The following is a 51,007-nucleotide window of genomic DNA, read 5'->3' as shown; positions in this document are numbered from 1 at the left end:
ACCCCCCCCCGGGGTGGGGGGGCGGGGCCGGCGGCGGGGGCGGGGGGGGGGGGGGGCGCCGGGGGGCCGGCGCGGGGCCCCCCCCCCCCCGGCGGGGGGGCCCCCCCCCCCCCGCCCCCCCCCCACGGCACTGTCCGTAACGGTGACGATGATGTGCGGGCCCGGCTCAGCCGGCCCGCAGGGTGTCCAGCAAGATCAAGAGACGGGGCGGCACGGAGCAGTCCACAGCGCGGCGGCAACCTGAGTCCAGCCGTGATCTGTCTTGGTGTCGTTGCGTGCCTCGTCCGCGACCAGGAAGCCGTGCGTCTCCAGGCGCTGCACTGCGGCCTCCCGGGGGAGCACCGGCACTTCCTCACCTTCGAGGTCGATCAGGAAGCGGCCGGGATCGTCGGGCTTGGCGGCGACGAAGTTGTCCGCCGGGCCAAGATCGTCTGGCCCGGCCACGACTTCGGGCCCGGGAGCGATGATGTTCAGCACCCACCGCCCGCGGAAGGCCGAGACCTCGGCGCCATAGAGTGCTGGGAGGCCGATGTGGTCGGGGTGGGCTCCGGGCACGGCGACTCCTCTGCGCGTTCAACACCGTCCTGCCGACCGTAACGCACCGGGGCGACATCGCCCGGCCCGTGCGGTGGGCGGAGGCGGTGGTCACCAGAGGCTCAGCGGCCGACCTTCCGCGATCACCGCTTCGACCCGCGTAGCGATCTCCGCTTCGGACTCGCCGGCGGCCAGCCCGGAGCGGATCGCGGCGCCGATCGCACGAGACCGTCCGGCAGGGCCGCGGAGGTCGGCGAGGGGACTGCCCGGGTCGCGCCGCCGGGCAACCCACTCTGCCCGGTTCTCCGCCGCCGTGCCCAGCCGCAGGTGCGCCGGCTGCTGGCAGGAATGGTTGTCGCAGGTGTGGCAGACAGTCAGGTCGGTGCCCCAGGCCAGCCGGGGGATGACGCCGTGTGCGAGCTGATACCCGTACAGGTGCCCGGGGACGGTGCCCCGCCGCGTCCGGCCAGGCCGCGAAGTAGCCCGGAAAGTGGCGTGCCCTGTGCTTGAGATCCCGCCGGTGAAGAACCAGCACCCCGTGGACGGCGCCCGGTAGACCTTGGCCCAATACCGGTCCTGAACGGACTCGTCGGCCAGCCATGCAGCCCACTCAACCGCCGCTATCCGAACCGGCGTTGGATCGCCGAGGAGAGCGAGCTGCTCGTCAACGCGAGCAGGCCCGGACTCCTTCACCGCAGCGAGCGGGAAGAGTCCGGGCCCGAGGCCGCCGTTCTCAGCCGGCATCGGCCAGGCCGCCATCCGGCGCGGAGGCCGAAGAGGAAGCAGCGGCTGCTGCGGCAGCGGCGCCGGCCTTCCTGGCGCGGCGGATGGGACGCGGGCGCTCCGCACGTGCGCGCAGCTCCTCGATCACCTCCTTGGCGCGAGCGGCGGTAACAGGCTTCGCCTCGCGTTCCAGCTCCTCCGCTGTGACGCCGAGCAACTGCGCGACCAGCTCAGCGTCATTGTTGAACAGCCGCAGGACGGCCGCAGCAGCCTCCCGCGCCGCGACTTCGGCGCCATCCTTCGCCTTCGCCGCCTCCACCGCGGCCTCTCGGGTCGCCAGGGCGTTCGCCGCAGCGAACTCGCGCGTTCGCGCCTGGACCTCCTCAAGAGCGCGAACCCGCCGCTTGAGTTCCGCCGCGCTCACCGGCGCCGTCGAAATCGTGCTCATCCGTTTCCCATCCCAGCCAGATCCGTGCTCGTCGCGCGCACCGTAAGCACGGGTCCGCGGACACCTCAAATTCCGGAACCAGGAAGGAACTTCCGGGTTTTTGTGCCTCCGGCGGGTCCTCTCTCGGAGGGGGGTGGGGGCCGGGTGGTCGGGTGCGGCGTGGGTGGTGGTTGGGGTTGTGGGGGCGGGGCTCCCTCCCCGGCCGGACACCCGGAGGGCGTACCAGGAACCCGGGCAGGGTGCCCAGGCCGAGCCGCTACGCGGTCGCTGCGCGAGCCTGGACACCCCACCCGGAACCCTGAAACGGCGGAGCTGTCCGACCGAGGAGGGAACCCCGCCCGGGGCCCGTTGTGGCCGGGCCCGGCCGGGCAGGTGCTGGTCGGCGCGTGGGGAAAGGGCAGGTCAGGGCGGTTGTGTGGCTTGACCCGACCCCCAGAACATGGTTTAATTAGTGATGTCGGAAGGGGAGGGCAACACCCCAGCCGGCCACCGAGGGCCGCCCGGCCCCGGCACCCACTCTCACCAGGAGAACGCAATGACCCAGCAGGAGCACCCGAAGCTCGCCCAGATCCGCGCCCTCCTTGCGAAGGCCGAAGCGACCCAGTACCCGGAAGAGGCCGAGGCGCTGACCGCGAAGGCCGTCGAGTTCATGGCCAAGTACGGCGTGGACGAGGCGCTCCTGAGTGACGGGCAGCCCTTGCGCGACGCGATCACGGCCAAGAACTTCGACCTCCCCAACCCCTGGTCGATGTCGCGCGTCCGCCTCATGTGCCTCATTGCGGAGGCCGTCGGCTGCAAGGCCATCCACATGGGCCCGGCCGACAACGGTGGACGTCGCGTCAACGTGGTCGGCTTCGAGTCCGATGTCCAGCGCGCGGAAATCCTGTACACCTCGCTCCTGCTCCAGATGCTCAACGGCCTCAACCGGCAGGCCGTGCCGTACTACGCGCGCAGTGCGAAGGCGTGGCGTAACTCCTGGCAGCTGGGATTCATCGTGCGCGTCACTGAGCGGCTGGCGGCCATCGAGGAGTCCACCCGAGCCGCAGCCAGCGGAGAGACGTCCGCCACCGGCCGCAGTGGCGAACTCGTGCTCGCCGACCGTGATGCAACGGTCGAGGCTGCGTACCGGAAGGCCCACCCCAGGGCGGTGAAGCGGCGCAGCTCTCTCAGCGGCACTGGGTACGGCGACGGGGTCGCCGCAGGCAACCGCGCCGACATCGGCGGAACCCGCCGCATCGGAGCCACGTCTGCCGGATCGCTGGTCGCCTGATCAACGCACCCCAGCCGGGGCGGCGGCCCGCCGCCCCGGCCCACCCTCGCGCGCCAAGGAGTCCCGCGTGTTCATGGACTGGATCAGGTTCCACAAGACCGACGAGAGCGGTGGTCACTACTTCCAGGTCTACAGCGTCCCCCAGGCGTGGAACGCCGCGACCCCCAAGGTCCCCGGAACGGGCCGGATCAGCGAAGCCGCCGCCCGCGCGTTCGCCAGCGCCAGCCCGGCCGGGCACCAGTGGCGCACCCCCTGCCACTGCACCGACTGCGCCATAGCCGCCAAGTCCCTTGAGAAAAAGGCATCTTGACCACCCAGGAGAGCGCCATGCCCCGGAAGTGCCGCGCCACCCCCGCCCGCATCCTCACCGCCGCCGCTGACCACATCGAGCGCGTCGGCTTGTACCAGGGTGACCACCTCTGGCAGCCCGGCAGGATGGGCAACACGGCCCCGTGCAACCTGCTGCACGCATGGGCGCGCGGCGTGCGCGCCGCCCGGCCCCACTGGTCCCAGCGCGGTGAGGCGCGGGAGGCCTTCCAGCGCTCCCTGTTCGACTCCCTGGTGGCGCTCAGCAACCAGGCCCACGGCGGCCCCGTGTCGCCCGTCCGGTGGCGCAAGCTGGGGCTCACGGAGGACGGCTACCGGCGCACCCTGCTGTGGTGCTGGAACGACGCCCCCGGGCGGACCACCGCCGAGGCCGCCGCCCTGATCCGCTCCGCCGCAGCCCTCTATCGGAGTGGCACCGATCACACCGTGCCCGGTTGCCCCACTCTCCAGAACATGGTTTAATTAATGCTGTCGGAAGGGGGAGGGCAACACCCCCGACCGACACCCCCGCCAGGGCCGACCGGCCCGGCAGCACCTCTCACCAGAAAGCAGTACGACGATGACCACCAAGACCGAAGCCGGCGTCCAGGCCACCCCTGCCCCGTGGCCGACCATCCCCACCGTCGAGCTCCTCGCCTACGCCGGTAACTGCCGCCCCGTCGAGGTCCCCGCCGACCTCCTGGCCGACGTCAAGGCCAACGGCGTCCAGGAGCCCCTCTACGTCGTCACCACCCACGGCGAGGTGCCCCAGATCATCGACGGGTTCCAGCGGCTCGCCGCCGCCGTCGACGCCGGTCTGGAGACCCTCCCGTTCACGCCCCGCCCGGTCATCCGGATTGACGCGCTCACCCCGCACCCGAAGAACGCCCGCGAAGAACTCGACATCAACGCCCCGTTCGTGGCCTCCCTCCGCACCGAGGGCTGCCGAATCCCCCTCAAGATCCAGCGACTTGAGAACGGGGCCATCCAGGTCAACGACGGCAACCGCCGGTACTTCGGCGCGCAGGACGCGGGCCTCACCCACGTGCCGTTCGAGTGGGACGACGATGGCCGCGACGAGGCCGGGCAGTTCCTCGACATGATGACCACCGCCCAGCACCGCAAGCCGCTGACCGCGTCGGAGATGAACCAGGCCATGTTCAGCGCCGCCGAGGCGGGCGCGCAGGTCGGCCGGATCGCCAAGGCCGCAGGCGTGCGGCAGAAGGACGTGAAGGCGGTCGTCCGGGTGCAGTCCAGCGAGAAGCTGGCCGCCGCCGTCAGCAAGACGGGAGGCAGCTACCAGTGGACGTTCGACCACATGGCGGCCCTGGCGGAGTTCTCCGACGACGCCGACGAGTTCGCCGCGATCACCGAGGCCGCCACCGGCCGGTGGGCCGATGACGGTGATGTGGAGTGGGCCATCGCCAAGGCGCGGACCCGGCGCGAGAAGCGCGAGCGGGCCGCCGCCCACCGCGCGGAGCTGGAGGCCGCCGGGCACAAGGTCCGGGAGGCCGAGGAGCTGTCCGACCGGGCCGCCCCCGTCCGCAGGCTCCCCGGCGTCACGGAGGAGGGACACGCCACCTGCAAGGGCGAGGTCTGGGTGCTCAGCACGGACAGCGCGGACCGGTACGAGCCGTACTGCGTCTCACCCGTCCTGTACGAGCACGTCACCCCCGAGGCCGCCCAGACCGGCGCGAAGGCCGCCACCGCCGAAGCGGAGGCCGGGCGCGCCGCCTTGGCCGCGACCAAGGCCGGGAACATCCACTGGGACGCCGCCGAGGAGGTCCGCCGGAAGTGGATCGCGGACTTGGTCAAGGCGCGTACCCTCCCGAAGGCCACCATCAACGCGCTGATCCAGCACGTCAACGAGGCGCTTCTGAATGGCACTTGGGATCTGTCCAGCGACCTGAACAAGGGCCCCACCAGCGAGATCCTGGCCGCGTTCCTGGGCCTGAACGCCACGCAGGCCAAGGAGCGCAGCAGCTTCGCGGACCACGTCGCCAAGGACCCCAGGAAGGCCCCGCAGCTCCAGTTCGCGGTTATCGCCGCCGTCCGCGAGAAGAACGCGACCCGCGTGGCGTGGCGGACCGACAGCCAGCGCTGCGCGGACATCCGGAAGCCTACGGCGAAGTGGTTCCGCGTGTTGGAGGCGCTCGGCTGCCCGCTGAGGTCGATCGAGCGGGCTGTGGCGAATGACGAGCCGTACGACCCGGCCGCGAAGGAGCCCACCGCGTCCCTGCTCGGCGGGGGCGAGCCGGAGGCTGACCCGGACGCGGAGCAGGGCGACGAGGAGCCGGGGGCCGAACCGGCCGAGAGCGAAGGTGGCGACGAGCAGGCCGCCCCCGACGCCCAGCCGGAGCAGGCCGAGGAGAACCCGGAGAGTGAGCCCGAGGCGGAAGCCCCGGCCGAGGCCGAGGGCGACCAGGCCGACGCCGAACCGGAGGGCGCGGAGCCGGAGGCCGAGCCGGACGCCCCGGCAGCCGAGAAGCCGACCGCCGAGACCGAAGCCGCCTGATCCTCTCCATCGATCCGACGCCGGGGGCGGGAACCCGCCCCGCCCCCGGCAGCCTCCCAGGAGCCCCACAGTGCCCCGTGCCGCCCTCACCGAGACCCACACCGACGACTACTGCTGCGGATACGCCGCCGCCCCCGCCGACCCCAACCCCGGCGTTGCCGCCGACCTGATGCAGGCCCGCGCCATCGCGGGCGGGCTCGCGGAGTTCGGCATCGGGTCCGCCCGCTGGTCGGCCGCCTACGACCGCGAGGCCGCCGCCGTCGTCCTGCGCGTGGACACCCCGCGCGGACTGTACGCGCTCGCCATCCCCGAGCCCGGCCAGCCGTTCCCCGTCCGCCACCACGGCGAGCGCATCGGGGCCCTGGACTCCCGCCGCACCTACGGCACGGCCGACAGCTACACCGCCGCCCTGTTCGCCGCCTTCCTGCGCGACCGTGGCGCACTCGACTTCCCCGGCCGGGACGTTTGCCTCACGCCAAAGAACATGGTTTAATTAATGGTGTCGGAGGGGGAGGGCAACACCCCCTCCGACCCACGGGCCGTCAGCCGGCCTCGACCCCACCCCGGCCGCACGCGGAGGGCAACCCGCCCGGCCGGGGGTCGACTTCTCTCACCAGCAGGAGCACCCACGATGACCAGCGCAGCCATGCGGTTTTCCGTCCCCGCGACCGCCGAGTCCCGCGTCCGCCAGCTTGTCGAGGCCACGAACGCCCGCGCCGCCATCCACAGCCTCAGCCCGTACGCGCTCGACTTCTCCGCCCCGTTCCTGGCCGACTACCGCGACGTGGACGGCCGGGTGATCGGCAAGCGCCCCACCGTCACCGTGACCATCTCCGGCGCCCTTCCCCGCCACCAGGGCTGGACCGTCATCGCCCGCCTGGACCACGACGAGGAGGGCGAGACGATCGCCAGCCTGTTCCCGGGCCTGCCCGAGCTGTACGCCGAGGCCGCCCGCCAGCACCGCGCCACCGAGGGGTTCTGCCAGGGGTGCTCCGTCGCCCGCCACCGCACCGCCACCTACCTCGCCCGCCACGAGAACGGCGAGATCAAGCAGTTGGGCACCACCTGCGTCGAGCCGTACACCGGCCTGCCGATCAAGGGCCTTGAGGCCCTGTGGCGACTCGGGACGATCAAGGACTCCGACTGGGACGGCGACGAGGGCAGCGTCCCGGCCGACCTGCGCGTGCCGGTGGACGAGGTGCTCCGGGTGGCCGCCGCCGTCGTCACCCGGGACGGCCGCTTCTACAGCCGGTCCGAGCAGTGGAAGAACCGCGTGCCCACCGCCGATTCGGTGGACGCCTACTTCTTCGACCGCAAGGCCCCGCAGGAGTGGCGGGCCGGAATCGACGCCGAGCCCGACGCCGCCAACACCGCCGCCGCCGTCCGCGCGTGGGCCCTCCAGGGCTACGGCCACCTCTCCGAGTACCGCCACAAGGTCGGCCAACTGGCCAAGGGCGAGACCGTCGCCCCCCGCCACCTTCCGACGCTGGTGTCCGCCGTCGCCGGATGGCACCGCGACCAGGAGAAGGCGGCCATCGAGCGGGCCGCCCAGAACAGCAAGCCGCAGGGCACCAAGGGGGAGCGGCTCACCGTCCCCGCCACCGTCACCACCGTGATCGAGCTGGAGGAGCGGTTCTACGGCTACCACGCCCAGCGCCGCCGACTGATCAAGTTCCAGGACCAGCAGGGCAACGTCTACGTGTGGTTCAGCAGCGCCGCCACCGTCCCGGACAAGGGCGACGAGGTCGAGCTGACCGGCACCGTCAAGGAGCACAGCACCTACGGCGAGACCGCCCAGACCGTGCTCACCCGGTGCCGCGTCACCGAGCGCGAACCGGTCGCCGCCTAGCAGGCCCGGCCGGGCGGAGACCACCGCCCGGCCCGCCCCGGCCGCGCCATCGTGGGGCCGGGCGGCATCGAGCCGCCCGACCCCACGCCCGCCCACCGCCCCGGCCGGGCCACCCCCGTCCGGCGGCCGGTCCGCCCCGGGGCCCCACCGAAAGGGCGTCCCTGCGGGACGGCTCAGCCCGGCCCGGCTCGCAGCCGGCCGGGACGTCCGGGCCGCAGGCGGCCCTCCCGCCCCGCCCGGACGCCGGACCAACGGACGTGCCCTGCGGGCACGACAGCACTCTCCGCCGCGCTCCGCGCGACCAGGCGGCACCCCGAGGACGGGGCTCCGCCCGCCCCCGACCGCACCGCCGAACCCACCGAGGACGACCCATGCCCGAGCCCGTGCGCGCCGCCGCCCCGTTCGGCGACCCCACGCCGCAGACCTGTCTGCAAGTCGCAGGGGAAGCCGCCCTGCTCGCCGTCATCGCCGCGGACGACGCCATGGCCGCCGCCTGCCGAAGCCGCTCCGGGACCGCGAAGCTGGAAGCGGCCATGCACGCGGCCCATCAGGAAGCCGTCGAAGCCGCCCGGCACGCCGACCGCGCCGAGCAGTACGCCGACGACCCCGAGATGCCCGCAAGCGCCCTCAACTACTGCGCCCGCCAAGCCGTCCACCACGCCGTGCTCGCCCAGACCGCCGCCGGAGTCGAGACCACGGCCGCCGGCCTGCGCGCCGAACTGGACCGCGTCCTCACCCCCGCGGAACAGGCCGAGCGAGAGAGCGCCCGCCGCCGGGAAGAAGCCCAGCGCGAAGCCGAACAGCAGGCCACCACCGGCATGGACCGCCAGAACCGCGAGCAAGCCGCCTCGAACCTCTACCTCGCCGAACACCACGTCGCCCAACTCGGCTGGACCACCGGCCACCTGCGGGTCATGGAGGCCGCCGCGACCGGCCGCCTGTACCAGCGAGCCGGCCGGGCCCGGCTCGCGGCACGGCAAGGCGAGTGGACCGGCGGGCGCCGCATCAGCCAGGAGAGGACGCAGGCACTGCTGACCGCCAAGTTCCTCACCGCCGCGCAGCACGGCGACGGCACCCACGTACTCACTCCGAGCCCGATGGGTACCGTCGCCCTGGAACTCGCCCGGCTCCACCAGGACGGGCTGCACGCCAGCGACCACACCGCCTACGAGGCACGGTTCGCCCGAGTCCGCCGCCGCCACAAGCGCCGCGACGACCAGAAGGCCGCCGCCCGCCGCCTGCCCCCGCTCGAACCCAGCGCGCAGAAGCTCTACCGGAAGCCGATCACCATCGCCGAACAGCAGGCGCTCGCCAGCGAACAAGCCGCCCTCGACCCCGCACCGGCCACCCCAACGGAGACCGGCGTCGAACCCCTCCCCGCCGCCAGCGTGCCGCAGCCGGCACCCGCGCTGACCACGACACCGCGAGCCCCCGCACATGCTCCGCACAAGCCCCGGCGCACCCGGCCGCGGAACCGTGCGATCCCCGTCTCCCCGCTCCAGCCCACCCTGTGGTGACACGCCGATCGCGGCTTCCTGTGCCTCCCGCGGGTCCTCTCTCGGAGGGGGTTGGGGGGCGGTCGGTCGGGTGCGGCGTGGGTGGTGGTTGGGGTTGTGGGGGGCGGGGTCCCCTCCTCGGTCGGACACCCGGAGGGCGTACCAGGAACCCGGGCAGGGTGCCCAGGCCGAGCCGCTACGCGGTCGCTGCGCGAGCCTGGACACCCCACCCGGAACCCCGGTACGGCGGAGCTGTCCGACCGAGGAGGGAACCCCGCCCGGGGCCCGTTGTGGCCGGGCCCGGCCGGGCGGGTGCGGGCCTGCGCGGCGAGAAAAGGGCAGGTCAGAGCGGTTGTGTGGCTTGACCCGACCCCTAGAACATGGTTTAATTAGTGATGTCGGAAGGGGAGGGCAACACCCCAGCCGGCCACCGAGGGCCGCCCGGCCCCGGCATCCACTCTCACCAGGAGAACGCAATGGCCCAGTGGTCGCCCACCGTCGCCGACCTCGCCCACCCGATCGCCCTCGCGCTCGGAGGGAACTGGCGACCGCAGCAGGTACTCCACGGCGTCCAGGAGCTGGCCCACGCCGCCAACCTCACCCACCTCGACGGCCGACAGCTCCACCTCTCCGAGCGCTACGACGACCCCGGCCACCTCCACATCCGGGGCGCGTTCCCCGCCACCGACTACCCGTTCCGCACTGGCGAGCGCGACAGTATCCGCGTCGCCACGGACGAAGACCCCGCGCGGATCGCGGCCCTGATCAGGGATCACCTCATCCCCGCGCACCGCGCCGTTCACCAGCGGGTGAAGGACCACAACCGCGAACAGGCCGCGATGCGCCGCCAGACCGAGGATGCCGCCCGCGAAATCGCCGCCCGGCTCCCCGGGGCCCGGACCCGAATCGACGGGACGAACGCCTACATCCACATGAGCCTTAAGCCCGGAGAAGTCCGAATCGGACTGGAATCGGGGTCGGTGAACATCGTTCTCCAGGATGCACCGATGATCATCGCCGACGCGGTCGTATTCGCGGTCAGCCGATTCCTGCCCCACATCCAGACGCCCGAGGACGAGCGCGACCAGCACGCCGACGAGTTCGACCTCTGACCTCTCCGAGACTTCCGGCGGCGCGCTCACGGAGCGCGCCGCCCCCCACTCCTCCCAGAAAGGCCGCAATGAGCGCCGACCTGTTCGTTATTAACCCGAAATGGACCGTGCAGGCCCCACACCTCCGGTGCACTCTGCGAAGGGCCCTGGCCGCGCAGCCCGAAGAGCGAGTGTGGTCCGGCACCGAGCACATCAACAACGCCGGAGCGATGGCAGGTGGCGGAGAACTTCCCGATTCCGGCCCGTGGCACCTCACACACTCCCAGCTCCGCACGCTCAAAATCGCCATCGAATGGCGCAGGGCGAAGCGTGAGGCCAACCCCCAGAAAACCGCCCCGGATATCCTCAGGCACTGGGCAGAAATCGAGGACGAGGTCATAGCGGCATACCGGGCCGCGTGCCACACGGACGGGCTGCACTGGATGTAAGGACTTGCCGAACACCTCAGAACATGGTTTAATTAATGATGTCGGAAGGGGGAGGGCAACACCCCCGACCGACACCCACGGCCAGCCGGCCGGGGTCCGCAATTTCTCACCAGGGAGACCGGGACATGCCCAGCAAGCCGAAGATGACCGAGGATGAGCGCCGCGCCTACAGTGCCCGGATGCGCGGCGAACTCGAAGCCGTGATGGACCGCGCGTACGGCGCGATGGTCACCGACGAGCAGTTCTGGGCCGCCGTCATGCGCACCGCCGCGACCCTGGCCGACCGCAGCCCCGTCAACTGCATCGCCATCGCCGCCCAGTGCCCCCACGCAACCCGCGTCCTCAGTTCCGGCGACTGGCGCAAGGCCGGGCGATTCCCGGCCAAGGGCTCCACCTCCATCCGCATATGGACCCCGATCCGGCGGCGCACCGACGACCCCCAGGCCGCCACCGAGGCCGCTCCCCGGGAGGCCGCCGCCGGTGCCGCCGAGGGGGAGGGCCGCCGTGTCTCCGGCTACAAGGCCGGTCCGGTGTTCGACATCAGCCAGACCGACGGCGACGCCTACGAGCAGCCCGCCGCCGCCGCGCTCGCCGCCGAGGCCGTCCGGGACATCCTGCTCAGCCAGTACCGCGACCGCTACCACGAGGACCCCGAGCAGGCCGGAGGGTTCGACTTCACCCGCGAGGCCCCCGACGCCGCCGCCCGCATCCTCCTGTACGGCCACGCCTGGCGGCGCATCGCCGAGGCGGACGCCCCGCTCCCCGGCCAGCACCTCGCCGAGGTCGCCTCAGCCGCCCACGCCGCCGCCCTGATTCTCGGAATCGCCCCCGGCCCGGCCGTCATGCCCCCGCTCGCGGGCATCATCACCCAGGACAAGAAGCCCCCCGTGCACGAGTCCGCCGTCCGGGTCATCGAGACCGGCCGCGCCATCGCCCACGCCGTCACCACCGCCGCCGAGCGTCGCCGCGAACTCGCCCCCGCCGGTTGACCGAGACCCAAAAACATGGTTTAATTAATGATATCGGAAGGGGAGGGCAACACCCCGACCGACACCGCCGCCGGGGCCGACCGGCCCCGGCGGAACCTCTCACCAGAAGGCAGCACGGACGATGACCACCGAGACCCAGACCCCCACCGTCAAGGACTTCCCCACCGCCACCCTCGTGACCGCCGGACCCTGGGCCAGCGGCCACCAGCTCGACCCCCGCCCGTCCATCGTCGTTGGCCCCTGGGGCGGGGCGGACTTCGCCGACGAGGCCCGAATGGTCGTCGTCTGGTACTACACCATGGGCATCCCGGTGCCGGGCCTGAGCGTCCAGGCGATGTTCCCCCACGAGCTCACGCCGCTTGACGACACGCTGACCACCATGGACCAGCGCGCGTTCTGCGACATCGCCACCAGCCTGACGCTCGGCCGGTTCGCCTACGACGACGGGCGCGACCTCATCGACGCCGTGAACCGCGCCGTCCGCGAGCGGATCGAAGGAGCCCCGGCCACCCGCCGCAGCTGACCGAACACCCCGCTGGTCCGGGGGAGGGCAACACCTCCGGACCAGCGGGCCCCACACCCGAGCGGACACCCCTTCGGGGCGACAGCAGCGAGGTCCGGTGCGTTCACCGCCGCCGGCCGACTCCGCCTAGCGGCTCCGCCGACCAACGGCGGGCACCGGACCCCGAAGGACGCGCCCCGCGGGGGCGCGGCAGCCCCTGCCGTCGCGCAGGGCGCGACGGCGGCGGACCGCTCGTCCCTCACGGCCCGCCCCCGGTGGTGCTCACCGCTTCCAGCACCCCGTCCGCCCTCCGGGCGGACCAAAGACTCTCACCAGAAAAGACCAGTTCGATGACCATCCAGATCACCCACACCCGCCGGGAAGGAACCCTGGTCGACGGCACCAGCCGGGGCGACGGATCGGCCGAGATCCTCAAGCTCCGCGAGTATGGCCGCACCCTGCGCCAGCCCTTCCGGTGGAGCCGGAACCTCGACACCTGGTACCTCCCGCACAGCCGTGACCACGCCGCCTACACCCCCAACCTCGAACTCCTTGTCCAGCGACTGCGGGACGCCGGCTTCGACGTGACCCTGACCGTCGACAACGCCGACCGCCGGAGCTTCACCGAGGCCGAGCAGGACCGGGAAGACCGCGCCGAGGCCCGCGCCGACCGCTTCGGCGGGTACGCGGACAATGCCGCCCGCAACTCCCAGGCTGCGCGGAAGTCCGCCCACGCGATATCCGAGCGGTTCGAGTTCGGCCAGCCCATCCTTGTCGGCCACCACAGCGAGCCCCGCGCCCGCCGTGACCGGGACCGGATGGACAGCGCGATGCGCACGAGCATCAGCGAGGGCGACCGCGCCCAGCACTGGGCCGACAGGCAGAAGGCTGCCGCCAGCTACGAGCAGTTCCGCACTGACCCCGGCCGCACCCTGCGCCGTCTGGAGAAGCTGCGGGCCGACCTGCGGGCGGTCGAGAAGTGGCAGCGCGGCGAGTCCGCCAAGGGCTACTCCCGCAACCCCGCCGACCCTGAGCTGACCATCCGGCACGAGGAGCTGACCGAGGAGATCGCGCACTGGGAGCAGGTCATCAAGGACGCGGAAGCCCAGGGCGTCAAGGTGTGGTCGAAGGCGGACTTCAAGCGCGGTGACTTCGTCCGCTACCGGGGCACCTGGTACGAGGTCCTGCGCGTCAACCCCAAGTCCGTGACCATCCCGCACATCTTCAACGGCACCGGCCGGACCGTGGTCCGGGCCGCTGACGACGGATACGACGGTTGGACCTCCACCGCCCCCTACGACGACGTGTCCGGCCGCAAGAGCGCCGCCGAGATGCAGCCCGCCGCCGCGCCGGCACCGGTCGCCGAACCCCAGGTGCAGGCCCAGCCGTCCCCGCCGATCGGGGAGCCGGTCCACACGTCGGCCCCCGCCGCGGAAGCGGACCAGCAGGAGGACACCGCGCTGGTGCTCATCGTCTCGAAGAACTCACCCCGCCGCCGCAAGCGGGCTCTGTGGGCGATGACCCGCCGCGAGGCGCAAGCCGTGTGCAGCGACCCGCGCACCTCCGGCCGCTCGTACATGCTCACCTGGACCCAGCAGCCCGGCACCGAAGGCGCTGACTGGGAGTGGGTTCCGGACAACGGGAGCCTTGACCAGGTTCTCGAAGACCTGGACATCACCCCGCGCCGCGAATGGACCGCCGCCCGCCAGGCCCCGGCCGCCGCCGCATAACTGCGCTCCGCCGCCCCGGCAGCCGAGCGCGCCGGGGCGGCCCCTCTCTCACCAGACAAGGGCACCACCATGACCACCCAGCTCCTCGAACGACCCGTCGTCGCCACCACCCCGAGCACCGAGCCGGACGACCAGAAGCCCGCCAACCCCGGCCAGCCCGACCACCAGACCGGCACCCCCGACACCGGGGCGCCCGTCGCCCTCCAGGCCGCCATGCCCTACCGCATCGGAGCCCCGGACAACGCGGGTCGCTACCCCGTGATCATCGGTCAGGACCTGGTCATCGGCCGCGCCCACCGGTGGAGCCGGGACTGGTGGGTCGAGACCAGCGCGGGGGAGACCAACTTCGGTCGCCCGGACAAGGGCGTTCCCGGGGTGGAGATGGCCGCCGCCCGCCTCGCCGAGCAGTACGCCGCCGGAGAGATCACCGCGATCCCGCTGGACCAGATCCGCGCCGAAGCGCTCCAGCCGCTGACCGGCCCCGTGCCCCTCCTGCACCCGCGGATGCCCGTCAACGACCGCAACATCAAGAGCGCCGAGACCGCGTTCGCCGGACTGGCGAAGCTCCGGTGGAGCGCCGTCGCCACCGGGTTCCCCGGCTCGGACAACCACTGGGTCTTGCGGTGTGAGCTGTGCGGGTGGGTCGGCCCGAAGTTCTGGAGCCACCTGCGCGGCAGGAACGGCGGCTTGCCGAGCCTCCACCGCCACGAGGGCGGATGCGTCGGCCCGGACCGTGTCCGCGAACTGATCCCCGCCTACCAGCAGTAGCAGCAGGCCGACCACCCCGGGGGCGGCGAACCGCCGCCCCCGGGCACCCCGAACGGACAACACCGCCATGCCGATCCGCTACACCCCCGAGAGCGTCGTCATCGCCGACACCCCGGCCGAGATCCTGGAATGGGCCGCCCACCACATCGAGCACGTCGGCATCCACCAGGGCCACTACCTGTTCGCCGGGCCCGGCCGCACCGTCACCCTGCCGTGCTGGCCGCGCGGTGCGCTCGAAGTCGCCGCCGGCCAGGCCCGCGGAAGTGCCGGCCGCACCTACGACTGGGACCGCATCCACCGCGCCCGCGACGAGGCGTTCCGCATCCTCGCCGAAACCCTCACCGGCCACCCCGCCGACACCGAGGACCCCGCCGCCGCGAAGGAACTGCACTGCGACGCCATCGACCGGTGGAGCGCCGAGCCCGGCCGCACCGCCGCCGACGCCGCCACCGCCTTCCGGACCGCCGCCGCCCGCGCCATCCCCGCCCTGTTCTGACCGGACCACCCGGCGCCCACTCCGAGAGCCATCACGATGGACCAGACGACCACCCTCCGCAGCACCACCAGGCCCCCGAGCCGCCGAGGAGCCGCAACCCCCAGCAAGGACGGCATCCACCGAATCGGCGTGCCCCTCCAGCCCCGACTCAGCGCGGGCGAGCTGATCCGCGTACTCCTCGCAGCTCCGGAGGAGACCGACCTCCGCGCCCTCGACCCCGTACAGGTCCGCTCGACCATCGCCGACATGCTCACCCAGCACGGCTACGACCTACTCGACCGCTCCCCGCACGACCCCACCCACGACCGCCACCACGACGCCCGCCGCGCCGTCCGCCGCGCGTACGGGCTGCGGTTCGTCGACTCGCCCGCGGAACAGGCCGTGCTCGCCGACCCCCTCAGCGAAGTGCTCGCCGCCACTCCGGGCGAGCAGCCGTGACCACGACCACCGCGGCGCCGGCCGGCGCTCGGGCACGGCAGACGCACTACTGGCGGGTGCGCAACGGCCGAACGCCCGAACCTCCCGAGAGCGCCCCCCAGGCGTGGCACATCCGCTCCGGCCACCCCGGAGGTGCGTACAGCGACCTCGGCCAGGAACTGGACCAGCCCGAGCACCACGCCCCGACCCTGCTCACCCGCAGCCGGCGGACCGGCCGCCGGGAAGAGGAGGAGTTCCGGGGCGGGTGCCTGTCCTGCGCTTGGGAGGGCCCCGTCCACCGTGGCGACGGGTACGGCGACGGCGACAACCAGGCCGTCGAAGACGCGCACGACCATGCGTTCCCCGGCTGGCGCGAGCTGCTGCCCGTCACCGCAGTGGAGGACCGGCGGGCACTCCCGCTCGACCGGGGGCGATGGGCACAGCTGACCTCCTGCTACCCGCCGGGGTGGCTGGACCGGGGCGCCCCGCTGGTCGTTGCGAGCCGTCACCGCCGCGAAGCCCACGCCGCTCCGCACCGCGGACGCCCTCGATACGAACTCCGCGTCGCCCGGCCGCCGGTCACCCGGGGGAAGCGCGCCGCCGATCAGGAGACCCTGTTCTGACCGCCGCCCACCGCGCCAGGGCCCCGCCGCCCCAGCACAAAGATGGTCTAATTACTCCGCCGACGGCGGAGCGGGCAACCTCCGCCCCGGCGGGTGCCGAACCGGCACCCGCACCACCAGGACAACAAAGGACGACCAGCGCGAGTTTGGCAACATGGCGCTGGCCGTCCTGGGTGTTCTCTCACCAGAAAGAACAGCACCATGCTATGCGATCGGCACGCCGACTGTCCCCAGCCAGGAGACATCGCCCAGCTCAAGAGCGGTAACAGCATCGGCGCCGACGACACCGCCAGGTTCGTCATAGTCGAGGACTTCCCCCGCACCGGCCGGCACCTTGTGCTCAACCTCCCCACCGACCACCCGGCCCACGACGACTGGGCCGCCGCCGTCCCCCTGGGGGAGGTGGCCGCGCTCACCCGGCTCGAACCCACCGGCAGCCGCACCTGGGCGCCCGTCCCCGACCCGGACGAACTCCAGTGACCCCGTCGAACGACCACGACCCCGAACAGGAGGCGACCGTGCCCGCCGAGACCGGCCGCACGCTCTACTCACGCGCGGACCTGCGCAAGGTCCACAGCATCAGCGAATCCACCCTCCAGAACCTCTGGACCGACCGGGAGAACAACGGGCACCCGGCCGCCGAGATCATCGACGGCGTCATGCACTGGGACGGCGACGAGTGGGCGACGTGGCACCACGAACTCCAGCGCCGCCGGGCCGCCGCGAGCACCACCAACGCGCCGAAACTCGACGGTGACCCGGAAGACCTGGTGGGCCCGGCCGAAGCCGCGAAGATCTGCGGCTTCGCCGGCTCCGCCACCGTCTCCCACTACGTCAACAACCCGCCGGAGGGCTGGCCCGAGCCCGACGACTGGGACAGGCTGCCCACCCGCGACCGCCCGAAGTGGAAGCGCTGGCGGCTGTGGCAGTACGTCGCCGACCGCAAGGGGCGCGGCCACGCCGGCGGGCGGCCCACCGGCCCCCGCGCCAAGGTGGCCTACCCCTACCAGGGGGACGAGCGGCTCACCCTTGCCCGGGAGGCCATCGCCGCCAACCCCACGGCCACGAACGCCGAACTGATCCCCCAGCTCCTGGGGCTGACGGAGAAGACCTACTCCCGCCCGACCTGGAACAACATCCTCAAGTCCGCCCGCGATCACCCCAAGGAGGACTGACCGGTGCCCGACACCCGCTGCCCGCGCTGCGGCGGCCCGCTCGGTGAACGGCCCGCCCGCTCCCGGCTGACCGCCGACCGAGACGTACTGATCTGCACCACGTGCGGCACGGACGAAGCCGTGCGCGACGCCCAGCAACAGCCGCCCGTCCCGTTCGGCGAGTGGCCGCTGACCTAGTTCAGCCGGCCCCGGCCACCCGGTGACACCGGAAGGTCCCCCGCTCCAGCTCTCGGAGCGGGGGACCTTCCCGTATCCCCGGACAGCAGCCCACCCCGACAGCCCGGCCCCACCCGCGGAACCGCCGGACCTGCTCCAGTACCGGGGCCGGACCCGGCCCCTCCGGCTCCGGCCGACCTGCGCGTGCCCGCCGGTCCGCATCAGCCCCGTGGACGCCAGCACCCCGGCTCTCCGGAGCCGCTCACCGCCCGCACCCGCGAAGCCCCTGCCCACAGGAGTCCGCAGTTGCCTCCCCGTGCCCACCACCCCACCGAGCACGAAGCCCCAGCGTCCACGGACCTGCTCCCGAGGTAACAGTCCGACAGCACACCAGGCTCGACAGAGCCTGATCCGCAGCAGCGACCAGGCCCCACGAGTGCCCGACCTCTCCCCAAGCTGATCATGATCTTGAATATTGAGGACCAAGGTATCGTCACTTCGTGACGATACAATCCTCAAAGATGACCGGATCTGACCGGAAGAGCGCGGGGGGTGAGCGGGCCGATGGCGTGGGTGACCATGATCGGCCCGAGCGACGAACAGGTTGAGTACCGCCTCACCGGCGGCCACGGCTGCGGGAAGACGGTCCTGGTCGACGCCGCACCCCTCGTTGCCGCGATCGAGGCCAAGGCCGAAGAAGCCGGGACCACCGTTGCCGCGCTCCTCGGCCCCACGGAGGCCAAGAAGGCGTTCTTCCGGGCCCGCACCCAACTGCGGAACGCCAAGAACGCGCGCTTCACCGCGTTCGACGCCGTCGAAGTCGCCGCCGCAGCCGGCCTCAACGCCCGCGACCTGTACGGCGAACAGGCCCTTCCAGGCCGGGCCGCCGACGGTCAGGTGGACTACCACCTCGACGCCAGCGAACGCCCCCTAGTCTGGATCGGCGGCGGCCTCACCGAATTCGGCATCACCCCCGGCAGCATCCTCGATCCCAGTCAGTTCCAGGCGGCCCGGCGCCTCATGCACGGTGAGGACCCCCGGACGGGCCAGACCCTGGTGGAGCCCAAGGTCGCCATCGCCCCGGCCGCGAAGCTGCCCGCCGCCCCGCTGGTCCGCGCCATCCGCCGCGCCGCCGCCGAACGCAGCGTGAGCCCCGCGAGCCTGCTGGACTCCAAGCGGAAGAAGGACGCCTTCCGCAGGATGGAGAACCAGCTCCAGCGGTTCGGCGAATCGCACCGCGTCCCCGTCTCGACCCTGCTCAAGCTCGCCGACGCCGTCGGCATCGACGCCGTCTCCCTGTACGGCGAAGCCACCTTGCAGAAGGCCATCGCCGCCGAGGCGGGGGGCCACCTCGATGCCCGCGCCCTCCTTCGCGCCGTCGAAGCCCGTGCCACCGCGACCGGGCAGAAGCCCGCCGACCTGTTCGCCGCAGCGTCCATGAAGCGCCGGTACGCCCAGACCGCGCGCGAGGGCGAACGGCGCCTCCGCGACCTGCCGATGGACGTACGCGAAGCCGTCGCCATGGCCAAGGCCGCAGGACTCGCACCCGAGAAGGTGTGGGACGCCGAGGAGATCAAGGCCGCCCTCCTCGAAGGCCGGGTGCAGGTCGGCAACCGCGGAGCCGACGTCACCCTCGACCTCCCGAAGTCCAAGAGCGCGTTCCTCGCCTACGCGCCCGAGGAGGTTGCCGCCCAGGTCGAAGCCATCTACACGTCCGCCGGCCGCGAGTCCATCAGCGCGTTGGAGAAGTGGACCGCCTACGGCATGCGCGGACGCAACGGCGACGGGGCCGAGCCGGAGACAGTGAAGACCAGCGGCTTCTCCGGCTGGATGATGGTGCACCGCGCTGCCCGGCCGGTGGACGGCGCTCCCTACGGCGACCCGCACTTCCACCTCCACTTCACCATCGCCAACATGGCCAAGGGCACCGACGGCCAGTGGTCCACCGTTGCCGCGGGAGGCCGCGACCTCAACCGCCACGCCCGCGCCACCCAGGCCCTGATGAACGCCCGCATCCGCAGGGAGCTGACCGACACCTTCGGCATCACCTTCCGCCGCGAAGTGCGCACGGGTGCCTGGGAGATCGCCGCGATCCCCGAGGCGACGATCAAGCTGTTCAGCAAGCGCGACAGCCAGGTGCGGGACCTGCTGACGAAGCTGGGCATCGACTACGACAGCGCCACCACCCGCGAGCGCACCGCAGCTTCCACCGCGTCCAAGGCCGCGAAGAACGGCGAAGCCGCCGGGGTCGAGGACGACGTGCTGCGTGCCTACTGGCAGGCAGAAGGCCGCGCCGCCGGCGACGACCCCGACGCCATCGCCGCTGCCGCCGTCGAGCAGGACCGGACGGGCCAGAACCCGGACCTGGACCAGCTGTGCGCCCAGGTCTTCGACCCGAAGACCGGGCTGACCAGCCACTCCAAGGAGTTCAGCCACGCCGCCGCCATCGCTGCCGTCCTGGACGCTCTCCCGTACGGCGTCGCGGATGCTGATGAAGCCGAACAGCTCACCAACTCCGTACTGCGGCACGCCGGGTACGCGGTCAAGCTGAACCCGAAGGGCGCCCAGCACTTCACCCACGCCGACCGCTACACCACGGCCGACGTGGTCGCCGCCGAAGCGCTCATCGTCTCCGAGGCCACGAACCGGCTCAACGAGCAGACCGCCGTCGTCAGCAGCGACACGGTCGCCATGACCCTGTCCGCCGTCGAGGCCCAGCACGGCGGCAGCTTCGAGTTCTCCGGCGAACAGCGCGCCGTGCTCGAACGCCTGCTGACCGCAGGCCACGGCATCGACGCCGTCGTGGGCATCGCCGGATCGGGCAAGACCACGATCATGGACACCGCCAGGCAGGCATGGGAGGCCAACGGACTGATCATCGCCGGAGCGAGCACCGCCGCCGTCGCCGCCGCCAACCTCAAGGCCGAAGCCGGCATCTCCTCCCGCACCCTCGCCTCCTGGCTCACCGGCATCCGCACCGGCGGCCCCGGCCTCACCGGCGTTGACGTCTTGGTCGTGGACGAGGCAGCGATGTGCGATGACCGCGACATCGCCGAACTCCTCGCCCACGCCGCCACGACCCGCACGAAGATCATCGGGATCGGCGACCCAAAGCAACTGCACTCGCCCGGCATCGGCGGCAGCTTCGCCGCCGTCCACCACATCGTGGGTGGCCTCGAACTCAGCCAGAACTTCCGGCAGAAGGACGCGATCGAGCGCCGAGCACTGGAACTGTGGCGCGACGACAATCGCGTGGATGCACTCCGCACCTTCGCCGGAACCGGCCGCGTGCACGCCCTCGCGGACAAGGACGCGACCCTCGCCGCGATGCTCACCATCTGGGCCGACAAGCGCGCCGCACACACCGACGACCACACCGCCGTGCAGCAGCTCCTCATGCTCGCTTCCACCAACGAGGTCGTGGAAGAGCTGAACCTCGGGGCCCGTGCTCTGCGGAAGGCCAGCGGCGCCCTCACCGGCCCGGAACACCTCTTCGCTCTGGCCGGCGGCGGCGAACTCGCGCTGTCCGTCGGCGACCAGGTCCTCCTCCGGGCCAACGACTACCGGAGCAAGCGGAGCCGAGGCGGGAACGAAGACGTCCTGAACGGGTACCGCGGAATCGTGCGGGCCGTGGACGAGGATCGCAGGGTCCTAGTCGAGTGGAGGGAGAAGACCGCCGAGGGCCACCGCGACGTCGCCGAGTGGGTCGATGCCGACTACATCGCACAGGGCGGACTCGGCCTTGGATACGCCATCACCGGCCACAAGTCCCAGGGCCTGAGCGTCCAAGAAGCCCTGGTCTACGGCCCCAGCGCGCAAGCCAACGCCCTCTACACGATGATGAGCCGCGACAAGAAGGAGACCCACCTGTTCCTGCCGCTGTCCGTCTACGAGACCGACGCCGACCGCGCCCGCGCAGGCGAAGCGCTCACCGACCAGGAACAGCTTGACCGGGCCGTCGCGGGCCTCATCCGTGAGGTCGAGACCGGCACCGAAGAGCGCATGATCCTCACGGAACTCCCGACGACCGCCGTCCCTGCCCACGTCCGGCACATCGTCCCCGACCTGCCGATCCCGCGCGCCCCCGGCACCGGCGAGGCCGTTGACCAGGACGACATCGAGGAGGACGCCCCGAAGCCGGAACCCCGCCGCACCACCGGTACTGCCAACCGATCGGCAGCTCCGGCCGCAGCCCCGGAGCCCCGCCCCCAGGCTGCCGCCCGCCCGTACGCCCACCTCAACAACGAGAGCCTGCGAGACGCCGCGCGCAAGGCCGCAGCAGCCGCGCGCGCCACCAGGACCGCCGCCGACAAGGCGGAGAGCACCGCGGACCGCGCCGAGCAGAACGCGACCGCCGGAACCGGCCCCAACGTGCTCGCGCTCAGCCGCCGGCAGCAGGAAGTCGCCGAACGTGCCGAGGCGATCCGCGACGTGCGCGCCCTCGAAGAGGTCATCGCCGAATACACCGCCGGCCTGCACGGCACCCAAGCCCGGATCAGCGGGATCGAGCAGCAGCTGGCCGCCACCGGACGGTTCGGTCGTCCTGTACTCCGCGGTGACCAGCGGACCGCCGCCGAGGAAGAACGCCAAGACCTCGTTCGGACGCGCCACGCGACCGAACAGGAGCTGGAGAGTGCGAAGGAGCAACTCAGCGACGCCGCCCACCAGGCCGGGCCCGCCGGTGAGCACGAAGCCGTGCTCACCGAAGCCGACCTGCCGCAGGAGGCGAAGGCCGCCCTGCTCCGTCGCGCCCAGGACAAGGACAACCAGGCGGCGAAGGCCCTCCGCACCGAAGCAACCAAGGCCCGCCGCACGGCGCGCAACGCCGACGACCGGGCGTCCGGCCTGCGAGCGGAGCTGACCCGGAGGGCCGACCGCAGCGACCCAACCGCCGACACCGCAGAGGCCGCCGCGCCGACCCCGCCGCAGCCCGAATCCCCGTACGCCAAGCACGCCAGGACGGACGATCCGTACCTGCACGATGCACCGGAAGCTCTGGCACCGCTGCCGTAGAGCTGGTGGCAGCCGCTCGTCACGCGTATACAGCTGCGAGGGTTTGAGGCTGCTCAGTGGTAAGGCGGCGCGTTGTTGCGTCGAGGCTCAGGCGTGGCTTGTAGAGTCCGAACTGCCCTTTAGGTCATGCAGCTTGTGGGAGTCGACTGTGTTAGCGCTCGTAGCCCGCCTCCGATTGATCGGTCACGGGGAGTCTCGCTCTCAGGGTGGCGTGGGGGTGTGCCGTGGCGATCAGTGACGCGGATATCGCGAGCGCCCTTGCCGCCTACCTTGAGTGCTACCCGGACGAGGCCGAGCAGCTGTCCGAACCTCTGCGACTTCTGGGTGAAGGGCAGGACTTCGCGTCGCGGCGGAGCTTCCCCATGCACGTGACCGTTGGCGCGCTCCTGGTTCGAGATGCCGCCGAGATCCTGCTCATCGAGCACCTGGCCTACGGCATCACCCTGCAACCTGGCGGCCACCTTGAACCCACCGACCCCAACCTGCTCACCGCCGCAGTCCGCGAGCTGACGGAGGAGACCGGACTTGATGCGGTCGATGTGGTCCCTGCCTCACAGAGGCCGGTCTACATCGAGTTCGGCGAAGTTCCGGCTCGACCGAAGAAGGACGAGCCGGTCCACTATCACCTCGACATCGGATTCGCTTTCAGGACTGCCCACGCGAATGTGGACGTTGGCGCTCTCCAAGAGTCCGAGGTAACGGACGCGGCCTGGTACCCGCTCGCCGTTGCCGAGCGTACGGTCGGGTGGCGCATCGGCCGGGCGGTCGGTGCGCCGGCACCGTCGGCTGAACCGCTGCCGTGATGTCTTCGACGGCGCGTCGGACCCTACGAGGTCAGGCGGATCACGATCGCGGTGGCGTCGTCGTGCGGCTTTCCCCTCTCTGGTGCCTTGATCGCTTCCTGCTCGCGGGTCAGTCGGATCACCTCGGCCGGGCCCTTCTCCAGCAGCGTGTGCATCAGCTGCTCCCAGCTCCAGCCGTAGTGGTCGGCCAGGCGACTGGCGCCGTCAGTCAGCACCGCGACGGCCGCCACCTCCGCCCTGGGCAGAGTCCGGGTGACAGCCCGGTCCGCCGCCTCCGGCCGGGCGGAGGCGACCCAGAACCCGCTGTCGCTGTTCCGCAGCTTGCTGAGGTCAGCGGGGGTGTAGCCGGGGAGGTGGTGGGTGCGGGTATCGATGACCACCAAGACGTCGCCGGTGTGGGTAAGGACGAGGATTGGGGAGTCGCACAGGACCAAGAGCTCCACCAGGTCGGAGGTGATCCGGGCGGCGGCGACGGTGGACGACGGGCTGTCGGGACAGGCCATGTCGCAGGTCTGGCCGTGGGCGGCGGCGAGGTCTGCGATGCCCGCGCGCAGTACCTCCGGTAGTGGCACGGTGGTGGTCGCCAGCAGCGTGCCGAGGTGTCCGGCGAGCTGACGGACGTACCAGGCGACGGTGTGACTGCACCCGGTTGGCAGGCCATTGGCGGTGGCACCGTCGAGGACGAGGGCCCAGGTGTTCCCGGTCAGCGCGTAGTCGTCGCCGTCGCCGGTTCCGGGCGTCGGGGCGGTCGCGCAGGTGATCTCCAAGGTCAGCAGCTCTCTCTGTTCGAGTCCCCGATTCGGGGAAGCCGGGTCAGGCCAGCATGAGCGGGCCATCCCACTGGACTTGACGGCTGGTGGGATGGCGGTGGGTGGCCAACGCGAGGGCCGCTCCGGTCCGGCCGGTGAGGAAGCCGGTGCCCGGCTTCGCGTCGTGGAAGGTGGCGGCGGTGAGCTGGGCGGCCACGTCAGCGAGACCGCTGTGGTTCAGGCGGACGGCCACCTCAAGGACTCCGGCACTGCCGTGGCAGAGCCCCGGGCCGGTGGTGTCCCAGGTGCCGGGGCAACGGCGGGCGAGGGTGTCGAGGGCCTGGCGGGCCAAGGCGAGGAGGACGGGGTCAGCGAGTGCGCGGCCGGTGTGGTGGAGCGCGGCAGCGATGCCAGGAGTGCCGTAACACCAGGCGTCGCGGCGTCCCGGGGCGGAGCCCAGCTGCTCGGGGTCCGGCGGGTGCGAGAGTTCGTCGCCGCTGACGTACGGCGGCCACGACGGGCCGGGGGTCGCCCACGTGAGGAGCCAGTGAGCCGCGGTGGCGACAGCCTTCTCCTGATCCGGGACAGAGTTGCCGGCCTGGTGCGCGAGGGCGAGGAGGGAAAGGGGTCCGGCGATGCCGTGCGCGGCCCCGGTGTTCGCGGTGCCGGAGGGAGGCAGGGCGCCGGGGACGGCGAGCGCGTGGTCCTCGGCGCGGACCCACCATCCGGGGCGGCCCAAGTCGTCGGTGGTGGTGATCAGGGCGGTGAGAGTGGTGAGGGCAGCGGTCAGCCCCGGCCCGGCCTGCGGGATGCCGAGCTGTACGGCGGCCAGCAGCGCGCGGCCGATCCCGGCCAGGCCCTTGATGGTGTCGTAGACGCCCCACACCGTTCCGGCCGGGCCCGCGTGGACCCGGTTGGCGTGGTGTTCGGCTAGGCCCTGGGCACGGGCGGAGAGCCAGGCGGCGGCCCGGCCGAGGGCTTCGTGCTGGCGCCGGTGGTCCGGGAGGTAGGCACTGCCGTAGATAAGGGAGGCGGCCAGGGCGCCGGGACCGGAGTAGATGCCGTCCGGGTGAGAGCCCGCGACGGCGCGGGCGGCGGCGTCCCAGTGCTGGTCGGCGGCGTCGATCAGGGCGGTGTCGCCATCGGCCAGGACGGCGAGGAAGAGCGCGGTGCCGGGCAGGCCGTCAGCGAGGGTGGCGGCGGCGCCCGGGGTCAGGCCGGCGGCCGCCTGCTCCGGGTCGATGACGGCGGCCACGGTCTCCTCGACCAGCACCAAGGGGTCAGGCATGGCGGGCGAGGTCGGCGGTACGCAGGAGATCGGTGGCGAGGGAGCGGGCCACCTGCTCGCGGTCGCGGTCGGTGCCGAGGAGGCGGTTGCAGTGCATGTGGATGAGGTCGGAGGCGCACAGCGGCGCCACCTCGTCCGCCAGGTGCGGCCGATAGGCGGTCAGGGCGTCCAGCAGGGTGTTCCACGGACCGGTGAGGTCGTCGGGAACGGCGGCCGTCCGGCACTCGGCCCGCAGGCCCTCGCGGCGGCGGCGCAGGTCGACCGCGAGGGGGTGGGGGCGGGCGGCGGTGGGGGTGTTGAGGGTGCGGGCGATGGCGGCGGCGATGTGGGCGGCGAGGATGAGCCGCTGGTCGTCGCCCAGGACGAGGGCGGCGCGGGAGAGCGCGGAGTCGGCGGCGAACACCCTCTCCGCCGCGCCGATTGCGCCCGGCCCGCCGTAGCGCTGGGTCTCCTGCTGGTACGGCGCGGCGGAGAGGCGGCCGGTGGTCAGGTGCCTCTCGGCCAGCAGCTCGGCGAGGCCGGTGAGACCCTGCTGAACCTCGGCCAGCAGCTCGGGGGCGCCGTGGTAGCGCAGGCGGAGGTGCGGGCCGAGGTCGGGGGTGGTGTACCGCAGCCAGTAGGACAGGGCGGCTGGGTACGACGGGAGTTCGGTGAGGATCGCATCCTGGTGCCGCACTGCGGCGGGGAGGGCGAGGGAGAGCCAGGTGTCACCGGGGAGGTGGGTGTCGGCGGCCCGGGCCCGTGCGGCCGCGCGCGGGTCGAGCGGCTCCAGCTGCTCGACCCGCTGCTGTTGGCGCAGGGCGATGACGAGTTCGAGGTGGTGGCGGCCGTCGAGGCCGGTGACCGGCGGCTGGCCCGGCAGTACCTCGCTGACGGCTCGGCAGCCGCGGCGGACGCTTCGTCGCAGCAGCTCGCGGTGGTCCGGGTCGGCCAGGTCGATGGGCAGGTGCCGGTCGCTCTCCTCGATCACCACCTGCTGCGGCACCGGCATGGTGGTGCGCGACAGCCAGTTGTCCAGGTGGGCGTGCCAGCGGTCGCGGTGGTCGACCAGCTCGTGGAGGTCCTGGGGCAGGAGCCAGCGCTGGGGGGCGAGGACGGTGGAGCGGTAGGTGACGCGCGGGGTGTAGGGGGCGAGGGCGGCGGGGCCCCAGGACCAGGGGTGCCAGGGCCGTTCGTCCGCGTGGCCGATCAGGTGGAGGAGTTGGGCAGCAGGGGGAAGGAGCGCGCGGGTGATCCGGCTGAGCAGCACGGGGCGGACCGTGCGACCGAGGGTGGTGGAGTAGAGGGTGAGGTGTCCGGCCGGCGTCGTGGTGATGTGCAGGGTGCGGGGGTCGAGGTCCCGGGAGTCGGTGAGGGGCAGGCCCAAGGGAATGCGGTACGCCGCACGTCCGCTCTCGACCGCCAGCGCCCCGGTGCTGGCGGTGAGGGGACGGCAGACGATCTCGGCGAGCACCGGGTCAGCGCCGGCCTGCTGCTCGGGGGCGAGGCTGGGCAGGTATCGGGCCAGGCGTCCGGCGGCCGACCCGGCGTCTTGCGCGGCGTGGGTGCCGATGGCCAGGGCGAGGCGGCCGTCGCCGTCTTCGCGGACCCCTACGTGGGCCTCGGCCGTGCGTGGTGGCCGCCCGTCGCCGTGGTGGGCCAGCGCGTCCACCATCTCCTCGGTCAGCTCCACCTGCTCGCCCTGCGCGGTCGCGGTGAGGAGCATCCCGAGGAGGAGTTGGATGCGGCGGTCGTCCAGATCGGAACGGGCACCGATCGCGTCCTCCGGCCCCGCTGGCCCGATCCCGGTGGCCGGGTCAACCGCTTCGAGCAGCGGAACGAGGCGGTGAGGGCCGTACGCCTCCCGGAACTTCGCGGTCCAGGTCTGCAAAGGCGCCGTGCGGTGGCCGATGCGCCAAAGGGTGTTGACGGCCCGCGCCGCCTCCCAGCCCACCGTGGCCGGGAGGCGCAGGTCGGCCTCGGCGATGGTGTCGCAGGTCAGCGGCCGGTCGGTGGGGTGGATCGCGTCGGCCGCGCGGCGGGCGGCGTGCAGGAGGTGCAGGCGCTCCGGGGCGCCGGGCCGGTGGTGGTCCGCGTCGGCGAGTAGCGCGCGCAGGTCGGCGAGTTCGGCGCGCAGGCCGGCGGCCGGGGGGAGCTTCGCGGCGAGGTGGCCGAGGGGGTCGTCGGCCGGGTCGGCGGGCAGGAGGTCGGTCAGGAGCAGGCCGGTGCGGACCAGCGCGGTGATTGCGGCCCGCACCTGGGCGTCGTCGGCGGCGGGCCAGCGGTCGAGCGCCGCGCTGACGATCCGTCCGGCCGGGGCGCCGCCGGTACGGCAGCACTCGCGCATCAGCCAGCTGGACACCTCGGTCACCCGGGCCGTGCCCAGCTGCGCAGTGCCGTCCGGTCCCGGGTGCTCGGCCTCCAACACGGTGCCGCGCTGCATCGCGGTCAGGTTGGCGAAGAGGCGGAGGTGATCGAGGGCGTTCGGCAGGTCGAGGGCACGGTCGGCGACGGCGGCGAGCCAGGCCGGGTTGGGGAGGGTGATGCAGCGGTGCTCCTCGCCCAGCAGCAGGAGTGGTTGCCCAGCGGTGAGGTGGGCGGTGGTAGCGGCGGCCCAGACGCCGTTGGGGGTGGTGCGGGTGCGGGCACGCAGGTCGTAGGCGGCCCGAGCGAGTTCGCCGCCGGGTGCGCCGTCGAGGTCGCGGGAGGCGAGGAACAGCCCCTCGGCGGTCAGCTCGCCGCCGGCCTTTGTGCTGTCGGCTGCCAGGAGCGGGAGGCGGGCGAGTGCCACCAGATCGGGTACGAGACGGCTGCGCACGGGCGGTTCCCCCTTGGTCGAACGGCCGGGTGGGCGACACCAGAGCCGCCGGTGTCGCCCACCCGTTGTGCTGCTACAGCTGGCCCGGGATCAGGCAGCCGCTGGTCGGTCCGGCCGGGGGCGATTCCCCGCAGCCGTCACCGGTGGTGTCGCCCTCGGTGTCCGCGTAGTTATCGCGCACAGCGGTCAGCGGCGTGTTCTTCGCGTCGAGCGCGAAGGCATCCAGCAGTGCTTTGCTCATGTGCGTCCTCCTTCCATCGTCCGGGTGGGGATGGTGCGCCCGGACCGTGCGGGTCCGGGAGTGTGGGTGGCCGTCAGTCCTTCGGCCAGGTGAGGACCATCGGCGCGCCGGGTCGCTCCAGGGCCCGGCCGGGGGCCATGGTCGCGGGGTCGGTGCCGTGGTCGTAAACGTGGAGGACGGGGCCGGGGCGTCCCCGGTGGTCCCGGTCCCACTCCCGCAGGCTCTCCACCAGGGCCTCGGCCAAGCTGGCGTCCTCCCCGTGGAGGATCACGCCGTACTCGTACCGGTCGCTGTGCCCGAGGACCGGACGCATCGTCACGTAAGCCGCGGTGGTGGAGTCGACGTTCCAGGTGAGCGGGGTGCCGCCGGGCAGCGCCCGCAGGGCGGAGGTCCGTGGGTCGGCCAGCAGGGTGCCGTAGGCGTCGAGGACGGTGGCGAACCACAGGTCGATCACCGGCCGGGTGCCCTCGCTCGTGCCCACTTCGACCCCGGACCAGCACGGCGTGCCGGTGGTACCAAGAGCCTTCGTCAGGGCCTCGATGTCGAGCTGCTGGGTGCCGTCGACCCGGACGCGGGCGCCGGGGGTCAGCGCGTGCATCTGGGTGGAGCTCGCCGCCTCCCCGCGCATCGCCACAAAGCCGCAGGGGAGCCAGCCGCCGCCGGAGTAGTGTCCTAGGCCGTCCGGGGTGAGGGCGACGAGGCGGCCGAGGCCGCGCACGCGCAGAGGGACGACGAGGACGCCGTTGGGGGCGAGCTGGTCCAGCCAGGTCTGCTCGATCGCGGCCGCCTGCACGGTCACCTCGATCCGGTCGTACGGGGCCGCGTCGGGGACACCGTGGGCACCATCGCCGGTGATGATGCGGACGGAGTCCTCCAGACCGGCGGACCGCAGGCAGCGGTGGGCGCGCTCGGTCACCACGGGGTCGATGTCGATGCTGGTCACCGCGCCTGCGTCGCCGACGAGTTGGTGGAGGAGGGCGGCGTTGTAGCCGCCGGAGCCGATCTCCAGCACCGCGTTGCCCGGCTGGGGCCGCAGGTACTCCAGCATCTGCGCGACCAGCCACGGCGCACTGACGGAGCTGAGCAATCGGCCGTCACCATCGCGGTCGGTGGGGTGGTAGTCGTCCTTGTACGCCTCGCTCAACTCGACGTCTTGCACGAAGAGGTGGCGGGGGGTAGCCCGGAACGCGGCTGCGATCGTGGCGCTGGTGATCCTGCCCGCCTGCTCCAGCTGGGAGACCAGGTGGTTGTTCAGCTCGGCCGCCTCGGCGGCCAGATCTGTGACATCTCGGTCACTGACGGTCTTCATGCTGGGGAGCTTAGACACCGGCGGTCCCTCGGGGGGCAGCGTCACGCGAGGTCAACACAGCTGTTGGCTCCCAGGGCGATTAGTAGTGGAGAGAGTGCTCACCGTAATCAGCAGTCCGCACCCCGTTCTCCAGGGTTTCCGGCCAATCGCCGACTGCGCCGGGGCGCAGGTCCAGGGCATCGCCGCGTTCACCCGATCCGGCACCTGACCCGCACTGACCCGCCAGGGTGGCCGTGACCAGTGACGAGGAAGTCTCGGCGCCGGGCGCAACCGGAACCGTGGCAACGGCCGAATCTCGACACCACGATTCGGGGAAGCGGCCGTGCTGCTGGCCGGGCGCAACCACCCCCCTTATCCAGCGGCGGGACCGGTATCTGGGATCTGCTGTTCCACCTCATCGAACTCCCCGTCTGCGGCGCCGGCCTGGAACGCCTCCCACTCGCTGGGGGTGTAGACGAGGAACGGGGCGTCGTGGTCCGCCCCGTGGCGCATCACCACGTTGCCGGTACCGTCCTTCGGGAACGCCACCTGTGGCCCCTCGGTGTCGCCGGGGGCGCCGTACCAGGTGAGGCCGATCAGCTCCTCCCGTGTGTACTTGGGCTTCGCCACCGGCGTGCCCTCGGCCGGGGTGTTCTCCGACATCTCGCCTTCCTCCAACTTGACGGTGGCCGACTACCGGCCGGCCCCAGATGGTGGTGGTCGGCGAAGTCGTCGGCACCCGCCGCATCCTCGCAGACGACGGCTCGGCCGTGGCCAGGGGTTGCGCGGATCTGACCGCTCGCGCCAGCAGCGGACCCGGCGCGTCAACCGTCCTGCTCCAGCTGATCGAGTAGGTCTAGAACGAGGGCGTGGTAGCGGAGGGGCAGGCTGAGGGCTCGCAGGGCCTCGGCCGCCTCCTTCGGTTCACGGTTGGTTAGGGCGTTGGTGGTGCGCATGGCCGCCTCCGTGGACAGCTTCCCGGGCGCGTCGTATGCGCCGCGTCGGGCTCTGGAGCGGCGCCTGTCGACCTTTGCCGTCGCCGCCGCCTCCGGCGCGAGGCAGGGGGTGCAGTCGACGGTGGAGCACCCGGGTTTCTCCCTGTCGGTGGGGATGATGATGAAGCCGCAGCGGGTCCGCTCGTCCTGCGCCGCGTGCGTCGCCGCGTGGCTGCTGGGCGCGATCACCCGCTTCGGCCACTCCTTCAACTCCTCCGCCCGCTGCCGGTTCAGCCGGGCGATGCCGGGGGAGTCCGGCCAGATTTCGCAGGTGCAGTCGGGTGGATGGCCGAGCCTCATCGGGGCGGATTCTCCAAGCGCCGGGCGCCTTCCCCAATTTCGGGAAGGCGGGCCCGGGGCGGTCAGGGGTCGGGTGGGGGGAAGCCGTAGGTCGGCAAGTCGGCGATGCGGACCGTGCAGTAGGTGGAGGTGCCGTCCGGGTGGTGCGTACGGCGGTAGAGGTAGGACGTGGTGCTGCCCGGCGCCGTGGCCACCCCGTCCACCGTGATCGGCTCGCCGAGGACGACGGCGAGGAGCGCGGCGTCCAGCTCCTCGGTGTCCTCGCCCGGGTCCGCCGGCCTGCGGTGCCTGCCCATTGCCCTGGCCTCCCTGTCGGCTCCTCACGGCCGCAACGACCGGCCGGGCGGTGGGGTGGCGGCCGCCCGGCCGTACGGCTCACTGGCCGTTGGAGGTGGGACGGACGGCGGAGGGGGTGTCGAACGCCTCAGCCACACTCAGCCACCGCTCGGTGGGCTCGTGGCGGAGGAAGTCGGCGGTGCGGCGGGCGGCCGCAAGGCCGCCCGAGCGCTGCCGTACCCGGCCTTGCGTCTGGGCAGCGGCGGCTGAGCCGCGGTGGTCTCGTCCTCGCTGGCGGTCTGGTCGGTCGTCACGGCGTCCTCATCTCGGTGTACGGCGGGCGGTGCCACGGGCGCTGGTGCAGGGGGATCGGCTCCCGGGTCGGGCGCGGGTCGGCCGGGGGCGGAGCGAGAAAGAGGGAGCCGCCAGCCCAGGTGGCAACCGGGCTGTGGGCAGCGGCGGGCCTGGCGGGGACGTCGGGGATGAGGATGCCGGGGTACTCCTCCTCCATGCGACTCCGTGCCCTGCGCCGACCCGGGGCGGGCAGCGGGTCCGCGCGAGCCGGACGCGGGGACACCTGCGGGCGACGGTCCGCCATCCCGGTCCAGGCGCCCGGCCGCCACACCCGGCCCTCCCCTTCGGTCACGATGCCGCCGCCCGGTCCAGGTCGGGGGCGCCGAGGTCGACCATCGGCACCGTGCTGGTCACCACCTGAACCCGGTGGCGGAGGGCGTAGGAGGCGAGGGCCAGCGACACCTTCGGCTCCGCACGCTGGGCGTGCCGGGCGGTGGCGGCCAGGTGGTGGAGCAGCGGCGGGGTGATCCGCATCCGGCCTTGCAGAAGCCGGAGGCGGTCCGGGCCGTGCTCGGCCACCAGCCGGGCAGCGTTGACGAAGTCCGGCTTCTCCACCAGACGGGTCATGGTTAGCACGGGGCCTGTGCCGGAGCAGATGACGACGCCGTGGGTGGAGGCGCGGTGGATGTCGAAGGGGGAGGTGAGGACGGCCGGGTGCTCAGGGTCGGTGGCGTCGACCAGCTCCGCCAGGGCCCGGTGCTCCGGGTCGACGTTGTCGGAGAAGACGAGTGCGAAGTTGCCGGTGCGCAGGTGCTCGGAGCCGTTGAGGGCGGAGGTGACATCGGCGTACTGCCCGTGCTGCGCAATGAAGTCCACGTGGAGGAGCGGCTGCTGGCCGCCGGGCTGCTGGGCCAGCTGCCGGTAGCGGGAAGTGCCGCCTGGGCCGAAGACCTGGTTGCTCCAGTCGGCGAGGCCGGCGTAGTAGGGATGGTGGACGACAACGGCCCGCCGGGCGCCGCCCGTCTCCGCCTCTTGGAGGACATGGACGATGCCGGGCCGTCCCTCGACCGGGCGAAACTCCTTCGGCATGAACGTGGACCACCCCGCCACCCTGGTGCCCAGTCCTCCGGCGGCGATGACCACGGCGGTGCTGCGCTGCGTCTTCATCAGATCGTCTCCGTCGACGAGTTGGAGGGGAGTACGGTGCCGGGATGCATACGCGAGTGACCGGCGTGGCCGTGAACAGTGATGGGCAGCTGCTGCTGCTGAACCAGGACACCGAGGGCGAGCGGACGTGGTCCCTGCCCGGTGGGAAAGTCGAGGACGGCGAGACCCTGGAAGAGGCACTCCGGCGGGAGATTCTGGAGGAAACCGGCCTGGAGGCGGAGGTCGGCACCCTCCTGTACGTCTGCGACGTCGTGGCGGCGCATGTCGTCCACATCTCCTTCGAGATCAAGGTGGTCGGGGGGCAGATCGGGCAGGTGAAGGAGGGCGCAGACACTCGCCCGATTCGTGGCGTGGAGTGGGTGGCGCTGGACGACCTGCCCGCCCTCGGCTTCACCGAGAAGTTCGTCCAGCTGGCCCGCGACGGCTGGCCGGGTGCCGGTTCCTACATGGGCCCGAAGTCGGCCATCGGCCTCTGACCGCTGCTACTCCTCGCTCTCCCCGGCCCCCGCTTCGGGGCTGGTGAGAGCGTTGACGAGGGCGCGGTCGAGGTAGCCGAGGGGGAAGCCAGTGGGGTCGAGGGAGTTGACCCACTCCCCGACGCGCGTCGCCAGTTCCCACGCCCCGATCTCGTCCGCCGCCCTGATACTCGGGTCACGCACCAGACGGACGCCGACACCGCGTGAGGCACCGAGGAGGAAGCGCGAGCGGCCCTCCGCCACCGCCTCCCGCGTCGCGGGGGTGTTCCAGGCGGCGCCGACCAGGTGACGGCGAAGCGGGAGTTCGAGGCCGGCGGCCTCCCCCGCGTCTGGGCCGTCCTGGCACCACACCTGCACGTTGCCGACCAGGTGGTGGATGTCCCCGGGCTCGCGGCCGGGCTCGACCACCGAAGTGGCGTCGCCGAAGCGGTAATCGGAGTTGTAGACGGCGGTCACGGTCGCCGCGGCTTCCAGAACCTCGGCCCGGGTGGGGAGTCGGGCACCGTGCCAGGCGGCGAGAGCGGCGGCGCCGAGCCAGGTGACCCAGTAGGCCGGGTGGTGCTCGTACCCCGGTGTCGGGCGCCAGCGGCCGTCCGGGTCGCGGTGGAGGCGGCCACCGCGCTGCATCCTCATCGGGATGACGAACAGGTTGACGCCGTCGCGGGCGTTGTCCATCCCCGCCTCGCTGAGGATGTTCAGGAGTTCGGCCATCTCCTCGTTGCTGACCAGGTGGGTGCGCCACATCACCGTGCTGCCCCCGACCGCCGGGCGGTAGTTGGCCGGGCCCGGCCGCCGCTCCGTCCCCTGCGCCGTCCCGCCCTGGGGGCGGGGCACCGACGCGGCGGGCTCGCGCACCTCGTACAGGTCGTCGCCGGTGAGCCAGTGGCGGGCGTTGTCGACCACCTGCTGCTCCATCACGTTGCCCGCGCGGGCCAGGGTTTCGGCGACGTGGTGGGGGACGAGGGCTGCGGTGCGCGTGTCCAGCTCGGCGACCAGCTCGCTCTTGTGCTGCCCGGTGGCGAAGGTGGTGTCCGCGCCGCGGGCGCCGGCCTGCGGCCGGGCCGGGGCGGGCTTGGCGGTCAGGGGAATGTCGAGGTAGTCGGCGAGGTTGGCGCGGACCGCCTCGGGGGCCAGGACGTGCCGCTCGTACGCGAGGTGGGCGTAGGGGCGGCCGATACCGCCGACGTCCTTCCTGACCGCGTGGGAGAGCAGGAGGGAGTTGAGGGCGATGAGGCGGCCGAGGGCGGCAGCGGGCTCCGGATCGTCCTCGGGAAGGAGCTCGGCCCAGGGGGCCCACTGGGCGGACTTCCGCGCCGCGCTGCTCAGCATTTCGTAGCGGCTGGCGTAGTGCCAGCGCTCGAAGAGGTTGCCGCGCGCGAAGCTGCTGGCGATGCCGAGGGGGGCGCGGGAGAGGACGAGGATTGGCGAGTTGGGGAGGAGGTTGGTGACGGCTCCGGTGGCGAACCAAAGGTTCGTCTCCTTCACCATGTGGCGCCGGTCGGGGTCGTAGAGGTCGGCGAGGGCGCAGGCGAGGTGGTGGGCGGGCAAGCCGGGGAGGTCGGCGTCGGCCGGGCCGGGCAGGCGGCGGTTGTTGGGGGAGAGGGGGTGGTGTGCGCCTAACTGCTGCCGGAACGGCTCGTTGTGCTGCGGCAGCCAGGGGCGCAGGGTGTCGGAGCACCAGTTGCTCCCGACTCGCTCGAAGGTGCCGAGGGTGAGGAGCGGGGCCGCCTTCGGATCGAACAGGGCGGCGACGTGCTCGGCGATGTCCACGGCGCTGCGCGCCGGGTCTTCCCAGTCCTGCTCGGTGTCGCTCCACGTCTGCGTACTCACCCTGGTCTCCAATTCTATTCCCTCGATGGCGGGTTGATGGTTCGCCCCGGGCGCCGGCCTGCCTCGCCCTTGGAGGCCAGCACCCGGGGAGCTGGTGGTGCCGCCGCCCGGGTCCGCGTGGGATTCGCGGGCTGGGCGGCGGCGGTGCCGCGCCTTCGTGGGCCACTCAGCTGGACCCGGGCGCGGCGGTCTGTGGCGGGCCCGCCCCCGCCATCCCCGCCTGCCCCGCACGCGGTCTCCCGGTCGCGTGCGGGGGGGTCGGCGGGGGCGGGCCCGTGGTGGCCACCCGGGGCGCGAGGGGGGAGGCGCACGCCGGGTGGCGTGCCCCGGCGGCCGGGGTCGGGCCGGGGCGGTCGGTGGTGGTCTAGGCGGCAGCCGCGTTCCCGCCTCCGTCGTGCAGCTCACGGCGGGCGGCGCGGAGGGCGGAGGCGAGGTTGCGGGCGTGGGTGAGGGCGCCGGTGCCGTCCGGCTCGACCAGCCAGCGGCGCCCGTTCACCGGCCCCTTCCCCGGTGGGGGGCTGCTCAGGACCGGAAGGACGCCCTGGGCGGGTGCGCCGGTCAGGAGATCGGACTCGCGCATCTCCCAGAAGGCAGTGGAGGAGGGGACCAGGAATTCCACGCAGCTGCCCAGCTCGTCGGAGATCACGGGGCCGACCGGTCCGGTCTCCTGCTCCACCTGGTGCAGCTGGCCGAGGGCGGCGATGCCGAGGCGGTGGTTGGTGATCCGCACGAGGTAGAACGTGACCCCTACCCGGATGTCCGCGAGTTCGTAGCGGGTCCAGGCGGCGATCACGGCGCGGTGGTCGTGGTTGGCCCGGGCGAGCCAGTGTGCACCGAGGACGTACGGCGGGGGAGCACCGCGCCTCACGGACATCTGGCTCTCGCTGCCCGTGCTCGCGGCTCTGGCGTGCTTCGCCATCTTCCCCGCTCCTCCCGTCCGTACGTCCTCGGTGCTGTCCCCCGTGGGTGGGTGGCCGCACCGGTTCGGCCACCCACCCCGGCACCTGCGCCGCCCCGGAAAGGGGCGCTGAGTGAGGCGCCTGGGCGCCGCCGGACCCGCGCTCGCTGTCCATCTGGTTGCGAGGCCGGCGGTCTGTGCTCGGGCCGCACGCCGTTGTGCGGCCCGCTGGCACCCCGCCCCCTCCGTCGGCCCGATTTCACGGAAGGGGCCGGAGTTGTGCCGGGGGCGGGGATGCCGGGTTGCCCGCCCCCGGGATCGCAGGGCGGGGTTTGGTTCCGGCGGCACCCCGTGTTCCGTAGCAGGGTGCCGCCGGAGGTCTATGCGGCGGCGGTTATCGGTCGGGCGCCGATGGTGCCGACGGTGACGGCCGGGCGGGCGTCCGCGATGCGGGCGGCGAGGGCGACGGTGTTCACCGGCCGCACCGGTTCCGGATCTGAGGAGCTGCCAGCCGCGGTGCTCTCCTCCTCCTGGTCCTTGTCGACGGGGAGCAGTGCGGCGATGTCCATCTCGAACCAGGAGATCCGAGTGCCGGCCTCCAAGTCCCGCTCGCTCCCGTGGTCGGCGGCCAGGCGGGAGATGATGAGCAACCCCCGGCCGCCCTCCCATGCCAACCTTCTCCCCTGCATCCGCACGGCCGGGAGGGCCGGGTCCGTCACCTCCACCCGCAACCGTCCGCCGTCCGCGACGGAGGCCCAGATCCCGAGGTCGTGCCCCTGCCGCTTCCGGCAGCCGTGGAGATAGCCGTTGGTGACCAGCTCGGACAGCATCAGCCCCAGGTTCTCGCCCTCCTCCTCTGTGAGACCGAGGGAGAGGGCGAGGAGCGGGACAACGGTCCGCCGGACCATCCCAACTGCTTCGGGAGAAGCGGGAATTGTGAAGTCGATGAGAGGCATGACAGTTCCTCCGGGTGTGCCGCTACGGACGGCATTGGGGGTGGTTCCGGGGAAGCGGCCGTGGCGGTCGCACGCATGTCAGGGCCCGGCCGAGAGCGACACGGCGGCGAGCTGGTCTGACGGTGAATCAAGATCACTGTGAGCAGGCAACACTGGCGAACTGTCTCCGCAACCACCAACTCGTTGCGTGCAGTTCGTTACACACAGCATGGCCTCTGGTGCGATCCGGCGCAACCACTTCGGCCATCTGTGCAAGCTTGCACAGTCGCACGCAATGTCGAGGCATATGCCGTTTGAAGGCGGTAGCGCGCACCGCCAGCGGCCAGGCACACTGTGCTGACGATCGACACAGGAGGGGCGAAGGTGGCATTCCAGCGGACCGTGAGGCGCATCCAGCTGGGCAACGAGTTCCGTCGCATCCGCGAGGAGCGTGGGCTTCTGCCCGAGGACGTGGCCAAGGCCCTGCCGAACTGGAGCGTCTACAAGATCAGCCGCGCCGAGAATGCGAAGGGCGCGGTCAAGGTCGAGCACGCCGCCGAACTCCTCGACTTCCTCGGGGTGGACGACGGCCAGAGGGCTGGCCTTCTCGACATCGCGAAGAACGCCCCGAAGCAGGGCTGGTGGCTGCCGTACACCGGCGTGGTCGACGAGCAGACCGTCGACCTGGCCTCGCTGGAGAGCGAAGCTTCGGTGATCAAGACCTACCAGCCGTTCTTCATCCCGGGGTTGTTCCAGACGCCCGACTACGCGCGGGCGATCTTCACCGAGCTGGGCGGGTTCTCAGACGAGGAGGCACAGCGCCGGGTCGATGTGCGGATGGCACGGCAGGCCGTCCTGACGCGCCCGAGGCCGCCGGAGATCTGGGCTGTGATCCACGAGGCCGCGCTGAGCGTCAAGGGTGGCGGCCCAGACGTCATGCGGGCGCAGATGGACCGGCTGATACAGGTCGCGCGCTTCCCCAACGTCAACATCCAGATCATGCCTTCAGGCTGCGCGCTGAATCCGGCGATGAACGGCGCGCTGACCATCCTCGGATTTCCCTACGACCCTCCGCTCGACGTCGCCCTCGTCGTGGCGCAACAGACCGAGGTGTGGATTGAAGAGCGGCGGGCGGTAGCGGAGTTCCACGGGACTTTCCAGAAGATCACGGCCGAGGCCCTTCCTCTGGACAACTCACTCGCATTCATCACCGAGAAGAGAGACAAGATCAAGTGAGCACCTACTACCCAAACATTGCCGAACTCGGCGTCACCATGCGGAAGTCGAGCTACAGCAACCAGGGCGCCGACTGCGTCGAGACCGCTGGCCTGGATGGCGAGGTGGTTGTGGCGGACAGCAAAAACCCGACTGGCCCGGGCCACCGTCACCAGCCACAGGCGTGGGCGGCATTCGCCCGGGCAGTTGGCACCGGCACCCTGGTCCCCGTCACGGCTTGACCCGCAGTTCCGGCACTTCCGTAGCGTGCCGGCCTGCCAAGCTCATTCATGGGTTCCGAGCCGGGGCCCGGTAAATCGGAACACACCTGTGGCCCCGTCGCTTCCGTAGGGCGCCGGGGCCACAGGTGTGCGGTTGTTGATCGTACGCATCGGCCCCGACACGGCGCTACGGAAGATTCCACCCGTTCCGCTGGAGGTAGCGCACCTAGTGCAGTGGCGGGGCTGGTGTTTCTGGTGAGGCGGTATGCACCGGATCTGTCGCTCCGCGGTATGCCGCACTTCGTGACTTCTCCGCCCCCCGAGATCCAGCACAGGGTGTTACGCCTTGCTGGGGCCCGGGGCCCTGCTGCACTACCGCCTTCGTGAGCACCTGTTCGGCGCGGTCGAGCGTCAGCCGCATCGCACCGAACCGCCCCACCGCGTATCCCGCCAGATACCCGTGCAGGTGCAGCTGCTCGACTGCCTGAACCCCAGCGTCAGCGTCCGGTGTGTCGGCCGGCGGGACCAGGGCGTGCAGCTCCTCCTGCCACTCCCACCCGAGATCGCGGAGTACGGTGCGGGCCTCCTCTTGCTCCCAGCCGCTTCGAGCGACCAGACCGTACCGCGGGTCGGCGTCGAAGACGATGTTCGGGTTCGGCATCATCATGCGGAGCCTCCGGCGGTAGTTGCGGTTGACCGGTCGGCAGGGGCCTCGCCCCAGGCGGCGAGCTGGAAGCGCGCGGGGCGGTCTTCGTGCCGTCCAAGGCGGCACTCGTCGCCGGCCTTGCCGAGGGCCTTGTTCATGCGGCTGAGGAACCGGTCGTACTGCTCGTGCCAGACGACGGTGGAGCCCGCGTCGGCGTAAGCGTCATCCCGGGCGAAGGCCAAGGCGGCGACCTCGTAGCCCAGGCCCTCGTGCTTCTTCCAGCAGGGTGGGATTACGTCCTGCGGCTGCCAGGCGTACGCCTCGTTCAGCCAGCGGCACACCGCGTCCAGCCACTCGGGCATCGGCTCGATCAGCTCCGCGGGTAGGGCACCGAGGTCCCACGGAGGGGGGCCGTCGACCACGGACTCCTCCGTGCTCCGTTCCGCGATGTACTCCAGGATCAGCGCGGGCGGCTCGGGGAAGGGCTTGAACTGCGCGAGCGGATTCACGCGGCGGCTCCCCGCTCGGCCCAGGTCGCGGCATGGGCCTTGGCCTGCTTCTTCTTTGCTGCGGACCGCCGACGGCGCTCCGTCTCGTTTGCGGCACGCAACTGGTGGACATGAGCTTCGATCTCGGGCCAGGACTCCCAGGTCCACATGCCGTCGAAGCGGGTGATCACCGGGGGCAGGTTGTCGGCGAGTACGAGGGCGTGGCCTTCCGCCAGCGCCCTGATTTCGTCACCCCGCAGAACCGGCTCCAGTGCCATGTGGGTGGCGGTCGAGTGGCTCCCGCGGTCTCCGCCGCTGGTCGTCTTCGTGGTGCGCTCGCGTTCGACCTGTCCGCACAGGTCGGACAGGTCCTTGAGGAAGCCGGGGTCCTTCGACCCGCCGAACACGACGACGTTGTTGGTGAACGAGGCCAGCTCGTTCGCGGTGTCCTCGCCGAACCGGGCGCGGGCCGACGCCCAGCCCTGGAGGCCGATGATCACGGTGAGTCCGCGACCTCGGCCATCGGCAACGCGCTGCCGCAAGGAGGGGATTGGGGCGATGTTCGGTGCTTCGTCCAGCGCTCCGAGGAGGGGCGGGTCGAGTCGGCCGGCGGCGGAGGCGATGGCGTGGGCCTCGGCGATGTCGAGCAGGTCCTCCGTGATCGCGGTGGTCAGCGGAGCGACGCTGTTGACCTCGGAGTCCTTGCCGAGCAGGTAGATGGTGCCGCTCGCGTCGAGGAGTTCGGTGAAGTCCGTGGGAGCCTCGCCGTCTCCTAGCAGGGCCTGTACGACCGACTCGTGCATGAGCGGTTCGAGGGCCGCGTCCAGGGTGGAGGCGGTGTTGCCGACGGTCCGGCTGTCGCCGGTGGTGGCGGTTCGGAGCATGTCCGCCCAGCCGGGCCCGGCGCCCGGGTGGGCGTTGAGGATGCCGAGCGGCGCCGGGTCGGTGAGCTTCCGCGCCCACTTCAACACCCACTCCAGGCTCGCGCCGTCGAGGGCGGCGGCGTGGAAGTACGCGGCGAGGATCTTGGCGGCCTGGCCCCTGTAGAAGGCCGCGCCCTCGCTGGACTGCGCGGCGGCCCCCGGGGTACGCGAGCCGGCGACGAACGCCTTGGCCCGCATCATCGCGGTCTCGGTCTCGGCGGCGCCGGTGATCGGCGTCCACCGGAACCTTGGCAGGGAGGGCGCGATGTCCTGCGGGTCGAAGACGAAGACCGGCCTGTTGCCGGTGCGCCGGGCGTCGAGGGTCAGTTCGACCAGATCCGGCTTCGTGGAGGTGGCGAGGACCGGGCCGGGCCACCGGCGGATGGTCGGGGCGAAGAACCTGGTGGTCTTCCCGCTGCCCATGGGGCCGACGACCCTGCAAGCCTTGTCGGCACGGGAGAACAGGTCCAGGCCCTTCGGGCGCTGGGAGGTCCCCAGCGAGTAGCCGAAGTCGTGGGGGTCGAGACGGTGTTGCATGACGTGCTCCGAAGCGAGGGAGAGAGAAGGAGGGTCAGCGGGTGGCGGATCGTTTCTTCGCCAGATCCACCGCCGACCGGCGGCGCGGGCGGTCTTCACCGCTGGTGAGGGAGGGGCGGATCTCCGTGGCCTTGAGGACGGCTGCGGCCGACAACTGCCGCTTGAGCAGGGCCTTGGACGCGAATCCGGCGTTCCTCGCGGAACGCTTCATCAGCAGCCAGACGGTGGCCATGGTCACCGCGCACACGGCGGCGATGGCGTACAGGGCCACGGAGATCCCGTTGGGCATGATGTCCACTACGCGGCCTTCTGTCCGGCTCGGGCAGCGAGGTAGCGCATGCGCCGGCCGCAGAGCTGGGAGATTGCTGCGTCAGGCCCGGCACATCGTGGCGGCGCCGTGTGGAACGCCCCGTGCAGGTCTTCCGCCGCTCGCCAGAGGTGGGTGACGGCGGTACGGACGCGACCCCCGGCGGCGGAGTAGTCGCCGTGGTCGAGGACGGTGGCCAGCGTCTTCGCGCGCCGGGCGAGTTCGAGGGCATCAGCGTGCAGCTGGTCGATGTCTTCTCGCACCGCGCGCTGTTCTACCGGGGACGTAGCCCCAGCGGTGGTGGTCATGGAGTGCGTCCGTTCCGAATCCGCCAGGACGGGGCCGGCGGCGAAGAGGTGCCGGGAGCCGTTCATGCGGCTTCCGGGTAGCTGCTGGAGACGTCGGTCATCGACCCGGAGGAGAAGCACAGGTGCTGCTCGGCTTCGACCAGGAGGTGCTGAACGGCGGGGTAGATCACCTCTCCCACCACCCACAGCGCGATCCCGCGGCGCAGGCGGGTGATGTGATCCGCTGTCCAGGAGGGCAGCCCGAGTCTGGCCACGGTGGCTTCTGCTTCGGCCTTTTTCATCGAGTAAATGACCACGGTGTCGGCCATTTTCAGCGCGGCTTGCGTTTCCGGGGAGTCGTCAATATCCGACAGGTGGTGAACGATGAAGATGCACGACAGGCCCAGGCCGCGAGCGAACTTCAAGAACTTTTCGAGCAGGGCGGCCAATTGCGGAGTGCCGAGAATGTGCCACGCTTCTTCGGCGATGAGGATGCGCTTGCGCTGGCTGTAGCGGCGGCAGCCCGTTGCCGGGTTCGGACCGACCTCCCAGGCGCCGGAGTCCGTGTCGACCACGACGCGCTCGTGCTGGCTCGGCTCTGTCCCGCACTCGCACAGCGGTCGCAGCCAGACCTCTTCGAGGAACACCGAGATCACGGCGACCAGGATCGTCATCGCGACGCCGCCGGAGGGGACCTTGGTGAGGTCGAAGACGACCATGTCGGTGTCGAGGCCCACGCCGAGGCTGGTCGGCCCGTCGAGCATGCCGACGAGGTCCCCGGTCGAGTCCTGCTCGGTGCCGCACAGTCGGTCGAGGACGTAGGACGCTTCCAGTCCGTCAGCGAGGAGTTCGTCCCGGGTCCGCTGCTTGGCGAGGGCGTCGGACTCCTCGGGGGCTCGGAGGGCGGCGGCGACGTCCGCCAGTACGGGCGTGCGGCCGAGGGCGTCCGCCCGCTGGTGGGCTCGGCGGATGGCGATCCGCAGGGCGGAGCCGGCGAACTCGTCCAATGGCCTACCGAGGCCGAGTTCGACGATCGTCCTGACGAGTTCGACCTGTCGCTTGCCCGCGATGGCGGGGTCCATGGGGTTGATACAGGAGGCGCCGGTCCCGCCACCCGGGGCGAACTTCACCGGGGCCTTGCCGGTGAGCGAGCGGCCGAGCGCAGCCCATTCGCCCTCCTCCCTTTCCTTTTGCTCTTTCGTGTCAAGGACCACGACTTTCCGGCCGAGGCGAATTTGCCGGGCGGCGTACGTCTTGGTGAGAGAACTCTTCCCCCGGCCGGTGTCGCCCATGACGATCATGTTTCCGCCGGGAAGGCCGTCGCCGAATGCGGTGAAAGGGCAGTAGATAAATGCCTTTCCGGAATACAATTCGCGGCCGATGATCGCGCCTGCGCTGCCCAGGGTCGGCGGGGCCACCGGCAGGTACAGGGCCTGACTGGTGGTCGTCTCCGTGTAGAGCGGGCGGCGCACGGTCTGGTGCATCGGGGACAGCGGGGCGAAGGTGAGCAGGTCGGTCACTTGACGCCTCCGGCGAACGGCAGGGTGTTGGCGAAGGCACGGCCGTGTTCGAGGTCGAGCCACTCGATCCGCAGGCCGCCCGCGTTGCGGGCGCGCGAAGCCGTCGTCCGCTTGGTGCGCTCCAACTCCTCGGCGCTGCGGGCGGAGATGGTGATGTAGCCGACGACCGCGGAGCCGGCCGCGCCCGAGGCGGCCAGGGCCATGCCGCGCGAACCGGTGGCGCTCGCCGCAATCTGGTCGCGGGGGTCAATGTTCTTGCCGCGCTGACGGTTTCGCTGCATCTCTGCCTGGTTGTTCGTGTCCTCCGACAACATCCTCTCCACGGCCTTGTCGTTCGGCTCCAGCTGCTGCGTGACGGAGAAGGTGCGGATCACGTCGGGCATCCCGATCAGCAGGGGCGACAAGAACCCGGGGCCGACCGGGGTGGTGGGCCAGGCCGCCACGTAGGCCGTCGCGTGGTACCAGCTCTCGGTGCTGCCCGCCGCGCGGGTAGCCAGGTACGTTCCGTTGCGGACGTCCACGTTGCGAGGGAAGGCGTGGGCCTGCGGCAGCTCGATGTCCCAGATCGCGTGGTCAGGGTCGTAACTGTTGCGAATGAGGGCCGTCAACCTGCCCTCGTCCAGCGGAGCGACCACCGACAGGTCGGCGTCCTCGGCACGGGACCACAGCTCGTCCAGGTACATCGCCATTGCGGCAGCGATCCCGTCGTCACCCGTTCCTCGCGCCGATCCTTCGGCAGCCAGGTCCCGGGTGAACTTCGCGTGGATGGTGATGTAGTACCGGTGCTCCTCCGCCGAGGTCGACACCGCGTTGGCCAGCACGTCGTAGGAGTCCTTGAGCCACTGAGGGGCGCTGGCCGTGGCAGCGGACTGGTCGCGCTGGGCGACGAACCGCTGATGGGCGTACGGGTCGGACTTCATCTGTCGGGCGAGGACCTGAATCCTCTTCACCGGGTGTTCCTCGACATTGCCGAACGCATCGAGCAACTCGCCCCAGCGCTCCAGTGCGACGACCTGTTCCCCAACGTCCTTGCCGCCCAGACCGGGCGAGGTGACCTCCAGCGCGGCGGTGACGCAGCCGGCCTGCGGCTGGAGGACGACGACGGCCTGCTGCCCGCGGACCGTGACCGGCACCCAGGTCATGCCCGCGATGCCCTCGGGCTCTGCCAGCGCGACATCCGGCGGTGTGCCGTCCCGGCGCACGCCCGCCTCGACGGCGGGCGACACCCAGACGCCGCCGGTACGGCGGAGCGCCTTGCGGTGGTAGCGGTTGATCCGCCACCAGCGGTAGATGGACCGCCGCTGAGAGGTGCCCTTCGGCCGGTAGGGGGCGTAGACGATCGCCAGGGCGATCAGGATCGGCACCACCAGGCCCGCCGCAGCAAGGGCCGTCGCGCCGCTGAACGCGAAGCCGAGCAGGAGGCCGGTCACGGCGCCGCTGCCGAGGACGACCTGTTCGCCGAGGTCGCGGCGGCCTACGAGGCCCGTGGGGCGGTGCTTTCCGAACTGATACGTACGAGTCGACATGGGTCATCGGTCCTTGCTGGGGTCCGGTCGGCCAGGTGCCTGCCCGCCGGTTGGCCGCGACTGCGGCGTGGGCGAGGTGGAGGGCCCGGGGGCCGGGGCGGTTCGCGGTGAGGGAGAAGGGGAGGAGGGCGCCGCCGTTGGGCGGGGCGTTGGCGCTGTTGGAGGCACCGGTGCCGGGGCGGGTGCCGCCGGGGGCGGAGCCTGCGGCGGGATCGGCCGTGTGGGACTCGGTGCTCCGCCGGTACCGGTCGGGCGCGGGGACGCGGCGTTGCTGTCGACAGCGGGCCGGGCCGGAGCGGGGCCGACGACCGGGGCTGAACTCGTGCCCTGCGGACGGGCGGTGGCCGGAGCGCTGGAGGCAGCGTTGCCGCCAGTCGAGGCCGGGGCCGGGGCCGGGGCTGGTCCGACGACAGGGCCAGACGTAGCTCCCACCGGACTGGCCGGGGCCGGAGTACTGGAAGAGGCGTGATCGCTGGCTGCGGACCAGTCCGGGGCCGAGCCGACGATGGGACCGGAGGTGGTGCCCTCCGGGCGGGCGGCGGCCGGAGCCTCGGGAGCCGCGTGATCGTTGGCCGCGGACCAGTCCGGGGCCGAGCCGACGACGGGACCGGGGGAAGCGCCCTCCGGGTGGCCGGCCGGGATGCCCGGGGCTCCCGTGTGGCCGCCGCTCTCGGACTGGCTCTGGTTCTGGTCGGAGCCGAGGCCGCCGTTGGCAGCGTCTGCACCTTGCGCGCCGGGCGAGCTGACGGCCTTGTTCTTCGCTACGTCGAACCCTGCCTTAGCGACAGCTGCCGCAGCGGCAACGGGCCCGCCTGCCGCAGCAGTTCCGCCGCCCATCTTGGCCCCGGTCGCCGTGGCGCCGGCGGACTTCCCGCCGCCGCCGACCACGGCGTCCTGCACCCGGGAGTTGATCGCCCGGTTCGCGTGCTGCCCGGGACCGTCGATCGCGGCGGCCGGGCCGGAGGACTGGGCCGCCTTCCGGTCGTGGTGGAGCTGGGCCATCTGGTCACCGAAGGCCGGCACCCACCGGTAGAGCGTGGCGCTTGCGAAGACCGACAGGAGGAGGATCAGCGCGCCGATCAGCGTCTTGGAGACCGCATCCGACATGGAACCCGTGCTGTCGCTGAGGACCGCGCCGCCCAAGCCCAGCAGGGCGAAGAGAACCGGCTTGCTGAGCCCGACAGCGAACACGCCCCCGAACCACTTCTTGGACTTGTTCCACAGGTCGCGGTCGACCAGACCCGCGTTCACGATGGGCCCGAGCGCGACGGCCACGTAGATAGCCGCACCGCGGATCAGCAGCTCGATCCACATCAGCAGCGCACCGGCCATCATGATCAGGTTGACGACCAGCAACTGACCCACGCCCTCGGTGGGGTTCGCCGCCATCACCGTCAGCAGGTTCTCCAGGAAGGGCTTGAAGTTGCTCGTCGCGTACGGCTCGAACACGGCCGTGACCTCGTCAATCGCCTTGAGCAGCAGCGCGATGGCCCCCGGCGTCAGCGCGTTGACGAAGAACTGGAGGACCAAGAAGCCGATCGCCTCGCCAACGGCGGTGGCGATGCTGACCCCGCGGACCGCCCGCTTCGCCACCGCGATCAGCCACAGCGCCACGGTGAGCAGGCTGGAAGCCGCGAAGATGATCGCGTACTGCTTGAGGAAGCCGGGCGATGTGAGGTCGATCTTCGTCGTGTTCTGGATCAGCTCTAGCATCTTGCGGAGGAACCAGATGTTGGCCTCCGTCAGCTTCTGCAAAAGGAAGCCGAGCGGGTCCTTGACGAAGTCGATCGCCGCCTTGGCCTCACAGACCATTGGGATGTAGCAGAAGATGCTGTCCGCCCGCGCGGCCGGGACGAGGAAGAACCCGATGACCACGTTGACCACGGCGATGGTCTGGAGCCTGCGCCGCCAGCGGCCCGGAGTGCTCCGCTCCACCCGCAGCAGGCCGGGGGCGTCGTCACGCAGTCGCAGGCGCATTGTCGACACCCCCCACCGTGGCGAAGCTGTCGGCCGAGTCCGCCTGCTGCATCGCGGGCGGCGACGGCACGAGCGGTGCGGACGGCGTGACGTCGGTGGTCTTCCACGTGCCGTCGATCCAGACGAGGTCGACGGTCATCCGCAGGAAGGCAACCTGCGGGCGGCGGGTCTCGTCCTTGCCTGCGACCCCGCCGGCCGACGCGGTCCACAGCTCGATGCTCGCGGCCTGGTCGGAGAAGGAGATGGTGCGGGTCGCCAGGGCGGCTGTTCGTGTGATCAGTTCGCTGCCGTCCGCCGACTTGCCGTCCGGCCCGACACCTCGGTTCTCTGCGACCAGGCGAGCAGTCGAGTCCGAGTCCGAGGTGACCGACTTGAGCACGCTCGGTGCTGCGGTGGCCGCCAGCATCTGGTGCCGCCAGTCGTCATCAGTGAAGAACCGCGGGTCGCCGTACAACATGACGGCGCTGACCGCAGCAGCCTGGGCCCCGCGCTCGTTCTTCTCGTAGGCCGCGGGGAAGCCGTCCGGCCGGGTCGCGCCGGTCACGACCGGATCTTCTGCGGCGGCCGGCACGTAGCCGGAGAAGTCCCCGGCGACGTTGGACGCCTGCCTTACGTCGATCGGCGCGACCAGGCCCGTGGTGATCGAACTGTCCTTGAGCTTCCAGTCGTTGGACTCCCAGACCAGGGTGACCGTCACCGACTGGTACCCCGCCACCGGCGTTGCGTGCCCGGCCGCGCTGCCGCGGACCGTCGTCGTCCACAGCCGGACCATGGCTCCCTGGTCGCCGTAGCCCAGTACACGGGCGGCGAGGACGCCGGTACGGGCGATGGTCTGATCGGCGGAGACCTCCGGGGTGTCACCGCGGAGGGAGGAGACCGCCTGAGCAGCGGCCAGGTCGGCCTTCTTGCCGGCCGCGTCGACGGCGTCCCGGGCAGCCATGGCCGCCACGGCCCGGTGCCGCTGCTCGTTGTTCGTGAGGAAGGTGGTGCTGCCGCTGACCACGGTGTAGTTGGCCGCCGCCGCCTTGGCGCCGTCCTGCGTGTGCGGGTAGCCCACGGGGACACCGTCGACCTCCCGGGCCCGCTCCGCGTTCACCTGGGGAGCCGGGTGGGCGGGCGCGGACGCAGAGGAAGCGGGAGCGGACGGGCTGCCGGTGGCGAGGCTGACGATCACCCCGGCCACGGTGACCACCGCGACCCCGCCAGCGGCCAGGCCCGAGAGCTTCGCGGTCGACCGAGGGGGACCGGCCGCTTGTGAAGAATCGTTTCGCCTACGGGTTTTGAGGGCCATGGGTCACACGCCCATGCCGTAGGTGATGCCGAAGATCGTGCCGAAGGACGCCACCAGGAAGACGACGGTCAGGCCGCCGACCATCATGCCCTTACCGCGCGAACTCTCCATCGTGGAGTGGCCCTCGCCGAACCAGCCCTTGCTCTTGCCGACACCGGCGAGGAACGCGCCGGCGCCGATGACGAGGGTGACAGCGGCGATGACGCCGAGGATGACCTTGGCCGTGGAGCCCAGCTTCCCGAAGGGGCCCCAGTCCGGGGTGACGCCGGAGACGACGTCGGCACCTGCGGCGAGGGTGGTGTGCAGGGAGGTGTCGGCAGCGGCAGAGAGGATGTGGAACATGTTCAATCCCTTTTGTGTTTAAGGGGTGGATTAGTGGAAAAAGCGAAGATCAGCCGATATGCCGCATTGCGACGACCGTGTTGGCCGGGCCCGCCGAGCCGGTCCACTGGGCGAGCGGAGTGAGCCTCACGACCGCTCCTGTGTGCGGAGCCTCGATCACCTGGCCGTCGCCGACGTACATCCCGACGTGACCGGGGGCCGCCGCGGTGCCGTCCGAGCCCGGGGTGAACAGGAGGTCTCCCGGGGCGAGTTGGGAGACGCTCGCCACGGCTGTGCCGGAATTGACCTGGTCGTAGGTCGTCCGTGGCAGATTCACGCCAGCTGAGGCCCAGGCCATCTTGGTGAGCGACGAGCAGTCGCAGCCCTGCGAGCCGGTGTACGGCGATTCGCAGGGGCCGCCCCACAGGTACCAAGTCCCCAGTGCGGACTTCGCGGCGGAGATCGCACGGGTGGCGCCCTCGCCGGCCGGGAGGTTCGGCTGGGTGGCATCCGCCCACTTCGCCGCCAGATCGCGGATGTTGCGAACGTAGTCGCGGGTCTCCTGGTAGGGCGGGATGCCGCCGTACTTGATCACGGCCCCGCCGCCTGCGTTGTACGCGGCGAGCATGTTCTCCGTGGAGTCCCCCGCGACGTCCTTCACCTCGTCGGCCAGGACGCAGTCGTACTTGGCCTGTGCGGCGATGGCGTCGGCCGGGTTGAAGACGTCCTTGATGCCGTCACCGTCGCCGTCCACGCCGTACTGGGCCCAGGTCCCGGGCATGAACTGCGCGATGCCTTGGGCGCCGACCGGCGACACGGCTTTGGCGTCGAAGTTCGACTCCGTGTAGAGCTGAGCGGCGAGAAGCGAGGCCGTGACCTGCGGACACTGGCCCGCGTTCTTGTTAACGAGGTCGCGGACCCAGCCGGGAACGGGTGCGTCCGTTGCGATTCCGCCGCCCGGTCCGGCCTCCTGAGCGGAGGCGCTGTCGGCCCCGCCGAAGGTGGTCAGCAGGGCGACGCCGCTGACGAACATGGCGGAGACGAGGCCCAGGCCGAGCTGAGTGCCCTTGTTCATCGCGGCCCCCTCACGCCCAGGGCAGGGCGGTGACCCGCCAGCCCAGAGAGGTGTGTTCGAGCCGCAGGGCGAGCTGCTCGCCGCTCCGCTGCTCGGGCCCGGTGGCCGGGGCCGTGGTGAGGGTGTAGCCCACCCGGACCAGGGCAACGGACTGGGTCGGAGCTGGTGCGCCGTCGGGAACCGCAGTGGAGGTGATCTCGATCGTCTGCCGGGCCTTCTCGGCGCGGAGCGTTGACCAGGCTGCGTCCTGGCCGGGGCGCTTCTGGCTGAGGATGGCTACCAGGTCGCCCGCCGCGAGCTGGGAGGCGCGGACCCCGGCATCGGCGAACGAGGTATCTCTGCCGTCGCGGGCGTCGTGCTCGGTATAGGCCGTAGTGAACGCCCGCGCGGTCTGCTCGACGTCCGCCGGGAGGGTGGTGCTCGGTGGTGCGGTCGGACTCCCGGTGGCCCGGACCGTGGTCGTCTCCGTGGCGCCGACCGAGACGGTGTTCGGCTGCGCGGCCGACGGGCTGGAGGCGCCTGGCCCGCTGGAGCAGCCGGCGGAGAGCGCCGCCAGCGTGCCGATGAGGCCCATGGCTGCGGATATGCGTATGAAGCGACTGGATTGGGGCATGCGGAATCCACAATCTTGGTGCGAGGGGATTTCGAGAGGTCGGGTGTTGCGGCCCTAGGGGGCGAGGGCCGCAACACCCCTTCGCAGAGGAGGGGGATTGCCTCTGCGGGCTTTATCGGCGATTGGACGCCGTAGAATTCACGGACCAGGGGCGGCGTTGTGCCGCACCTTCCCGCAGGCTGTTCACCGGGATCATCGGCAGACCTTCATTCCAGGTCGGATGCCGATTCCGATACCAGTCAACCCATGGCATAGTTCGGGGTGACGGTGCATGGAAAGCGGTATCTCATATCAAGGCCATCAGCCCCTCTCGGGAAAAGGGGAACCCGATGGACGGGCTCCGGCGGGCCAAAAGTGCCTTGTGGCGTTGGCCGTGCCTGAATCCTCACAGAGGTCTGCGGACAACTCGAATCAACAAAAAAGCCGGAACCTAATTCCAGGAATTAGGTTCCGGCTTCTTGGTCGAGAGGCTGTTTCAGTTGGTCTGGCGAAGGTGCTCGATGGCCACCACGAGCCAGGGAACGGCAGGCCCGGAGACCAGTAGCGGAGCACACACGCTGTACGAGAGCACGAGTTCGCTCGGCCCCGCGGTCAGGTCGGTGAGGAGGCAGTGGTCGAACGGCATCCAGGTCGGCGAGCCGGTCGGCTTCAACCGCACTCCTGTGGAGGTCAGGACGAGACGAGCCGGGGTGTGGTCGCGCCACTGCGGCTCGGCAGCGGCCTCGGCCTCCCGCCGCCGCCGGGCATCGTGCGGGTTGGGCACCCACTGCCGGCCGAACGTCGGGTGGTTCTCCCAGTACCCCGCCGACCGCGGGTACACGACGTCGGTCCCGTAGAACCGGGCGGCCGAGCACCACACGTCCGCGAAGACGGTCTCGCCGTCTGCCAGCGGGACGTCCGCTGCCTCGACCGGTACTAGCTGGCCGCCGCTCTGGAGATGAACGGCAAGCGCAGACGCAGCCTGTTCGCCTTCGGCGCGGGCGGTCTCTACGGTGCGGTGCTGCCGACGTCGCCACATGGCTTGTCCTTCCTGGTCAACAGGGCCGGTCGTGGGGGGGGGGGGGGGGGGGGGGGGGGGCCGCCCCCGGCCCCCCCCCCGGGGGGGGGGGCCGGGGGGGGGGGGGCGGCGGGGGGGGGGGGGGGGGGGCGGCCCCCCCCCGCCGGCACCACGGC

Annotated in this window: 52 protein-coding genes; 24 read left to right on the top strand and 28 right to left on the bottom strand. The window is 71.6% G+C overall.

The annotated features are described in order from the left end of the window. Positions 1–195: 195 nt before the first annotated feature. From ACIRD3_RS37950 to ACIRD3_RS37940, 3 genes are all read right to left on the bottom strand, one after another. A complete protein-coding gene (locus ACIRD3_RS37950) occupies positions 196–555 on the bottom strand; it encodes a hypothetical protein (RefSeq protein WP_402226023.1) in 360 nt (119 codons plus the stop codon). A 90-nt stretch (positions 556–645) separates the two neighbouring features. Next, a complete protein-coding gene (locus tag ACIRD3_RS37945) occupies positions 646–1,278 on the bottom strand; it encodes a hypothetical protein (protein WP_402226020.1) in 633 nt (210 codons plus the stop codon). Further along, the gene (locus ACIRD3_RS37940) at positions 1,268–1,705 is read right to left on the bottom strand and encodes a hypothetical protein (RefSeq protein ID WP_402226018.1); all 438 of its coding nucleotides are present in this window, start codon (positions 1,703–1,705) and stop codon (positions 1,268–1,270) included. Before ACIRD3_RS37940 ends, ACIRD3_RS37945 begins: the two co-directional genes overlap by 11 nt. 535 nt (positions 1,706–2,240) lie before the next feature. Between ACIRD3_RS37940 and ACIRD3_RS37935 the strand changes: the two genes are divergently transcribed. The 21 genes from ACIRD3_RS37935 to ACIRD3_RS37835 all read left to right on the top strand — a co-directional run bounded on the left by ACIRD3_RS37935 (position 2,241) and on the right by ACIRD3_RS37835 (position 23,353). Further along, positions 2,241–2,975 carry a DUF2786 domain-containing protein gene (locus ACIRD3_RS37935; RefSeq protein WP_402226015.1) on the top strand — a complete coding sequence of 245 codons (735 nt, stop codon included), beginning with the start codon at positions 2,241–2,243 and terminating at the stop codon, positions 2,973–2,975. Between the two features lie 73 nt (positions 2,976–3,048). Continuing rightward, a complete protein-coding gene (locus ACIRD3_RS37930; RefSeq protein WP_402226013.1) occupies positions 3,049–3,285 on the top strand; it encodes a hypothetical protein in 237 nt (78 codons plus the stop codon). Then, positions 3,282–3,764, top strand: coding sequence for a DUF6197 family protein (locus ACIRD3_RS37925; RefSeq protein ID WP_402226010.1), 483 nt, complete (start codon positions 3,282–3,284; stop codon positions 3,762–3,764). Before ACIRD3_RS37930 ends, ACIRD3_RS37925 begins: the two co-directional genes overlap by 4 nt. A gap of 97 nt (positions 3,765–3,861) precedes the next feature. Beyond that, positions 3,862–5,796 carry a ParB N-terminal domain-containing protein gene (locus tag ACIRD3_RS37920; RefSeq protein WP_402226008.1) on the top strand — a complete coding sequence of 645 codons (1,935 nt, stop codon included), beginning with the start codon at positions 3,862–3,864 and terminating at the stop codon, positions 5,794–5,796. A gap of 70 nt (positions 5,797–5,866) precedes the next feature. After that, positions 5,867–6,289 (top strand): hypothetical protein, encoded by a 423-nt coding sequence (locus ACIRD3_RS37915; protein ID WP_402226005.1) that lies wholly within the window; start codon positions 5,867–5,869, stop codon positions 6,287–6,289. 138 nt (positions 6,290–6,427) lie between these two features. Further along, the gene (locus ACIRD3_RS37910) at positions 6,428–7,645 is read left to right on the top strand and encodes a hypothetical protein (RefSeq protein WP_402226004.1); all 1,218 of its coding nucleotides are present in this window, start codon (positions 6,428–6,430) and stop codon (positions 7,643–7,645) included. A gap of 371 nt (positions 7,646–8,016) precedes the next feature. Continuing rightward, positions 8,017–9,162 carry a hypothetical protein gene (locus tag ACIRD3_RS37905; protein ID WP_402226001.1) on the top strand — a complete coding sequence of 382 codons (1,146 nt, stop codon included), beginning with the start codon at positions 8,017–8,019 and terminating at the stop codon, positions 9,160–9,162. Positions 9,163–9,617: 455 nt separating this feature from the next. Further along, entirely contained in the window at positions 9,618–10,253 is a 636-nt protein-coding gene (locus ACIRD3_RS37900) for a hypothetical protein (protein ID WP_402225999.1), read from the top strand. A gap of 68 nt (positions 10,254–10,321) precedes the next feature. Further along, positions 10,322–10,681, top strand: a complete 360-nt coding sequence (locus tag ACIRD3_RS37895; protein ID WP_402225998.1) for a hypothetical protein — start codon at positions 10,322–10,324, stop codon at positions 10,679–10,681. A 125-nt stretch (positions 10,682–10,806) separates the two neighbouring features. After that, a complete protein-coding gene (locus tag ACIRD3_RS37890) occupies positions 10,807–11,670 on the top strand; it encodes a hypothetical protein (protein WP_402225995.1) in 864 nt (287 codons plus the stop codon). A gap of 121 nt (positions 11,671–11,791) precedes the next feature. Then, positions 11,792–12,193 carry a DUF6409 family protein gene (locus tag ACIRD3_RS37885; protein ID WP_402225993.1) on the top strand — a complete coding sequence of 134 codons (402 nt, stop codon included), beginning with the start codon at positions 11,792–11,794 and terminating at the stop codon, positions 12,191–12,193. A gap of 329 nt (positions 12,194–12,522) precedes the next feature. Beyond that, positions 12,523–13,902: a DUF3560 domain-containing protein gene (locus ACIRD3_RS37880; RefSeq protein ID WP_402225990.1), complete on the top strand. Its 1,380-nt coding sequence runs from the start codon at positions 12,523–12,525 to the stop codon at positions 13,900–13,902. 69 nt (positions 13,903–13,971) lie between these two features. Further along, positions 13,972–14,670: a hypothetical protein gene (locus tag ACIRD3_RS37875; RefSeq protein WP_402225987.1), complete on the top strand. Its 699-nt coding sequence runs from the start codon at positions 13,972–13,974 to the stop codon at positions 14,668–14,670. A gap of 67 nt (positions 14,671–14,737) precedes the next feature. Beyond that, entirely contained in the window at positions 14,738–15,166 is a 429-nt protein-coding gene (locus ACIRD3_RS37870; protein WP_402225985.1) for a DUF6197 family protein, read from the top strand. Positions 15,167–15,202: 36 nt separating this feature from the next. Next, positions 15,203–15,604, top strand: coding sequence for a DUF6181 family protein (locus ACIRD3_RS37865; protein ID WP_402225983.1), 402 nt, complete (start codon positions 15,203–15,205; stop codon positions 15,602–15,604). Further along, positions 15,601–16,206, top strand: a complete 606-nt coding sequence (locus tag ACIRD3_RS37860) for a DUF6349 family protein (RefSeq protein ID WP_402225981.1) — start codon at positions 15,601–15,603, stop codon at positions 16,204–16,206. The genes ACIRD3_RS37865 and ACIRD3_RS37860 overlap by 4 nt, the downstream gene beginning before the upstream one ends. Positions 16,207–16,407: 201 nt before the next feature. After that, on the top strand, positions 16,408–16,686 hold the full coding sequence (locus ACIRD3_RS37855) for a DUF6211 family protein (protein ID WP_402225979.1): 279 nt from the start codon (positions 16,408–16,410) through the stop codon (positions 16,684–16,686). Positions 16,687–16,724: 38 nt separating this feature from the next. Continuing rightward, entirely contained in the window at positions 16,725–17,381 is a 657-nt protein-coding gene (locus tag ACIRD3_RS37850; RefSeq protein WP_402225977.1) for a hypothetical protein, read from the top strand. Positions 17,382–17,384: 3 nt separating this feature from the next. Next, the gene (locus ACIRD3_RS37845; RefSeq protein WP_402225975.1) at positions 17,385–17,558 is read left to right on the top strand and encodes a hypothetical protein; all 174 of its coding nucleotides are present in this window, start codon (positions 17,385–17,387) and stop codon (positions 17,556–17,558) included. A 543-nt stretch (positions 17,559–18,101) separates the two neighbouring features. Further along, positions 18,102–22,550: a MobF family relaxase gene (gene mobF / locus ACIRD3_RS37840; protein WP_402225973.1), complete on the top strand. Its 4,449-nt coding sequence runs from the start codon at positions 18,102–18,104 to the stop codon at positions 22,548–22,550. 224 nt (positions 22,551–22,774) lie between these two features. Further along, positions 22,775–23,353 (top strand): NUDIX hydrolase, encoded by a 579-nt coding sequence (locus ACIRD3_RS37835; RefSeq protein WP_402225970.1) that lies wholly within the window; start codon positions 22,775–22,777, stop codon positions 23,351–23,353. A gap of 23 nt (positions 23,354–23,376) precedes the next feature. Here the strand turns inward: ACIRD3_RS37835 and ACIRD3_RS37830 are convergent, their stop codons facing one another. The 9 genes from ACIRD3_RS37830 to ACIRD3_RS37790 form a co-directional block, all read right to left on the bottom strand. Continuing rightward, positions 23,377–24,120: a protein phosphatase 2C domain-containing protein gene (locus tag ACIRD3_RS37830; protein ID WP_402225968.1), complete on the bottom strand. Its 744-nt coding sequence runs from the start codon at positions 24,118–24,120 to the stop codon at positions 23,377–23,379. A 46-nt stretch (positions 24,121–24,166) separates the two neighbouring features. Next, positions 24,167–25,390 (bottom strand): lanthionine synthetase C family protein, encoded by a 1,224-nt coding sequence (locus ACIRD3_RS37825; RefSeq protein WP_402225965.1) that lies wholly within the window; start codon positions 25,388–25,390, stop codon positions 24,167–24,169. Further along, the gene (locus ACIRD3_RS37820) at positions 25,383–28,187 is read right to left on the bottom strand and encodes a lantibiotic dehydratase (RefSeq protein WP_402225962.1); all 2,805 of its coding nucleotides are present in this window, start codon (positions 28,185–28,187) and stop codon (positions 25,383–25,385) included. The genes ACIRD3_RS37825 and ACIRD3_RS37820 overlap by 8 nt, the downstream gene beginning before the upstream one ends. A 73-nt stretch (positions 28,188–28,260) precedes the next feature. Continuing rightward, positions 28,261–28,428, bottom strand: coding sequence for a hypothetical protein (locus ACIRD3_RS37815; protein WP_402225959.1), 168 nt, complete (start codon positions 28,426–28,428; stop codon positions 28,261–28,263). Between the two features lie 73 nt (positions 28,429–28,501). Beyond that, a complete protein-coding gene (gene fxlM, locus ACIRD3_RS37810; protein WP_402225957.1) occupies positions 28,502–29,737 on the bottom strand; it encodes a methyltransferase, FxLD system in 1,236 nt (411 codons plus the stop codon). Between the two features lie 351 nt (positions 29,738–30,088). Next, a complete protein-coding gene (locus ACIRD3_RS37805) occupies positions 30,089–30,379 on the bottom strand; it encodes a DUF397 domain-containing protein (RefSeq protein WP_402225954.1) in 291 nt (96 codons plus the stop codon). Positions 30,380–30,540: 161 nt separating this feature from the next. Next, the gene (locus tag ACIRD3_RS37800; protein WP_402225952.1) at positions 30,541–31,011 is read right to left on the bottom strand and encodes a hypothetical protein; all 471 of its coding nucleotides are present in this window, start codon (positions 31,009–31,011) and stop codon (positions 30,541–30,543) included. Between the two features lie 62 nt (positions 31,012–31,073). Then, on the bottom strand, positions 31,074–31,307 hold the full coding sequence (locus ACIRD3_RS37795; RefSeq protein ID WP_402225949.1) for a hypothetical protein: 234 nt from the start codon (positions 31,305–31,307) through the stop codon (positions 31,074–31,076). A gap of 622 nt (positions 31,308–31,929) precedes the next feature. Next, positions 31,930–32,748, bottom strand: a complete 819-nt coding sequence (locus ACIRD3_RS37790; RefSeq protein WP_402225946.1) for a sugar phosphate nucleotidyltransferase — start codon at positions 32,746–32,748, stop codon at positions 31,930–31,932. Between the two features lie 44 nt (positions 32,749–32,792). On the opposite strand from ACIRD3_RS37790, the gene ACIRD3_RS37785 reads away from it, so the two are divergent. Beyond that, complete coding sequence (locus tag ACIRD3_RS37785) at positions 32,793–33,224, top strand: NUDIX hydrolase (RefSeq protein WP_402225944.1); 432 nt, start codon at positions 32,793–32,795, stop codon at positions 33,222–33,224. A gap of 6 nt (positions 33,225–33,230) precedes the next feature. Here ACIRD3_RS37785 and ACIRD3_RS37780 read toward each other — a convergent pair whose 3' ends face one another. From ACIRD3_RS37780 to ACIRD3_RS37770, 3 genes are all read right to left on the bottom strand, one after another. Continuing rightward, positions 33,231–35,054: an SUMF1/EgtB/PvdO family nonheme iron enzyme gene (locus ACIRD3_RS37780; RefSeq protein WP_402225942.1), complete on the bottom strand. Its 1,824-nt coding sequence runs from the start codon at positions 35,052–35,054 to the stop codon at positions 33,231–33,233. Between the two features lie 364 nt (positions 35,055–35,418). Then, positions 35,419–35,973 (bottom strand): hypothetical protein, encoded by a 555-nt coding sequence (locus ACIRD3_RS37775; RefSeq protein ID WP_402225940.1) that lies wholly within the window; start codon positions 35,971–35,973, stop codon positions 35,419–35,421. Positions 35,974–36,332: 359 nt separating this feature from the next. Continuing rightward, complete coding sequence (locus ACIRD3_RS37770) at positions 36,333–36,908, bottom strand: ATP-binding protein (RefSeq protein ID WP_402225939.1); 576 nt, start codon at positions 36,906–36,908, stop codon at positions 36,333–36,335. Between the two features lie 363 nt (positions 36,909–37,271). On the opposite strand from ACIRD3_RS37770, the gene ACIRD3_RS37765 reads away from it, so the two are divergent. After that, on the top strand, positions 37,272–38,123 hold the full coding sequence (locus ACIRD3_RS37765) for a helix-turn-helix domain-containing protein (RefSeq protein WP_402225937.1): 852 nt from the start codon (positions 37,272–37,274) through the stop codon (positions 38,121–38,123). Next, positions 38,120–38,344 (top strand): DUF397 domain-containing protein, encoded by a 225-nt coding sequence (locus ACIRD3_RS37760; protein WP_402225935.1) that lies wholly within the window; start codon positions 38,120–38,122, stop codon positions 38,342–38,344. Before ACIRD3_RS37765 ends, ACIRD3_RS37760 begins: the two co-directional genes overlap by 4 nt. A gap of 205 nt (positions 38,345–38,549) precedes the next feature. Here ACIRD3_RS37760 and ACIRD3_RS37755 read toward each other — a convergent pair whose 3' ends face one another. The 13 genes from ACIRD3_RS37755 to ACIRD3_RS37695 form a co-directional block, all read right to left on the bottom strand. Further along, positions 38,550–38,990, bottom strand: a complete 441-nt coding sequence (locus tag ACIRD3_RS37755; protein WP_402225932.1) for a hypothetical protein — start codon at positions 38,988–38,990, stop codon at positions 38,550–38,552. After that, on the bottom strand, positions 38,987–39,478 hold the full coding sequence (locus ACIRD3_RS37750; RefSeq protein ID WP_402225930.1) for a hypothetical protein: 492 nt from the start codon (positions 39,476–39,478) through the stop codon (positions 38,987–38,989). The genes ACIRD3_RS37755 and ACIRD3_RS37750 overlap by 4 nt, the downstream gene beginning before the upstream one ends. Further along, positions 39,475–40,917, bottom strand: a complete 1,443-nt coding sequence (locus ACIRD3_RS37745; protein WP_402225927.1) for a type IV secretory system conjugative DNA transfer family protein — start codon at positions 40,915–40,917, stop codon at positions 39,475–39,477. The genes ACIRD3_RS37750 and ACIRD3_RS37745 overlap by 4 nt, the downstream gene beginning before the upstream one ends. Before the next feature lie 34 nt (positions 40,918–40,951). After that, complete coding sequence (locus ACIRD3_RS37740; protein ID WP_402225925.1) at positions 40,952–41,206, bottom strand: hypothetical protein; 255 nt, start codon at positions 41,204–41,206, stop codon at positions 40,952–40,954. Positions 41,207–41,214: 8 nt separating this feature from the next. Then, positions 41,215–41,532 (bottom strand): DUF6238 family protein, encoded by a 318-nt coding sequence (locus ACIRD3_RS37735; RefSeq protein ID WP_402225923.1) that lies wholly within the window; start codon positions 41,530–41,532, stop codon positions 41,215–41,217. A 62-nt stretch (positions 41,533–41,594) separates the two neighbouring features. Further along, positions 41,595–43,031: an ATP/GTP-binding protein gene (locus ACIRD3_RS37730; RefSeq protein WP_402225921.1), complete on the bottom strand. Its 1,437-nt coding sequence runs from the start codon at positions 43,029–43,031 to the stop codon at positions 41,595–41,597. Next, the gene (locus ACIRD3_RS37725; protein ID WP_402225919.1) at positions 43,028–44,557 is read right to left on the bottom strand and encodes an SCO6880 family protein; all 1,530 of its coding nucleotides are present in this window, start codon (positions 44,555–44,557) and stop codon (positions 43,028–43,030) included. The genes ACIRD3_RS37730 and ACIRD3_RS37725 overlap by 4 nt, the downstream gene beginning before the upstream one ends. Positions 44,558–44,560: 3 nt before the next feature. Next, positions 44,561–46,534, bottom strand: coding sequence for a hypothetical protein (locus ACIRD3_RS37720; protein ID WP_402225916.1), 1,974 nt, complete (start codon positions 46,532–46,534; stop codon positions 44,561–44,563). Beyond that, positions 46,515–47,708, bottom strand: coding sequence for a hypothetical protein (locus ACIRD3_RS37715; RefSeq protein ID WP_402225913.1), 1,194 nt, complete (start codon positions 47,706–47,708; stop codon positions 46,515–46,517). Before ACIRD3_RS37715 ends, ACIRD3_RS37720 begins: the two co-directional genes overlap by 20 nt. Positions 47,709–47,828: 120 nt before the next feature. Continuing rightward, positions 47,829–48,167, bottom strand: a complete 339-nt coding sequence (locus ACIRD3_RS37710; protein WP_402225911.1) for a hypothetical protein — start codon at positions 48,165–48,167, stop codon at positions 47,829–47,831. A 49-nt stretch (positions 48,168–48,216) separates the two neighbouring features. Then, positions 48,217–49,221, bottom strand: a complete 1,005-nt coding sequence (locus ACIRD3_RS37705) for an NlpC/P60 family protein (RefSeq protein WP_402225908.1) — start codon at positions 49,219–49,221, stop codon at positions 48,217–48,219. Between the two features lie 10 nt (positions 49,222–49,231). Further along, positions 49,232–49,834, bottom strand: coding sequence for a hypothetical protein (locus tag ACIRD3_RS37700; protein ID WP_402225906.1), 603 nt, complete (start codon positions 49,832–49,834; stop codon positions 49,232–49,234). A 475-nt stretch (positions 49,835–50,309) separates the two neighbouring features. After that, complete coding sequence (locus ACIRD3_RS37695) at positions 50,310–50,852, bottom strand: hypothetical protein (RefSeq protein WP_402225904.1); 543 nt, start codon at positions 50,850–50,852, stop codon at positions 50,310–50,312. Positions 50,853–51,007: the final 155 nt, after the last annotated feature.

Origin of the sequence: Kitasatospora sp. NPDC093550 (assembly GCF_044764985.1) — a bacterium.
Lineage (GTDB): Bacteria > Actinomycetota > Actinomycetes > Streptomycetales > Streptomycetaceae > Kitasatospora.
This window is presented reverse-complemented; position numbering and strand designations above follow the sequence as displayed.

What these genes read in the sequence shown, in the direction of transcription:
- ACIRD3_RS37945 (WP_402226020.1), bottom strand. Translation starts at nt 1,278, where the DNA reads ATGCCGGCTGAGAACGGCGGCCTCGGGCCCGGACTCTTCCCGCTCGCT.
- ACIRD3_RS37940 (WP_402226018.1), bottom strand. Translation starts at nt 1,705, where the DNA reads ATGAGCACGATTTCGACGGCGCCGGTGAGCGCGGCGGAACTCAAGCGG.
- ACIRD3_RS37935 (WP_402226015.1), top strand. Translation starts at nt 2,241, where the DNA reads ATGACCCAGCAGGAGCACCCGAAGCTCGCCCAGATCCGCGCCCTCCTT.
- ACIRD3_RS37930 (WP_402226013.1), top strand. Translation starts at nt 3,049, where the DNA reads ATGGACTGGATCAGGTTCCACAAGACCGACGAGAGCGGTGGTCACTAC.
- ACIRD3_RS37920 (WP_402226008.1), top strand. Translation starts at nt 3,862, where the DNA reads ATGACCACCAAGACCGAAGCCGGCGTCCAGGCCACCCCTGCCCCGTGG.
- ACIRD3_RS37910 (WP_402226004.1), top strand. Translation starts at nt 6,428, where the DNA reads ATGACCAGCGCAGCCATGCGGTTTTCCGTCCCCGCGACCGCCGAGTCC.
- ACIRD3_RS37905 (WP_402226001.1), top strand. Translation starts at nt 8,017, where the DNA reads ATGCCCGAGCCCGTGCGCGCCGCCGCCCCGTTCGGCGACCCCACGCCG.
- ACIRD3_RS37900 (WP_402225999.1), top strand. Translation starts at nt 9,618, where the DNA reads ATGGCCCAGTGGTCGCCCACCGTCGCCGACCTCGCCCACCCGATCGCC.
- ACIRD3_RS37895 (WP_402225998.1), top strand. Translation starts at nt 10,322, where the DNA reads ATGAGCGCCGACCTGTTCGTTATTAACCCGAAATGGACCGTGCAGGCC.
- ACIRD3_RS37890 (WP_402225995.1), top strand. Translation starts at nt 10,807, where the DNA reads ATGCCCAGCAAGCCGAAGATGACCGAGGATGAGCGCCGCGCCTACAGT.
- ACIRD3_RS37885 (WP_402225993.1), top strand. Translation starts at nt 11,792, where the DNA reads ATGACCACCGAGACCCAGACCCCCACCGTCAAGGACTTCCCCACCGCC.
- ACIRD3_RS37880 (WP_402225990.1), top strand. Translation starts at nt 12,523, where the DNA reads ATGACCATCCAGATCACCCACACCCGCCGGGAAGGAACCCTGGTCGAC.
- ACIRD3_RS37875 (WP_402225987.1), top strand. Translation starts at nt 13,972, where the DNA reads ATGACCACCCAGCTCCTCGAACGACCCGTCGTCGCCACCACCCCGAGC.
- ACIRD3_RS37870 (WP_402225985.1), top strand. Translation starts at nt 14,738, where the DNA reads ATGCCGATCCGCTACACCCCCGAGAGCGTCGTCATCGCCGACACCCCG.
- ACIRD3_RS37865 (WP_402225983.1), top strand. Translation starts at nt 15,203, where the DNA reads ATGGACCAGACGACCACCCTCCGCAGCACCACCAGGCCCCCGAGCCGC.
- ACIRD3_RS37855 (WP_402225979.1), top strand. Translation starts at nt 16,408, where the DNA reads ATGCTATGCGATCGGCACGCCGACTGTCCCCAGCCAGGAGACATCGCC.
- mobF (WP_402225973.1), top strand. Translation starts at nt 18,102, where the DNA reads ATGGCGTGGGTGACCATGATCGGCCCGAGCGACGAACAGGTTGAGTAC.
- ACIRD3_RS37825 (WP_402225965.1), bottom strand. Translation starts at nt 25,390, where the DNA reads ATGCCTGACCCCTTGGTGCTGGTCGAGGAGACCGTGGCCGCCGTCATC.
- ACIRD3_RS37815 (WP_402225959.1), bottom strand. Translation starts at nt 28,428, where the DNA reads ATGAGCAAAGCACTGCTGGATGCCTTCGCGCTCGACGCGAAGAACACG.
- fxlM (WP_402225957.1), bottom strand. Translation starts at nt 29,737, where the DNA reads ATGAAGACCGTCAGTGACCGAGATGTCACAGATCTGGCCGCCGAGGCG.
- ACIRD3_RS37805 (WP_402225954.1), bottom strand. Translation starts at nt 30,379, where the DNA reads ATGTCGGAGAACACCCCGGCCGAGGGCACGCCGGTGGCGAAGCCCAAG.
- ACIRD3_RS37800 (WP_402225952.1), bottom strand. Translation starts at nt 31,011, where the DNA reads ATGAGGCTCGGCCATCCACCCGACTGCACCTGCGAAATCTGGCCGGAC.
- ACIRD3_RS37795 (WP_402225949.1), bottom strand. Translation starts at nt 31,307, where the DNA reads ATGGGCAGGCACCGCAGGCCGGCGGACCCGGGCGAGGACACCGAGGAG.
- ACIRD3_RS37790 (WP_402225946.1), bottom strand. Translation starts at nt 32,748, where the DNA reads ATGAAGACGCAGCGCAGCACCGCCGTGGTCATCGCCGCCGGAGGACTG.
- ACIRD3_RS37785 (WP_402225944.1), top strand. Translation starts at nt 32,793, where the DNA reads ATGCATACGCGAGTGACCGGCGTGGCCGTGAACAGTGATGGGCAGCTG.
- ACIRD3_RS37775 (WP_402225940.1), bottom strand. Translation starts at nt 35,973, where the DNA reads ATGGCGAAGCACGCCAGAGCCGCGAGCACGGGCAGCGAGAGCCAGATG.
- ACIRD3_RS37770 (WP_402225939.1), bottom strand. Translation starts at nt 36,908, where the DNA reads ATGCCTCTCATCGACTTCACAATTCCCGCTTCTCCCGAAGCAGTTGGG.
- ACIRD3_RS37755 (WP_402225932.1), bottom strand. Translation starts at nt 38,990, where the DNA reads ATGATGATGCCGAACCCGAACATCGTCTTCGACGCCGACCCGCGGTAC.
- ACIRD3_RS37745 (WP_402225927.1), bottom strand. Translation starts at nt 40,917, where the DNA reads ATGCAACACCGTCTCGACCCCCACGACTTCGGCTACTCGCTGGGGACC.
- ACIRD3_RS37740 (WP_402225925.1), bottom strand. Translation starts at nt 41,206, where the DNA reads ATGCCCAACGGGATCTCCGTGGCCCTGTACGCCATCGCCGCCGTGTGC.
- ACIRD3_RS37735 (WP_402225923.1), bottom strand. Translation starts at nt 41,532, where the DNA reads ATGACCACCACCGCTGGGGCTACGTCCCCGGTAGAACAGCGCGCGGTG.
- ACIRD3_RS37725 (WP_402225919.1), bottom strand. Translation starts at nt 44,557, where the DNA reads ATGTCGACTCGTACGTATCAGTTCGGAAAGCACCGCCCCACGGGCCTC.
- ACIRD3_RS37720 (WP_402225916.1), bottom strand. Translation starts at nt 46,534, where the DNA reads ATGCGCCTGCGACTGCGTGACGACGCCCCCGGCCTGCTGCGGGTGGAG.
- ACIRD3_RS37710 (WP_402225911.1), bottom strand. Translation starts at nt 48,167, where the DNA reads ATGTTCCACATCCTCTCTGCCGCTGCCGACACCTCCCTGCACACCACC.
- ACIRD3_RS37705 (WP_402225908.1), bottom strand. Translation starts at nt 49,221, where the DNA reads ATGAACAAGGGCACTCAGCTCGGCCTGGGCCTCGTCTCCGCCATGTTC.
- ACIRD3_RS37700 (WP_402225906.1), bottom strand. Translation starts at nt 49,834, where the DNA reads ATGCCCCAATCCAGTCGCTTCATACGCATATCCGCAGCCATGGGCCTC.
- ACIRD3_RS37695 (WP_402225904.1), bottom strand. Translation starts at nt 50,852, where the DNA reads ATGTGGCGACGTCGGCAGCACCGCACCGTAGAGACCGCCCGCGCCGAA.